Genomic DNA, 57671 nt, shown 5'->3' with positions numbered 1-57671 from the left:
GCTGCGCAACCAACGCAGGATTCTCCGCAGCCCGGCCCGATGATCTGTATCTGCCGATCGATGCCGACAGCGAGCGCCCGAACGTGGCTTCGCAGACCGGACGCAGCGACTCGCTGCTGGAAACCGTACGCGCACTGAACACGCTACGCCTGGCACATCCCGCACTGCAGGCCGACGGAGGCATCGAGTTCCTCTACGCGGAAGATCACGCGTATCCGCTGGTGTACGCGAGAAGCTCCAAGGTCGGCGAAGCCGAATGCGACGCAACTGACGGAGAACGCAGCGGAACAGCACACGAAACCAGCTGTGAAACACCTTGTGAAACATGCAGCAAGATTAATCGCGAAGCAGGTGGCGAGCGCATCATCGTCGCCATCAATCCGTCAAACACCGACGCAAGCTGCACACTGCCGAGCGACTATGTGAAACTGCTGTCTGGCGGCTCGGCGCAGGAAATATCGCAAGAACCAACAGCGAAACCAACGCAAGAACCAGCGGAGAAAACAGTACTGCTGAGCATCGGCAACCCCGCACGCTTCGACGGCACCCAACTGCACGTCCCAGCCCGCAGCGCCACCATCCTCCCCTGCTAATCCTGCCCCCAGCGTGTCCGATTCTGGAGAATCGGATAATCAAGGCGACGAAAACGCGTAAAGGCCGTTCCGCGGAACTTGCAATCTGCGGAACGGCCTTTACGAGCAAACAATTTCAGGACTGCGCTACCTTGCGCCCCTTGGCGTCGATCTCACCGTCGATACGGCGGAAAATCCAGTTGTAGATCCACGCGCAACAGTATTGCGGCAACGTGACGCCCATCAAAATCAGCAGCGGAATCATATATATGAAAAACTGCGCATACAGCACGGCGAACGCGGCCAAAATCACCAGCATGCACAAGGTGCGCGGGAAAAAGCCGAGCGCAAGTTTCGTCGCATTCTTCAACGTTTCGGAAGTCGGATTCTCATAGCGAGAAAGCAGCGGGAAGAAGTACTGCGCAATCGCAATAATCACCAATCCCATGAACGCGACGCACGCCATCAGCGGCCCGCGCATCGACCCCATGGACCAGGCGAGCATGCCGTCGACCACCAGCACAATCGCCGCCAGCAGGAACGCAAGCCACGGCAGCAGCGACTGCTTGAGATTGCGCTTGAACGAGTCGAAAAACTGGCGCGCCACATACGTTTCCTCATGTCGGACCATGCGCCAGAGCACACTGTGCATCGCAGTGAACGATGCGCCGGCCGTGACGATCGGCAGGCAGCACAACAGCGTGAGCACGTTGAGAATAATCAGATCGAACAGCACGCCCATAATGGCGAAAAACATGTTGTCTTGATCGAAAAGCTTTGACATCTTTGACATAAGCTCACCTTACCCGTTTTTGCTGGGATTTCAGCTGATTCCCGGGAAAATTGTTTTCCCGATAAGACGATTTCTCGGAAAAACGAAAATGCGAATCGTCCTTCCTGAAGGAGAGGTGACAGGAAGGACGATTACAGATTTATGGATTTATGCGCGGTCAGGCAGCGACCGGATCAGGCGAGGCTGAATCAGGCCGCGACCGGCGGATTGGCGATCAGATCGTCCGTGCGGTGCTCACCGGCGGCATCACGCCATTCGAGCGTGGCGACGGACGCGGTGTTCTCCACACCAAGACCACGGCCCGGCTCAAACGTGAGCGTGGCCTGAGTGGTCGTGCCCTCCCACGTGAAGCTGATGGACGTGTCACCGTCGGCGCTGTACGAAAAGGTGCCGTCGAATGCATCAAGCTCATTGCGGAACTTGGCAAGCGCGTTCAGTGCCTTCACTACCGGACGCTGCAGATTCTCGTCGATCTCAGCCGTGGAATAGTAATGGCGATTGATATCGCGGCCATTGTTGGTCTTGCGCAGCAGTTCCATGTCGTTCTTGCCGGCAAGCGCGCCAACATAGTAGACCTGCGGAACGCCCGGCAGGAAGAACTGCACTGCGCGAGCCGCAATATAGTGCTGGTCGTTGCATCCCAGCGCCGAATAGTAGGTGCTGTTGACCTGGTACAGGTCAAGATTGGATGCGGCGGCACCTGTAGCGGCCTGCGATTCGCCGTGAGTGTTCGCATGAATGGTGTTGACGAGATTGTCGACGTCCTCATCAGGCACGAGGCCCTTGAGCGAACGGTCCAGCTGGTCAGAGCCGATGTCGATCACACCTATGCCATCATGCGTGTCAAGCACGGTGACGGCATTGTTCGGACGGATGTCGGTCCAATGCGCGACCGGCTCAACGTGACCGGTATTCAGCGAGTGCAGCAGCAGCGGCGGAAGCGCGAAATCGTAGACGCGATCGACCTTCGACGCAATCTCAACCTGCTTCTTGTAGTAGGAATGCACTTCGATGAGGATTTCCAGGCCGCGCTTGACACCCTCCTCACGCAGACGGGAGATGAGCTTGAACGTCTTCGGAGTCATGAAGCAGCTTGTGCCGGCTTCCTTAGCGCCGTAGCCGACGGCGTCGAGACGAATGTAGCTGACGTGGGATGCGGCCATCTGATCGAAAATCGACATCAGATATTCCCAACCCTTGTCGGAATCCGTGTCAATGTCGACCTGCTGCGGGGTGAAACTGACCCAAACCAGGCGGGTCTTGCCTGCGAACTTGTAGTGGGTGAACGGCAGGCCCGGACGCGGACGGTAGATGCCGGCCAAATCCTCTTCGGTGGCGCCGTTCGGGAAGACGGAGCTCATGGTCAGGAACATCGGGTAATACTCGGATTCCTCGCCCTTTTCAAGCACGTCTTGGAACTGCTTGGACTCCCAGCTCATGTGGTTGACGATGGCGTCGACCATGATGCCGTGGGTCTTGGAAAGTTCGGCGACATCGTCCCAGCCGCCGAGGCGCGGGTCGACCTTGGTGTGGTCGATGGGGTCGAAGCCTGCATCCGCGCCGTCGAATGGAGTGAAGAACGGCAGGATATGCACGCCGTCATACACGCCGTCGAAACGGGTGCGCAGGATGTCGGTCATCGAGCTGAGGGTGCCGTCGCCGAGGCGATCGGCGTAGGTGATGAGCTGCACTTTGTTTTTCATGGGACCTCCCTTGGTTCATGGGTGCGGGTGCAATGTGTGCGCGTCTGCCTGTTTGCTGTTTACGTATTTGCATACTCACGTATGTATCGAACCGGTTCGATATTACCGCAAAAGAGGCGTCAATGTCCAGTCACACAGCGGAATGCGCGTGTCGAACCGGTTTGATGCGGTGTTCTATGCAGCCCAGCCTGTCCGATCCCCACTCAGCGTTCCAACGCGCAGCATCAACGCGTGGTATCGCCTGGCACTAACGCCATGGGAACAAGCACGTTCGGCTCGAATGGCTTGGGCTTGTTCTTGCGCGAGGCGTTGACTGCGGCCGCTTCCTCATTAGCGATCGCCTGCACGACATGGGCGGCGGCTGACTGCGCAATCGCCGAGAAATCCTGTGCGACCGCAGTCAGCTTCATGCCGGCCAAATCAGTCAAATATGTGCCATCGTAGGCGACGACCTGCAACTCACCTGGAATCGAAATTCCGCGACCCAACGCCTCGCGCACGCAGAAAGCCGCGCCAATATCGGAACTGACCACGGCATCGACGCCGTCGGTCGCCACCCCGTCGAGCGCCTTGTCGACCGCGCGATGATAACCGGCGAAATCCATCACCTCGCCAGCCTCGATATACTCATATTTCACGCCCGCGGCGGTCAATTCCTGCTCCAACGTGAGGTAGTAGCGCACCGTCGGGAACGTGGTCTTCCCTAAATCGAACGACCCCTCCCCAACTTCACCACGCGCCGCCAAATCGAAGAACTGGTCTCGTGGGCCGCCAATCATCACCACATGACGCGCGCCGCTGCGAATCAGCATCTGCGAAATCAGCCGACCACCCTGCTCGTGGTCGGATCCGATCGACGAAATACCGTCTCCAAGCACGCGGTCGAACGCGACGATCGGACGGTGAATCGACGTCCAATAATCGCCGGGATGCGAGGTGTGCGCACACATGACGATGCCGTCCATCATGTGCCTGCGCAGCATGTCGACATATTGAATTTCGCCGTCCGCCTCATCCGCGGTGGAGCACAGCATAGTGCACAGTCCTTGCGCGGCGAGCGCGTGCTGCAGATGTGCGGTAAACGTTGCAAAGAACGGGTGGCGGATGGTGGGCACGATGACGCCGACCAGATTCGTGCGATCGTGGTACAGGTTGCGCGCAAGCTCGTTCGGCACATAATTGAGGGCTTGCATGGCCTTATGCACACGGTCGCGCATATCGCTGGATACATATCCGGTGCCGTTCACCACCAGCGAGACAGTGCTCAGGGACACCCCGGCCTTCTTCGCCACATCGCGCATGCCGACCATGATCGTACCCTCCTCATCGTGCGCTGCCTTTCGCACTTTATTTAGCTTTCGTCGCATTTATCGCACTTCCGCACGTCGCAGATACGATTTTTTTTGAGATATTGCAACCATTTTACATACTCTCGAACCTGTTCGACACCTTGGTGCGCATGCCGTTTGACGAGGTTATCCTTTTACTTGATTTTCAATATCGATTTTCCACATGCTTTTCTTTTTTAATATCACTTTATTGGTTTTTTGTTATCGAATTTTTGTCGGGTTGCATTTGACGATTACCGGCATATACATCGATACAGATTTTCGCATGCCGCACACAACACGGAAAACGGCAGCACAGTACAACGAAAGAAGCGGCGCAAAGCCCGCGATTCCCACGCTTGCTTTGCGACGTTTTCACGGTTTACGCACTCTGGCGCTTTATATGCGCGCTACGCCGTCACGCCTGCGTGGCAGTCAGATCAGGCAGTCGGCACGAAGCCGACGCCTTACCTGATTGCGATATCGCAATCGCAATATCACAATGCACGAAAAACACGGCAATTACGCGGGATTGGACAGCATCGCGATACCGAAACCGATCGCAACGCATATCAACGGCACTGCCACGGTAGCGATCCCGTAGCCGATCGCCAGCGCGAATTTGCGTGTGCGGATCAGCGAAAGCACCTCGTTGATCGCAGTGGAAAACGTTGAAAATCCGCCAAGGAATCCCACGATGAACATCATGGTCGTGTCCATGTCAACCGATTGCGAATAGTACGACATCATGGCGATGCCTGCGCACAGGGATGCGATGCCGTTGATGACGAGCGTGGATATGGGGAAATTAGGATTCTGACCGCGCCAGTTGTTCCAACTACGCTGGATCGACACGTCAAGCACGTAACGGGCCATGGCACCCAAGCCGCCGCACACGCAAATCAGCCAAATCATCAATGAACCTCCCCCGTGGTCGGATCGGGTACCATCGGGATCTCCGCAGTCACCGGTTTCGGCTCGAAGCTCGGCAAATCCGCGGACGCAGATGATGGAACGATTGGCTGAGTGCTCGGCTGGACACTGTATTGCGTCGTGGAATACGTTGTGGATTGCGTTGTGAGTTGCACGGTGGAATGCACAGTGGACGCCGGCATACGTGTATCCGCTTCCGGTGTCTGCGATTCCAACGCTGTCAGAATCGGTGAGGCCTGCGACGCCAACGATGGCGACTGCGCAGCCTGGGACGCCTGCTGTGCCGCACGTTGCGCAATCTGTGCAGCTTCAAGCGCCGCCTGGGCCGCGGAATGCGCCACATCCGCCACCTTCACGTGTTTCACACCGCCGGCGCCCATTTCCGCACCCAGAATGTCCGATTCTCCAGAATCGGACATCCAAACCGTACTTTCAGCACCATACTTGTCCGATTCTGGAGAATCGGACATCTGAGCGCGCATCTTCGTCCTCTGGTTGTCCGTTTCTGGAGAATCGGACACAAAATGTGCGTCTCGCACACGTTTTCGCGTTCCCTTAGCCAAAAGCCACCGCATAACCAGCACACCAGCCAAAGCTGCAACAATACCACCGACAAAACTTCCTGCAAGATAGCCGAACGCACTGGCCACGTGACGCTCGCGCAGCCCCTCCATCATCTCAAGCATGACTCCCGACATCGTCGACAATCCGCCAAGAAAACCCAAACCAACACCGCGACTGACCGCCTGTCGAACCCGACGACGCAACCACGATGCAGTCGTCATATATTCGGTCAACATCGCAAAAAGAAAACACGCAAGCATATTCGAAACGAATGTGCCGACAACAAAAGGCGTGCCGTTCACCGACGGCAGCAACATATCCAATCCGTGGCGGCAACCAACGCCAACAAAGCCGCCGATAAACACAACCAGATACATCAGTCCATCCGCCAAAGGATTGAACCGTGCCTGAACACGCTTCATCGGAGCGAGTGGAATCTGCGGCGGATTCGGCGCTGCAGCCGCTCCAGACGGTCGAATGCCGACACGGGTAACTTCCGTCCGGTCGATCGACTCCGTAGCAGGATTCGGATCGTCACCCGCATTTGGCGAGAATCCAGGCTCACTTTTTTGCGATTCCATTGCGCTCCCTTGTATTGGCCTCTGCTCTTGCGGACGACATCGTTCCGCAATACGGGCCGTGCAACAACGAGCTGGCCGCAGTTGCCACCTTCCTAACGTATACGAGTCTACACGCATACGCTACACGCGTACGCAAAGTGTCCGATTCGGGAGAAACGGACATTCAGCCCCCACTTTGCATGCCATATACGTCCGATTCACCAGAATCGTACAAGCAGAATACGGAAAACACACTTTGCTTGACCGATTCGGGAGAAACGGACAAACAGTGCAGGATTACGACACATTCAATGTCTGATTCTCCAGAATCGGACATCCAAACCACAGTTTTCACGCTACGGTTGTCCGATTCTGCAGAATCGGACACTTACGGTGCACACATGGCTAGGTGAGCGGAGCGTCGCAAAGCCTCCGCATCGCAGGGCGAGCCTCACGCTCCTCCTCGCCGCTGAACAGCACCACCAAATAGTCGCCGGCACGCAGCAACGTGTCGCCACGAGGCACAATCTCACGTTCTCCGCGCCGTAAGCCAATAATCAAACAACCCGACGGCCACGCGACATCGCGCACACGTTGTCCGTCCGCAATCGCCCCCATCTCCAGCGGCAATTCCATAACGCCACTACCAACCTGGCTCGGAATCCTCGTATCCTCACCCTGCGCACGCATGTAGCGTTCCAGCAACTCGCCATAAATCGGCTTCGTACGCAGCAAATCAGAAACCAGCAACGCAATAAAAGCAACGGCAGCAACTGGCAGCATATGCGTCAACGTGCCAGACATTTCAACAGACAGCAGAATCGACGTAATCGGAGTCTTCACCGACGCAGCCAACGTACCGGTCATCATGCAGACGGCAAAAATCGCAACCACTTCAGAAGACAGGCCAGCCCACTGATGCAACATCTCACCGCAAATACCACCAGCAAGCGCACCCACCGCAAGAATCGGCATGAAAATACCGCCCGGAGAACCCGATCCGAAACTCGTGCTTGTGAACAGCACCTTCACCACAAACAGTAGGCACAACATCCCCAAGCCAACACTCGCATGCTCAGCCATGCTGATCAGATTCGAACCACCGCCGAGCACATCAGGCATCCAAATCCCAACCGGCAAAGCAAGCGCGATCGCAATAACAGGACGGAATCGCAGCGGCACACGACCATATAACGTCTGGAAACCAAGCAGCGACCGGTTCATCATCGAACCAACCAAACCAGCAATCAAACCCAACGGAATCAGCCATACGTATTCGTCAAGCGAAAGCTGACCGATATCACCGAAATCCAACACCGGACGCAAACCGAAACAGTACTTCGACACACAATCGGCAGTCAATGAAGCCGCCGTCGCACCCATCAGAATCGCAGGAGAAAAACTACGATGTACTCCCTCCAATGCGAACATCATGCCGGAAAGCGGAGCGCTGAATGCGGCAGATAAGCCAGCCGCGGCACCAGCCGTCACCAAATAATGCTCCTGCACGTCCTCACGACGCCTGCCACGCAACCGATGCGACAGGAACTGCGCGCCCGAAGCGCCAATCTGAATCGACGGGCCCTCACGACCCAACGACAATCCAAACAGAGCACCAAAAAGTCCACCGACGAAACGGACCGGCAAAATCGTCTGCCAACGCATCCGCAAGCCGCAAATCACCACACCATTCGTCTGCGGAATGCCGCTGCCAGATGCCATCGGCTCTTTTGCGATCATCCACGCAATAAGGGCGGACGCCGCTACGGCTGCGACGAACCACGGCGCCAGCAGCCACGGAGTTTCACGGATTTGCGCGTATATCCATCGGGCCGCGGCAGTGGCCTGTTCGATGCCGAGACGATAGAGAACCACCAGCAGGCCAGAAACAAGGCCAACAAGAACGCCAGCACCCGCCATTTTCCACTTCAGCTGGTTGAAGCGTGGGATCAGCGGGTTGATAGAGGGAGACTGAGGCATTTGGTTCTCCTATCTGCATACCTCGCGTGTCCGATTCTGGAGAATCGGACAGCTATTGCACTTCTCCTACGTTCCGGACGTCCGATTCTGGAGAATCGGACAAATTTGGACAGCACACGTACGACAACAAAAATGCCGGCAGGCGCAAAGCCCACCGGCACACATCTGATGGGCAGCAACATCATCTGGCATCACCCATCAGATCATCAATCAGTCGAGCAGCGAGTTGATCTGGATAATGTGGTCACGCTGCGGACCCGTACCAATCACAGAAATACGGCAACCAGACAGCTCTTCAAGACGCTTCACATAATCTTGGCAGGTCTTCGGCAAATCATTGAAATCATGAATCTGAGAAATATCCTCTGACCAGCCTGGCATACTCTCGTAAATCGGCTTCGCTACAGCAAATTCAGCCTGATCAGTCGGCATATCGTCACGACGCTCACCGTTCACATCGTAAGCGACGCACAGCGGAATCTCCTTCAAACCGGTGAGCACGTCAAGCTTAGTGAGCACAATATCCGTCAAACCGTTGACCTGAGCCGCATAACGGTTCACCACCGCATCGAACCAGCCGCAACGACGCGGACGACCCGTAGTCACGCCATACTCATGACCCTGCGCACGCAGCCAATCGCCATCCTCGCCAAACAGCTCTGTCGGGAACGGCCCCTCGCCAACGCGAGTCACATACGCCTTAGAAACACCAATCACACGGCTGATCTTGGTCGGACCAACGCCAGTGCCAGTGCACGCGCCGCCAGCAGTCGGATTCGACGAAGTCACAAACGGATACGTACCATGATCCACATCAAGCATGGTCGCCTGACCACCCTCGAACAGCACGGTCTTGCCCTCGTCAAGCGCCTTGTTCAGCACCAGCGAAGTGTTGGCGACATACGGCTTCAGACGCTCACCAAGACGAAGCAGCTCATCCGTGGTTTCGTTCACATCAATCGGACGACGATTGTACAGCTTCACCAGCATCTGGTTCTTCTGATGCAGGCTTGCCTCAACCTTGTCGTGCAAATGCTTCGCATTGAACAGGTCGTGCACGCGGATGCCCACGCGATTAATCTTGTCGGCATACGCAGGTCCAATGCCGCGACCGGTGGTACCGATCTTGTGCTTACCCAGGAAACGTTCCGTCACCTTATCAAGCACACGATGATACGGCGCAATAATGTGCGCACCCTCACTCACCAGCAGTCGGGAGCAGTCCACACCGCGGCTTTCCAAGCCGTCGATCTCTTCGAAAAGCACTTCAGGATCAACAACAACACCGTTGCCGATAACCGGAGTCGCGGTCGGGCTGATGATGCCGGAGGGCAGCAGGTGCAGCGCATACGATTCGTCGCCGACCACCACGGTATGGCCCGCATTGTTGCCGCCGTTGAAGCGGGCAACATAGTCGACCTTCGTGCCGATCAGGTCGGTCGCCTTACCCTTGCCTTCGTCTCCCCACTGGGCACCGATCAAAACAATTCCAGGCATGTTGTTGCACCTCCGCGCGTATGCGATTTCGCCTCAAAGCCTTACCAAGGCCTTACAAAGACTATCCTGCGCCCTCTACCGGATATCTGCCGGATATGCACCGATCGGCCGTTGAAACTAGTCAGTTCCATCGTTTTCGTCTCATACAACGCGACACACCCACCGTGCCGCCACACGCCGCATGCATTACGCGGCGCGTGCGGCATCACACTACTTCAACGCCTTGCCCGCGCTGCCAAGCTGCCTGCAAGCCTCCACCACGCGTGCGGCCATGGCGCTTTCCGCTTCGCGCCCCCATGAACGCGGGTCGTACATCTTCTTGTTGCCCACCTCGCCATCGATTTTGAGCACCGAATCATAGTTGGAGAACATGTGACCGGCCACCGCACGGCTGAATGCGTACTGCGTATCGGTGTCGATGTTCATCTTCACCACGCCGTAGCTCACGGCCTGCGCGATCTCCTCCGGCGCGGAGCCGGAACCACCGTGGAACACCAGGGCGAACGGCTTACCGGGAGCGACATCCAGCGAGTGCGCGGGGTCGGGCATTTCGCCGGCCTTAATCGCGAGCGCGACCGTGGTCTGGATTTCGTCGAGCAGTTCGGGGCGCAGTTTCACCACGCCCGGTTTGTATGCGCCGTGCACGTTGCCGAAGGTGAAGGCGGCCATGTAGCGTCCGCGCTCGCCAAGGCCGAGTCGTTGCGCGACGGCGATGCCTTGCGCGGGCGTGGAATACAGTTTGTCGTTGATTTCGGCGCTGTGCCCGTCTTCTTCGCCGCCGACCGCGCCGATTTCGATTTCCAGCACGGTGTGCGCGGCTTGGGATTTGTCGAGCAGTTCTTCTGCGATGTCGAGGTTTTCACCCAGCGGCACTGTGGAACCGTCCCACATGTGTGACTGGAAGGTCGGTTCCTGACCGTGCTTCACCTGTTCGGCTTCATGGTCGAGCAGGGGGCGCACCCATTCGTCCAGATACTGTTTGGCGCAGTGGTCGGTGTGCAGGGCGATGGTGATGTTGGGGTATTTCGCCGCGACTTCGTGCGCGAAGGCTGCGAAGGCAAGCGAGCCGGTGACGCGGTCGTTGACGCGTTGCCCGGAGAAGTAGGCGGCGCCGCCTACGGAGACCTGGATGATGCCATCGGATTCCGCCTCGGCGAAACCCTGGAGTGCGGCGTTCAGGGTCTGTGTGCTGGTCACATTGATCGCGGGATAGGCGTAACCGCCGCGGCGTGCGGCGTCCAGCATTTGCGCATAACGTTCCGGCGTTGCAATAGTCATGCCTCCATTATCGCCCGACCCTATCCCACTTATCATGTGACAACATTCGCCATCTTTCCTTTCCGTTTTCCCGACCGTCCGCTCCATATCCAGGTCGCCCGCCCCACTAGGGCCATATGCCGAGCGTTTTCGTCTCATATCCCGACATTTGCGGGACCGACCATTAAACAGGGCGAAACCATTGCGATCGTTCCATCGGAAGTCATAGAATATCCACCGGATCGCGCGACGAAGAGCCCAACCGGGTATTCCCGCACGGGCATGCCGCCGCACGTAGATGTTGCGACCAATACCCGCGAGGAGGCTTGATGCACCAGGTTTTCGCCATCTTCCTTCGAGACGTGAAACGCATTCTGAAGAACCCAGTGGCGCTCGTCGTCACGCTGGGTGTGGCCATCATCCCATCACTGTACGCATGGTGCAACATCCTCGCCAACTGGGACCCGTACGCGAACACGGGCAACATCCAGGTCGCTGTGGCGAACGAGGACAAGGGCACAACCTCCACGCTGGTCGGTCATCTCGACGCTGGCCAGCAAACCGTCAACCAGCTTAAGAAGAACCATCAGCTCGGCTGGCGTTTCGTTCCCGAGCAGCAAGCCATCGAAGGCGTGGAATCCGGCAAATACTATGCGGCGATCGTACTGCCGGAAGACTTCAGCTCCAGACTCATCGGCACCGTCACTGGTAAAGGCGACCGACCGTCGATCACGTACTACATCAACGAAAAGCTGAACGCGATCGCGCCGAAAATCACCGATACGGGTGCGACCACGATCGACGAGCAGATCAACACCACTTTCGTTTCCAGCGTGGCCGACGCCGTGGCGAAGGAAGTGAAGGAGGCAGCGGGAGAAACCACCGGCAGCATGAAAAGCGCGCAAAGCGACGTCATCAACGATCTGACCGACACCATCAACCAGCTCGAAACCGTCCAACAGCAGCTGCGCGGCACGCGTTCCACGCTCGACAAGGCCCTCACCACCATCGATTCGGCCAAACAGTCCAACATCGCGCTCGCCTCGGGAATCACCAACTCGCTTGACACCGTCGGCAAGGCGTCCGACTTGCTGAGCGAGACGCGCACACAAACCGAACGATTCTCGAACACGCTGGTCGGAGCGCTCGACAACGGCAGCACGCAACTGTCCGGTCTGCAGGTCAACGTGAGCAATGCCACCGGCACCGTGCTCAGCGGACTGAACACCACGCAGGACGCGCTCGACCAAGTGTCCAGCACCATGCATCACGTCAACACCACCACCGGCAATGTGCTCGACGGCGTGGAGAAGGCGTTGCAGGCCAGCCAGCTGGATCCGAACAACCAAACGTATAAGGATCTTTCCGCGCAACTCGCCGAAGCCCGCAAACAGCTGACGTTCCAGCAGCAGCGCATCGACGCCTTCGATCAGGACACCACGGCTGCGATCAACGCGGGGAAGAACACCGCGAACGGGTTCAACGACGATGTCACCACGCTGGCGAAAAACGGCACGGCGTCGATGGCGAGCGCACGCACGACCATCACCGGCACGGTCATGCCGAATCTCAACACCGGGCTCGATACACTCAGCCTGGCCAATGGGTCGCTGTCCGGCACGCTTACCACGCTGCAAAGCACACTGGAACAGGGCAACGGGCTGCTCGACCAGTTGTCGCGCACCGTGACCCAAACGAACACCACCATTGCTGGCACGCAGACGCAGCTCGCCAATCTCGCCAAACAGCTCAACACCACGCGCACCGATGTGGCCGCGTTGAGCAGTTCGGCGATGTTCCAGCAGCTTTCCCAAGCGCTCGGACTTGACGCGAGCGAGGTCGGCTCGTTCGTGGGCGAGCCGGTGCATTTGGACGAACAGGTCCTCTACCCGGTCAAAAACTATGGTTCCGCGGTCACGCCGTTCTACACGAATCTTGCGCTATGGGTCGGCGGATTCGTGCTCGTCGCGATCTACAAGCTTGAAGTGGACCGCGATGAGAAGATCCGCATGTACACGCCACGCCAAGGCTATATGGGCCGTTGGCTGCTGTTCGTCACGGTCGGATTCCTGCAGGCGATCATCGCCACGATCGGCGATCTCGCGCTGGGCATCCAATGCGAGCATCCGTTCCTGTTCATCCTCGCCGGCATTTTCGCCTCGTTCGTCTACGTGAACATCATTTACGCGCTCGCCGTGGCGTTCCGGCATATCGGCAAGGCCGTCGCCGTGATTCTGGTGATTATCCAGATTCCGGGCGCGGCAGGCCTCTACCCCATCGAGATGATGCCGGAATTCTTCCGCCGTCTGAAACCGTTCCTACCGTTCACCTACGGCATCAACGCGATGCGCGGGCCGATCGGCGGCATGTATGCCAACCATTATTGGATCGACATGCTCTCGCTGTTCTGGTATCTGCCTGTGGCGCTGTTCATCGGCTTGGTCGTCCGCAAGCTGGCGTTGAACCTCAACCGCCTGTTCGACAACCGTCTGGCGGACACTGATCTGATGATCACCGAACATAACGAAGGCACGGTGGAACCGTTGCGGCTCACCGAGACCGCGCAGCAGATCGCCGAGGAGTTCCCCGAACTCGCCCGCAGACGGGCGATTCATTTCTTCCGCCTGTACCCGCGCCTGGTGCGCTGGGGATTCCTCGCGCTGGCGGTACTGCCGTTCGTGTTCCTGCTGTTGCTATTCATCACGCGCATGAAGCTCGCCATGCTGCTCGGTTGGATCATTTCGATCATCGCCATCGACACGTATCTCATCGTGGTGGAGTATCTGCGCGAACGGTATGCGAATTATCTGGGCGAGGAAGCGATGAGTGCGGAAGAGTTCCGCAGCGCGATCCTGCACGAGAACCTGCTATTCCGGCCGGGCATGCATTACAAGCCGATGCATGCCGTACGCACGAGGCTGTATGAAGCTGCGCATGGTGGTTCGGCCGGACATGCGCCTGAACATGCGGCTGAGTATGCGGCTGGAAACACGGACGGAAATGCTGGCAGGAGTCTGCGTGAGGAGGGGAACGAACAGTGAAAATGATCTGGGGCATCTTCAAGCGGGACATGTGCCACGCCACCCGCAACGTGATCGCCGTGATCGTCTCGATGGGCCTGGTGGTGGTACCGGCGCTGTACGCCTGGTTCAACATCGCGGCCAGCTGGGATCCCTACGGCAACACCAAGGCATTGAAGGTCGCCGTGGCCAATAACGACAAGGGTTACAAGTCGGATCTCATACCGGTGCGCGTCAACGTGGGCGAAACCATCATCAGCACACTGCACGCCAACGACCAGCTGGACTGGCAATTCGTGAAAAGCGACAAGGCAATCGACGGGGTGAAATCCGGCGAATACTATGCGGCGATCGTAATTCCGAAAGGTTTCAGCGCCGACATGATGACGCTGTTCTCCCCCGACATCAAACACGCGCAGCTCAAGTACTATCTGAACGAGAAAATCAACCCGATCGCCCCGCATATCACCGATCAGGGCGCGACAACCGTGGTCAACACAATCGACAAAACCTTCGCCAAAACGATCGCGCAAGTCGGACTCGACCTGGCCTCAAGCATCCTACACTATTCGCAAAGCCCGCAAATGGCCGAATACATGCGCAACCTCAACGGCAATCTCACCACCATGGCGGATACGCTGAGCGGCGCATCGCAGCAGGTAACGTCGTATTCGCAGCTGCTCGGCTCGGCGAACGACATCGTGGATTCCACGGGCAAACTGCTCGCCTCGGCGACCAAGGCGGGCAAACAGGCCCGGAACGCGTTGAAGCAAGGCAAATCAGGTGCCACGTCGTTCACTTCGGCAGGTGCAAACGTCACCTCCTCAGTGAACACCGCGCTCGACCAGGTGTCAGGCGCGTTCGACCAAGTAGCTGCCAAGGTGAACAAGGCGTTCGACGCGATCGGCAAGGACTCAGACACCGCAGCCAGCCAGCTGACAACGTTGAGCGAACAAGTCTCCAGCAGCGAATCGCTGTACGACACGTACATCACAAGCCTCAACCACATGCACGAATCGGTGGAACAACTACCGGACAGTGATTCCGCGAAACAGGCACTGCTGGAAGCCATCGACCGGGAGATCACGCTGCTGGAAGCCGCCAAAGGCGATTCGCAGAAGCTCGCGCAGCAGCTGAAAGACGCTTCCACGCAGGTCACGCAGGATACCGCAGCCGCGGAACGCTCCCGCAAGGAGATCCTGAACCGCATCACCTCCGCGAAGCAGTCGATCAGCAATGTGCGCGACGATTACGCCACGAACGTCAAGCCGAAAATCGACGCGCTCGCCTCCACAGTCAGCACGCTGATCTCCCAAACCGACAGCATGATCACCCAGCTGAGCGGCACCGCCGACGATCTGGACGATGTGACGGGCGACGTGGGGACGAATGTGACATCCATCCGTTCCACGCTCGGCGCGATCGCGAAGAAACTCGACTCGTCGGCAGCGACGGTGAAGGAGCTGATCACGAAGCTGGAGACGGGCGGGAACGCCGGTGACGGCAACAGCGATGGTGGCGACGGTGACAACGACGCCAGTTCGTCCGATTCGGGTGAATCGGACGAACTACGTGCACTGGCCACCGCCAACGCGTCCACACTGTCCACGCTGATTTCCGCGCCCGTCGCACTGCATCGCGTCTCAGTGTACCCGATCGCGAACTACGGTTCGGCCATGGCGCCGTTCTATACGATCCTGTCAATCTGGGTGGGTGCGATCATCCTGTGCGCCATGCTGAAAGTGACAATTTCGAACCGCGAGAAGGCGCATGTGCTGGGCTTGGGCGACACGCTGCCGCGCGTCGCCGGCCCGTCCGGCCCGGGGAACGCCTCACGTTGGGGACTGCGCCTCGACCACGAGTATTTCGGACGGTACGCGATCTTCGCACTGCTCGCGTTGCTGCAGGGCACACTGGTTTGCCTGGGTGACATGTATTTCCTTGGCGTGCAGGCGAATCATGCGCTGCAGTTCCTTGCCGTGGGGTGGCTTGCCGCGCTCGTGTTCTCGAATATCGTGTATACGCTGACCGTGTCGTTCGGCGATATCGGCAAGGCCGTGGCCGTGGTGCTGCTGGTGATGCAGGTCGCCGGCTCGGGCGGTACGTTCCCTATCGAGACACTGCCGAAGTTCTTCCAAATGCTCTACCCGTTCCTACCGTTCCCGCACGCCATCGATGCCATGCACGCCGCGATGGCCGGATCGTACGGCAATGAGTACCTGCTTGACATGGTGTATCTCGCCTTGTTCCTGATTCCTTCGCTGCTGCTGGGATTGGTGTTGCGCAAGCCGGTGATCCGGTTGAACAACTGGGTGAGCCGCAATCTGGAATCCACCAAGGTGATGTGACGAGGTGGATTTGAACGGGCTGGTTTAAGCCGGTTTAGATCGGTTTCGGCTGGCACACATGGACGCGTCATTGGCGACGCATCACCATCACCGCCAACGGCAACACACACCAAATACCAGCCGGCAAAAACCTAAGCTAGCGTGGATGCGTAAGGGCATTGTCTTGCCCGGTCACTTCCCTTACGTACCGCTGCGCCATCCCGGCGCTCCTCTGCGCCGCCACTACCCCACATGTCGCCTCCTCACACACCAACAAGCGTCCGATTCTGCAGAATCGGACAATCAGCGGCGTCGCGCAAACCACACGTTGATCAGCGAGCCGACCACCACCAGCGCGACACCGATCCAGAATGGCATGCCCAACGTCACGCCCAATAGGAGCGTGCTGGAAGCAGTGGAGAACAGCGGCGTCGCATACGAACCGATCGCAAGCGTTTCCATACTGCCATGTAGCATGCCATACCCCCAGCACGCGTAGCCGCCAGCAATCGACGCGGCACATGCGAGCAGCGAAATATAGCCGCCGATGCCAGGCGCTACAGCTGGCAAACCGTCGCCCGAAACGAAATGGATAATCCACAGCACAACAGCAACGCAACAGAAGAAAATCGTCGTACCATCGTAACCATCGGACATCGATGGCGTCACGGTCGCGTAAATCGCCCAAATAAAGGCGCCTGCGAACGCGAGCGCGTACGGCAATGGATTGCTGGCGATATTGGCAACCGCTTCCTGCACGTCAAGGTTTTCACCGCCGACCGCCATTGCCACGCCGACGGTGGCTACGATTGCACCCGGCAGCGCTTCGGAGACCGAGCCGCGTTTGTGCGACACGGCGGCGGTCATCAGTACCAGCAGCGTCGGCCACAAATAATTGACGAGGCTGACTTCCACAGATTGCGCGTTCGTTGTGGCCAGACCGATCGACAGCGAGATCGACGTCTCGTATGCAATGAACATGAGTCCGCCTGCGACGAGGTACTTGCGTGGCGCTTGGCTAATCGGTTTCGGCCGTCGCACGATGAGCAGGAGCATGCCGCCGACAGTGTAGATGAGCGCCGAGCCGAGCGTGGCGCCGAACGATTCGGAAACGAGTCGCACGAGGCCGGCCATGAAGCCCCACAGGACGATTGCGAACAGGCCGATGAGTGTCGCCGCGTGTGATATGGCATGGCCGAGTAGCGGATTGCAGGAGTTGCCGGTGGGGTGGTTTGCGCCGGAATCGGAGGGGGACTTCTGGTTCGTGTTCACGGGCTCCAGCCTACCCATCGCCCTCCACGAGTGTCCGATTCTGCAGAATCGGACACTCCTGCAACCTGCGATGCCGCGAACCCGATTACCCCCGGAACCGCACCAACAGCAGAGTCAACCACCCCATCCGACGCTGCCACACCAGCCGTATCGGCAGCCAAGTCCATGCGTCCCGCATCCACACAGCCCCACGCGTCCCGCACCTCCACGGCCCGCCGACGCGCACACGTCGCCCATGACCAAATCATCCAACGTCACACCGAACATGTCGCAAAGCATCAGCAGCTTGTCACAAACGTCGCGTTCCACGCCACCATCTTGCGGTTGCATTGCGATTCGCAACCAAATTTTGCGACGCAACCGACAGTTGCGCGACGCGAAGTTGGCTTCACGGGTCTTTTACGACAATAGAAAAAACCTTGGAATTCCAACGATTCCAAGGGTTTCGAATGGAGCGGATGACGGGAGTCGAACCCGCCTTTAAAGCTTGGGAAGCTTTCGTTCTACCGATGAACTACATCCGCAAAAAATGTGCCTTTTGGACACAATCATTTAGTCTAGCATGCATTCGCAGGATTCACGGCCATCGACCGATATTCGATACCGTCACCCACTTGCCAAATCGCATATCAATCAACGCGCAACAACCACAACAGCATTAATGTCACTCATCAGATGACATCAGAATATTCTGCAATGCATCACCGCAGGAAACAACAACAGGAAACGCACACAACTCGCAACAGAATCAGCGCGGAATCCTATGCAATCACATGGGCTTGCGCAACCTGCGGACATTGCAATTGCCGTCGATCAGCGACCATACCCGCCTTGTACGGGATTCTGCGAATAATCTCGCGAATAGCCCCCACCGGAGTATCCCCCTGCACCCGCACCGAAGCCGGCACCAGAGACATCCCCATCCTGCCGACGGTTATCCGCCGAAGCATACCCGCTCGTCGCATAACCGCCAGCCAAATAGCCGGACTGCACGCCCCGCGCCTTCATCTCCTGACTCATCTGCATCAACCGGGCAATACGATCCTCAGTCGCCGGATGCGTGGAAAACAAGCGAGAAAAACCTTCCGCAGAGAACGGATTCGCAATCATCATCGCAGCAACCGACTGCGTACCGGCAGTCTTCTGCATCGGCATCGTCTCACCGCCGTTCGAGATCTTATTCAATGCGGACGCGAGCGCTTCCGGATCTTCCGTAAGTATGGAACCATCTTCGTCGGCATCATATTCTCGCGTACGCGAAATCGCCATCTGAATAAGCGAAGCGGCAATCGGCGCAAGAATCGCGCTCAACAGCACACCCAGCAATCCAAGACCGTTAGAAGATGAACCATTGCGATCGTCACGCGAATTGCCGCCGCCGAAATACATGAGCGAATAGCCGAGATACGAAATGACCGTCGCCATTGCGGAAGCGATCGCGGACGTCAGGATATCGTGATTGTACACGTGCATGAGCTCGTGCCCAAGTACGCCGCGAATCTCGCGTTCGTTCAGCATCTGCAGAATGCCCTGCGTGCAGCAGACCGCCGCATGACGTTCATTGCGTCCCGTTGCGAACGCATTGGGGCTCATGGTTGGGGCGATATAAATACGCGGCATCGGCTTGCCCGCCTTCGCCGATAGTTCGCGCACGATTTTGTACAGTACCGGCGCTTCCTGCTCGCTGACTTCCTGCGCATGCATGGATGCGATCGCAAGTTTGTCGGAAAACCAGTAGGATGCGAACGTTGAGCCAAGTCCGATGAGAATGTAGATGCCAAGCGTACGCTGGCCGCCACCGGTCGCCCACCAAATGAGCATGATGACGCCCCACATCAACGCGAATAACAGCGTTGTCTTCAAGCCATTGCAATGGCCATGCACCCGCAATTTGCCGTTCATGGTCACTAGCGTAGAAACGGAGCCTGAGTTTTTGCTGGATATGTGCTGGAGACTGGACTGCGGAAAGGACTAGGGGGCAGTTGCGGAAGTTCGCATGCTCAGCTTCTCCCCGGATATCCGATTCTGCAGAAACGGACATCCGATGCATGCCAAGAGGCCTTTGGGCGACCGAATCGGGAGAATCGGACAAGTAGCAAGTCCTTCGTCCACATCACATGTCCAATTCACCAGAAACAGACATACAGAACATGTTTCGAACACTCCAGATGTCCGATTCACCAGAAACAGACAAGCACAGGATAAAAAATGCGTCTTGGGTGACCGATTCTCCAGAATCGGACATCCAAGACGCATGAAAGAAACCTGGGACCTATCAGATCAGATCCCAAACACCCACCTTAAGCGTGAGCCAGGGCGCGCATCTGCTCCGGATCGATGACCTTCTTGTGCTCACGGCCTTCCTTCGCACCCTCGGCACGTTCGAACGCATCGATCTTCTTCCAGCCAGCGAAGTCGATCGGCTTGACACCGCGCGATTCCAGCAGCCGGTCGATGGACTCCGGATCACGATCGGCAGCCACACGACCGCCTTCAGCAGCCTTCGACAAATCCTCCAGCATATTGGTCACGATCAGCAGTGCGTCGGACTTGGTGGAGCCGATCAGGCCAACCGGACCACGCTTCGCCCAACCGGTCGCATACAGACGCTCGCGCACTTCATCCGTGGCTTCAGCGGCCGTAGTGATACGACCGTCACCGTTCGCGTTCGCCAAGTGCGCATGACGCTCGTCGTACGCAATGCCCGGCGCGGTGGCCGGTTTGTAGCCGATCGCATGGTACACAGCCTGCACCGGATACTCTTCGAATTCGCCGGTACGGCTCATCTTGCCGTCCGCCGATGTCTCGGTCTTTTCCACACGGATGCCAACGACCTTGCCGTCCTCACCCAACACTTCGACCGGAGCGGAATTGAAGTGCACGTAATATTTGCGGTCAGCCGGATTACCCTCATAATCCACGTCACCGTCATCTTCCATGTCTTCCGCCATCTCACGAATCGTGAACAGCTCTTCGACCATCTGACGAGTCAGCTTGTCTTTGCCGGCCTCTTCAATCGTGTCTTCATCCAAATCGAAATCGTCTTCGTTGATGATCAGCTGCACTCCCGGCAGCTTCTCCATCTCACGCAATTCCTGCACGGAGAACTTGGCCTGCGCCACACCGCGACGGATGAACAAGTGCAGCACGCGAGCCTTGTTGGACTTGATGCCCTCATATACGTTGTCCGGAATGTCGGTGCGCTCCTTCAGATCATCGGCATTGCGCATGAGCTCGCGAGCCACGTCCATGGCCACGTTGCCGCCGCCGATCACGGCGACTTCCTCAGCTTCAAGCGGCCATTCGCGAGCGCCGGTCGGATAACCGTCGTACCATTCCACGAACTTGGCTGCGCCGTACACGCCGTCCAGATCGGCGCCCGGCAGTCCAAGCGGCTTGTCTTCGACGGCACCGGTGGCGAACAGCACGGCATCGTAACGTTCGAGCAGTTCGTCGAGCGTCACGTCCTTGCCGAATTCCACGTCGCAGTACAGGTGGATGTCCGGATTGTCGAGCGTCTTTTCGAGTGCCGACGCGATGAATTTGATGGACGGATGATCGGGGGCCACGCCGTAGCGCACCAGACCGAACGGCACCGGCAGCTTTTCGAACAGGTCGATTCGGGCGGCAGTGCCGAGGCCGAGCTCCTCGCCGAGCTTCTTCAACTGGCGCAGGAAAATGTCAGAGGAGTAGACGCCTGCAGGGCCGGCGCCGATTACAGCAATACGAAGTTCATGAGTTTCAATCACGCGCTCTAGCCTAATGCATTCCCTGCATTTGCGACAGGGGTGCTTATGCACTTTCTTACGACTTCTTCGCCTTGTGCGCACTGGCGTTGGTGTTTGCGCTGAATCCAGATGAATCCAACGTGTGGCTGCATTAATCGTACGCGATGAGCGCGGCAGATGCACGTACAATCGCAAGTAGTCGCAGAATCGCGGGATGTAGGAATCCGAAATATCGGAATTCGTCCATCCCGCAATCGCAAGCAAGTACTTATTAAGTACCAGGCAATCGTAAGAAGGTGGCAATGCGCATTCACATCACATATACCGGCGGCACTATCGGCATGATTGACTCGCCGAACGGCCTGATTCCGGGCGCCGACACTCGCGGATGGCTGTTCCGTCTGCTGGAGGACGCGCACATGGACGCGAGCCTGTTCACGTTCACCGAGCTTGATCCTCTTATCGACTCGTCGAATGCGACTCCCGACAATTGGCAGACGATGGTCGACGATTTGCGTGCGCACCGCGATGATGCCGACGCGTTCGTGGTGTTGCATGGCACCGATACGATGAGCTATTCGAGCGCCGCGCTTGCGTATGCGTTGGCTGATTTTGGCAAGCCGGTGATTTTCACGGGTTCACAGCATCCGCTTGGCAAGATCGAGTCGGACGCCACTGCGAATGTCACGGGCGCGCTGAATGCCGCGATGAGCGGACGATTCCACGGTGTGGGACTGTTTTTTGGACATCACCTGTTTGCGGGCAATCGTGTGAGCAAGTCGTCGAGCTGGGCATTTGAAGGTTTTTCGGCGCCTTCCGTCGGCCCGCTGGCACGCACTGGCACGCCATGGCATTGGTATGCGGGCGATTCCGCTGCGGTTGGCTGCGGTTGGACGTCGCCTCAGCCTTACTCTCGCCATGATGTTGCGGTGATCGATATGGCACCCGGCATTTCCGCGGCACGGTTGGAAGCGATGCTTACGCCGCGGCCGGAAGCGGTTTTGTTGCGTGCGTACGGCGTCGGCAATGTGCCAAGCGACGAGCCTGGACTGACTGACGTGATTGCCGACGTGCTGCATGATGGCGTTCCCGTTGTGATTGCATCGCAGTGCCAGCAGGCGGAAGTACTGCTCGGCCATTACGAGACGGGTGATGCGATCGCACGCGCCGGCGCAATTGGATCTGGCGATATGACGCTGGAAGCCACGTATGCGAAAATCATGTTCCTGCTGTCTCAAGGCGTGACCGGAGCCGACTTCGGCAAGTGGATGCACACATCGATCGCTGGAGAAATCTCCCCGAGCTCGCTGTAAACAATCCCAAAACTTCCGAATCTGCCTTATACATGCCTTATGTATGGCAGATTCCGAAGTTCGTCCGGAGCTATCTGCGTTATGTATGGCAGATTCCGAAGTTCGTCCGGAGCTATCTGCGTTATGTATGGCAGAGCTGTTTTGAGAAACCGGACTTAGAGGGTGTATTCTCGCCCCCTAAGTCCGGTTTTCTCATATGGACCTGCCAGATATAAGCGAAATACTTGCTGACAGACCTCCAAATCTGCCATATATAGGCGAGATACGGGGTTTCGAGGCGCAATCAGGCTGATTCGCCACGGTCGAAAAGCACGGTGAGCGCCCACAGAATGCTGACAACATCAATCGCTTCCTGCATGAACGCGCCGACAACCACGGGAATCAGATTGAACGCGGCCGCGATCATGCCGATAATCGCAAGGCCGAGGCCGATTAGCACCGCCTGCAACATCACCTTTTTCGTGCGGCGCGCGATGGCGATGGCCCGCGGAACGGACGCGATGTCGTCATTCATGATGACCACTTGCGCAGATTCGGAAGCCGCGGTGGACGTGCCGTCGGTCATGGCCATGCCGATATCAGCAACCGCAAGTACGGGGGCGTCGTTGACGCCGTCACCGACCATCATGGTGATTTGACGATTCTTGGATTCGCCGGTTACGAGTTGCTTGATGCGATTCCACAACAACAGCTTCTGGTGCTTGGATTCAGTGGCGCTCTTGACGGCGGCAACCTTGTCTTCAGGGAACAGTTCGGACTGCACGTCGTCGATACCGACTTCGTTTGCGATGATGCGGGCGGACGCAGCCTTGTCGCCGGTAAGCATGGACAGTTCCTTGACACCCAACTCGTGCAGGCGAGCCAAAGAACGCTTCGCATTCTCGCGAGGCACGTCACGAAGTACGATGCGGGCGGCAAGACGGCCGTCAATCGCCACGTATGCAGCCATTTCGTCAGGAGCGAGCGGGGCAAACAGCGAGTTTGCGGTTTCAGGCTTGCGAGCGGCGGATTGGGTTGCGACGGACGCGGAAGTAGAGGGCGCGGCTGCAGGCTGCGCATCGTCAGGCACCCCGTTCCTCACTCCCATAGTGTCCGATTCTGGAGAATCAGACAAGTAAACACACGTTTTAGCCCTCTGGATGTCCGTTTCTGGTGAATCGGACATCCGCAGCGCATTCTGAGTCTCCCGTTTGTCCGATTCGGCAGAATCGGACACGTAATACGTCGCATCCGGCATATGCAGCACCGGCATGAATCCGGATTCGTCAGCCGTCACGTATGCGAACCGCCCCACGCGCACCTGATGCCCGTTCACTTCGCCGGATATACCCTTGCCGGACTCCTCTACAATGTTCTTCACCACCGGATAGTCGCGCCCGTGCCCCGGCAAATCGCGCTCGACGCACAGCCTCTGCCCCGCCGCATACCGCGCATACAAATCATCCATAGCCTTGCGTCCGGCCGCCGCGATGCCTTTCGACAGAATGTGCACCGAATAGCCTTCCACCACGCTAGCCATCATGAGAATATGGTCCTCATTGAACGGCGAACTCGTCTCAAACGGCTTCTCTACACGTACGACCTGCGGCTGCTTGACGGTGAGCGTGCCGGTTTTGTCGAAGAAAATATGCGATACGCGACCTAGATTTTCCAGCACATCCTGCGCTTTGATCAGGATTCCCGCTTTGGCAAGTCGCCCGGTTCCAGCCACATATGCGACCGGCGCGGCAATCAACAGCGGACACGGCGTAGCAAGCACCAATACTTGCGCAAATCGCAGCGGCAATCCGGAAATCGCCCATGCAATCCCAGCAATCGCAAGCGAAAGCACGGTAAACGGCACTGCAAGCATATCCGCGGTCTTCACGACAGCGGGGCGCGACTCTTGCGCCGACGAGACCAGCTCCAGGATCTTCTGGTATTGCGAATCGTGCGCAAGTTGCGTGGCGCGCATGGTCAATGTTGTGGAGCCATTGACCGCACCGGACATCACGCGAGCGCCCGCATATACTTCGCGGGGAACGGGCTCGCCGTTGATGTTGCTTAGGTCCAACGTGGCCACGCCCGACAGCAGCTCACCGTCGACCGGCACCGTTTCGCCGGGCAACACCAGGATCACGTCGCCGAGCTGTACCCGATCAACGGGGACCGTTTCGAAACGCTCTCCAGCCGCATCATACGTCTGCGCGGCACCTTTTGTGTCCGTTTCTGGAGATTCAGACGCAAAAGCACGCTTTTCACCGTCTTGGTTGTCCGTTTCTCCAGAATCGGACACTCTGACAGTACGAAATCCGTCGGCGGTCACGTCGGCCGTATGCTCGCTGCCCGACGCGTGCACATGCCCCCGCATGCCGGGCAGCACGACCACGTGCGCGGTTCGCGGTGCCGCGTCGATCAGCGCGGTCAGGTTGCTTTCGGCCTTTGACTGCGCGAATTCCTCGATCGCCTCGCCGGACGAGATCATCAGCACCACGGCCCATGCGGCCCAATATTCCTGCACTGCGACCGTCGACGCAATCGCGACGACCGCCAGCAGATCGACGCCAACATGCCCGTGCCGCAGATCGTCGATCATGCCGCGTACCGTCACCACAATCGTGTACGCAACCAACGCGATCACAATCCACTGCCCAACGCCCGGATTGAACGCACTCAACCCGTCAACGCCGACTTGCGAAATCCACGAATCCCACGCAGCCTCGCCCCACGGCTTCCACTCCCCCAGCAATGCCAACGGAATCGCGGACAGAATGGTAATCGGCAGTAACGGAACCTGTTTGCACAGTCGCCAGCAAATATCGATGATTCTACGCATGAGAATCTCCTTACGCTCGTATCGGACGCCTTGTTAACCCATCGGCGCCTCGCCCGCGCGAGCCATCGATACACGGCGTAAAAAGATATTTTCAGCATAGCAAATATTTGCGATTTTTGTGCCGCAATACAGCAATAAGGGCTGTGCGATTGCTCACACAGCCCTTATTGCATGCTTCTTTTGGCTTGCTTTTTGTTGATTTTCGCGGTTTTCGTTGTACTTGCGATTTCGTGGTGCCAGCCGCGTCTTCGCCGTCAGCCTATCGGGTGGCTTCCGTCCGTTCGCATGTCGCGAAACGTTTTAGCCAGCCCAACAGTCTTGACTTGCGCACCGCAACAACTTGCGTCCGTCAATTCACGCACCGCATCAACATCTCGCTTTACCACAGGCCGAACGGGTCGAACAGGCCGCCACCGTCACCGTAGCCGTTGCCGTCGCTCTGTCCATTTCCGTTGCCGTTGCCGTCATTACCGTAACCGTTGCCATTGCCGTTCTGGCTCTGGCCATCATTGCCGTTGTTCCGCTGGTTCTGGCTGTTGGCGGAGTTCGTTTGGGATTCCTCCTGGTCGAGTGTCACGTCAAGCTCCATGGTGTTGCCGTCGCGCACGACCGTCAATGTCACCTTGTCGTTCATGGCGGAGGCGCGCACGTAGCCGAGCAGCGAATAGTTGTTGTTCACCGCCTTGCCGTTGAACGCCACGATGGAGTCGCCGGCCTTCACTCCGGCCTTGGCCGCCGGGCTGTTGTCGACCACGGACTGCACCTGCGTGCAACCGCGGGTCACGCCGTCCGCCTCAACCGTGGAGCTCTTGATGGTGACGCCGAGCGCCACGTGCTGCACGGTGCCGTTGTCGATGATCTCGTTAGCCACACGCTTTACCAGGTTCGACGGAATGGCGAAGCCGATGCCGATGGATCCGGCGGTGCCGGAAGACGTTGTGGTGGATGCGATGGATGAGTTGATGCCGATCACCTGGCCGGCCGCATTGAAGGTCGGACCGCCGGAATTGCCTGGGTTGACGGCCGCGTCAATCTGCACGGCGTTGGTGACGATGTCGTTGTTGTTGTCATCGGACACGGTCACCGGGCGGTTGAGCGCGGAAACGATGCCGACGGTTGCGGTGTCATCGTAGCCGAGCGGATTGCCGATGGCCATCACGGATTCACCCACGGCAAGATTGTCGGAATCGGCAAATTCTGCGGCTTTCAGATTGCTCGGCGGATTGTCGAGTTTGATTACGGCCAGATCGGTGGTGGTGTCGGTGCCGACGATTTGCGCTGAGTAGATGGTGCCGTTGGCGAGCGTCACTTGAATCTGCTTCGCGCCGGAAATCACATGGTTGTTGGTGACGATGTAGCCTTTGTCGCTGATGATTGCGCCGGAGCCTTTGGCGCTGCCGTCGCTGGTTGCCACGTCAATGGACACCACAGAATCGGACACTTCTTTCGCCACCGCGCTCCAGTCCGCGGCCTCGCCGGATTTGGCTTTCGCCGAACCGGATCCGGACGTGTTGGACTTCACGCTGGTCAGTGAGCTGGAGGTGGGTACGGTCACCCATCCATTGGTGATTGCCGCGTAGCCGACGCCGAGGCACAATGCCGCGGAGACGAGGGCCGCCACCACGCCGGTCATCACATGCCCGGTCACGCCGGAAGCGGACTTCGGCTTGGTTGCTGCGCCATTCTGCTGCGGGGCACCGAACGGATTACCGTTATTCGGATTCCCAAACGGGTTGCCGTTATTGGGAGTATTCGGCGCTGCTGGCGGCACGTTGGCACCGCCTTGCGCAGCGGGCTTCATGAATGGATTGCCGTTATTCGATTGCGCGTTCTGCTGATCGTTCTGCTGATTTCCACCCACATACGGATTCCCGAAGAAAGGATTGCGAGGCCGCTGCGGCTGCTGTCCGGAAGCCTGCCCGTACGCGCCATATTGCGGCTGCGGAGGCATGTTCGGCGCACCATTCGCAGTATCGTTCGCGGCTGCGGTGCCATCAGCCGGCTGCGTCGGCACGGGACCGTACGCACCATATTCCGGTGCCGGACGGTACTGCTGGGCCGGCGCATCCTGCGTGGAACCGCCAACCACGGTACGTTCGCCCGCCGCGGAAGCATAATCCGGCGTATCGCCCGCCGCAGCCGCGGATTCCGCCGAAGCGCCATCGTTCGCAACTGGCATGGCGGCCGTCGGCTGATCCTCAATACCGCCCTGCACGTCAATCGGTTCGGTAGCCGACTCTGCAGCATACGGCTCACCTGCGTAAGTTTGCGTCTGTTGCGCATCAACCGACGGCATCGGCACGGTCTGTTGTTCGTCATTCTGCGGCTGCACGGCGTTCTGGTCGTTCTCTTCAGCCATTTTCGCTCCTTATTCGTCTCGCGGCATTTCACAAATCAGCAATCGTGCCGCTCGAACTGCTATCTATGAGTAAAGATACTCGCTCTGGAAGTTTCCTGAATGTTTGTTGAAAGTAGCAGCCAAATACGTTCAACATCACCATTGAATCTGAAAATCGCACCAAAATGCGATCGGCACCTTCATCGCACTTTCCACATCTTCCTTGTTTTCATTTCACCGATCGCATTCTTTGCAGCACTTTCAAGAATCGCCGCTATCGCATAAAATATTCCGCATGACAAGCCTTACCGAATCATCTACCGACACAGCGCAAGACACGCAAAACGCGGCAACCGCAGTGTCCGAAAATCTCATCGAACATCCGCGTGGAGCGGAACCAGGCAAGCCGGGCCGCCGCGACGCCTTCTATTTCGAACAGAAAAACCGCCTTCCCGACGCGGCGGACGGTAAGGGGCGAGGCGGCGCACGATATGGTCGCACCGGCATCATTCACACCCCCCACGGCGATATTCACACTCCAGCGTTCGTGCCCGTGGCCACGCAGGCCGCGATGAAAGCCGTTCTGCCCGAAACCATGAAGGACCTCGGCGCGCAATGCCTGCTGTCCAACGCGTTTCACCTGTATGAACGCCCCGGCGAGCAAGTGCTCGACGAAGCCGGCGGCCTTGCCAAATTCATGAACTGGAACGGTCCGACCTTCACCGATTCCGGCGGTTTCCAAGTGCTTTCGCTCGGCGCAGGCTTCAAGAAAACCCTCGCCATGGATGTGACCGGCATGAAATCAGACGACGTGATCGCCGAAGGCAAGGAGCGTCTCGCGTTCGTGGACGAGGACGGTGTAACGTTCAAATCGCCGCTCAACGGCTCACTGCACCGTTTTTCCGCCGAAATTTCAATGGGAATCCAGCATAAGATCGGCGCCGACATCATGTTCGCGTTCGACGAGCTGACCACACTGATGAACACGCGCGGCTACCAGGAGCGTTCCGTGGAACGCACCTACCGTTGGGCGCAGCGTTGCGTTGCCGAGCATAAGAGACTTACCGAAGAGCGCGTCGGCAAGCCGTATCAGGCGCTGTATGGCGTGGTACAGGGCGCGAATTATGAGGATTTGCGCAGGCATGCGGCCGAACAGATCGCTTCGTTGGATTTCGACGGCGTCGGTATTGGAGGTGCGATCGAGAAGCGCATTATCGGCGACACTTGCGCCTGGATTTGCGATGCGATGCCGGAAAGCCGACCGCGCCACGTGCTCGGCATCGCCGCAGTCGACGATATTTTCGCATGCGTCGAGAATGGTGGAGACACGTTCGATTGCGTCGCACCGGCGCGTTGCGGCCGAAATGGCGCGATTTTCACGCGCGGCGGACGTTACAACATCAAGCGCGCGCAATTCAAGCATGATTTTGGCCCACTTGAAGAGGGCTGCGATTGCTACACATGCACGCATTATTCGCGCGCTTACGTGGATCATGCGTTGCGTGCCCGCGAATTCAACGGTTTCACATTGGCGACGATCCACAACGAGCATTTCTTCGTGAAGCTGCTGGACGATATTCGCGCGTCGATTGACGGCGGATATTTCGACGAATTCCGCGACGAAACCCTGGCCCGCTTCTACGCCAACGGTTCCCGCGGATGATGCATTTCACTTGGGCCTTCCACCCAAACGAATGCTGAGCCATACTTCCGCATTCCAAGGCGCCGACGAACAAACCCGTCGGCGCCTTTTCATGCATGGCGAGCCCGCACTCGCCGTCTCGTTCTCAGACTTGTCACCAGATGTGTCCGATTCTGGAGAATCGGACAACCACACCACATGTTTCATGCCCTACATGTCCGATTCGGGCGAAACGGACAACCACAATGCTTATCTCACGTTCTACTTGTCCGATTCTGGAGAAACGGACAAGTAAGCAACCTAAAAACACTCGCTGGATGTCCGAAACGCCAGAATCGGACACACAGAGCGTCGCGCCGCTTGAATTTTCCTACGGAAAATGGCGGGATCAAGGATGGCTCCGTCGTACGGAAGCCCACAGGGCTTCCTCCCTCCTCACGTCGCGCCGCTTGAATTTTCCTACGGAAAATGGCGGGATCAAGGATGGCTCCGTCGTACGGAAGCCCACAGGGCTTCCTCCCTCCTCGCGTCGCGCCGCTTGAATTTTCCTACGGAAAATGGCGGCGCGACACGCCGATTTGAGGTTGCGCAGGTTTTGGTGTAGATTAGTCGATTGTCTGCGAGCGTGGCGGAATGGTAGACGCGCTGTCTTCAGGTGGCAGTGAGTGTATGCTCGTGGGGGTTCAACTCCCCCCGCTCGCACCATGGTGAAAGGCCGGAGCCGAAAGGTTCCGGCCTTTTCGTTTCCCAAGCGGCAGTAGAGCTCAGCGGCTCCCGACAACTCCAGTGACTGGAACAATCAGAACTCGTGTTCGTTTCGGTAATGGTTCCCCCATGTCTTCATCGCATCGATGATCGGGCGCAGGCTTTCGCCGACTTCAGTCAGCGAGTATTCGACGTGGTCGTGAACGCGGTCGGCGCTTGGACCGAAGAGACTCTGCCGGCAATCCCGAACACTGCCAAGCATCTGGCCGACGTGCTCGCCGGCACCGACGTGCGCACCATAAGTGTCCGATTCTGGAGAAACGGACAACTGTGGGGCAGTTTTACCTGTTTAGTTGTCCGATTCTGGAGAAACGGACAACTAAGGTATGGGTTTTGCGTTCTGGATGTCCGATTCTCCAGAATCGGACAGTTTATGGCTATGGCGAGCGGTCAGCGCACGAGGAAGACCATGATGATGATCATGGCGAAGCCGGTCAGGTCGGTGAAGGTGAACGTTTCGCCGGCCCATGCCACTGCGGTGATGGTGGCCATGACCGGTTCGCTGGTGCCGAGCATGGTGGCACGCACCGCGCCGACGCGCATCACGCCTGCCATGTAGAGCCAGAACGCGAGGAACGTGCCGCATACGATGGTGTAGAGCAGCAGAAGCACGCCTCGCGCGTCCAGTGCGGGAATGTTCGCCCACGGTTGCGCGAACGGGCATAATATGAGTCCGGACATGAGGAATGTGATGCCGTTGATGGTCATGTTGCCCCATTTGAGCATGAGCACGACCGGCAGGATGGACATGGCCGCGGTGCTCACCGCGTCAACCAGTCCCCATGCGAGCCCCTGCCATGGCAACGACAGCGAGGCGAAGTTGCCGCCGGTGGCGATGAGGAACGTGCCTGCGAACGCCAGGAGCACGCCGACCAATTCACGCTTGAGGGGCAGTCGTTTGCCGCGCAGGCATACCCAGGCGAGCACGAAGATCAGGTTGAGCGTCTGCAATACGGTGGCGGTTCCGGAGTTCGTCCAGTCGATGGTCATCAGGTAGGAGACCTGCACCAGAAGCACGCAGATCAGTGTCGTGACCAGATATTTCGGATACGATTTGACGTCTTTGACCGCTCCGGCGAGTTTCTGCGGTGTGGTGATGGCCGATCCGACCAGGAAGATCAGGCTGGCGAATAGCGCGCGTACGCAGGAAAGCCAGATCGGATCCAGCTGGTAGTCGCGCATCAGCAGTTTGGCCACGGTGCTGTTCATACCCCACATGGCACCGCCCAGCAATGTCATGCCAGTGCCGATGAGCAGGCTTTTCGGCGTCTGTTCCAGCACATGTTCCGTTTTTTTCGTAGTTTTTTTCGCGGTTTTTTGCGATTCGGAAGTTTTCTGCGATTGCGACGCCTGTCCCGACGTTTGCTTTGCCACGGCCTGTCCTCGCTCTCTCCACGGCTTTCACGGCAAATTCACGGCGATTGTAACGCACACGGTACGCATATTAAACGTCAGTTATGCAAAACAGATTTATTCCGCCAAGCTTGCGTTCGGCGCTGACAAAAAATCGAGGATTTTGCCGAGATATGATCCGAGCACGGCATTCGGCATGGAGAAAATTTCGTGCAATGACTGGCTGTATCGCACTTTTTCGATGGAACCGCCGCCTTCTCGCACACGTTCGACGAAGTCATCTTGTGGTCCGTTGAGCACCCACACGTCGCGTCCGGCTTGGAATAGCAATACCGGAGCTTCGATAGCTCCACACATGTCAGGTTTGAGCACGGCTCGGGAAAGCGCCATCGCCTGGTTTGCCCAATCGAACGTGGCCGCGTTGGTCTGGCACGTCACGTCCGCCAAACGTTGCTTGTGGAACCAGCGGATGCGTGCCTCCGAGGCCCCGCGGTAGTCGTCGAGATTGAGGTTGCCGTCGAAATCGGTATGCCCGAACACACGCGATTTGCCGAAGCCAAGCCCGCAGATTACGCCGACCACAATGCGTGCGACCCACGTCGGCATGCCGACCACCGGCGCGATCATCGGCGCGGACAGCACCGCCTTGTCGAACAGCGACGGGTAACGTTCCAGCGCGGCCGCGCCGATGCCGCCGCCCATGGAATGGCAGTACAGGTACATTGGGCCACCATCCGCCGCCTCACGCCCCACAGTCTGTGCAAACGTGGCGAAATCGGCCACATATCGCCGCCAATCGTCAATCCATACCAAACTTGGATTGCTCATATCGTGCGCGGAATGGCCATGCCCGCGATGCTCGAACACGCACACCGAATAGCCGGCCAACAGAAAGTACCACACCATTTCGCTGTATTTGCGTCCGAATTCGGTGAATCCGTGCGAAATGACGATCGTGCCACGAAATACGCCCGAAGCGCCTTCCTCGCGCAACGCGTCGAATGTGCGCGCGTCGTAGCGGTAGTAATGCAACCGGCCGGGGCGCTCCAACTTGGGCAACGCCTTGCCTTCCCAATCGACGGTGGCCGGTTCCATCCAACCTTCCGTCATGCAAGCCTGCAGCGCAGGCAGCACCGTAGCGTCCATTTCGGCGTCATAGCGCGCCTCGTCGATGAGCGTGATAGTCATGGTTCCATCTTAGGCGAACGGCGCCAAGACGAAACTAAGCACAGGCATACGCGCTGTATAACGATGCGTCAGTGCATCAACGGCGTACCGGAACAACCGAATCGTCACCCCCGCGCGCCATCCTCGCATACTATGGAGGTATGAAGTTCGTTTCACTGCTGATGGTGGTAACGCTGTCTCTCACCGGCACACCAACGTATGCGTACGCGGCGGCAACTCCCGTTGACAACAACGGTGATATCTCCGCTGCCCAAGATTCCAACTGCCCAACATGGCTGCAATGGCTGTGCGGAAAAGGAAAGTGATCGCATGATGTCCACGCGGGAAAAGCATCCCAAGATTCACCGCATCGCGCTGGTCGACAATGATCCGCGAGCGCTGGATTCGCTCAGTGCCGTCATTGCCAGCAAAGTGCCGACCGCGTATGTGGTGTGGACGGCGACTTCAGGCTGTGAGGCGATAGAACGTTGCCAGGATGCGAACGGCCATGTCAGTTTGTTGATTCTCGATATGTCGATGGAGGGATTGCAAGGCCCCGCCACGTGTCGTCGGTTGCGTTTGATGGGCCAGCGCATGCCGATTCTCGGTGCAACCAGTTTTTCCATCAATAGTTATCGGGACAAGCTGGTTGAGGCTGGTGCGCAAGGGTTGGTTGGTAAGGAGAATGCCGACCAGTTGGCGCAGATTATTATGCGTATGTGCAATGGCGAGGTGATGGAGGGATTTGAGCCGCCTGCGTTGGCCAATCTGCGTATCAGCAGGGAGGCTGAGACCACTCCCGCGCTTACCGTTCGTGAGGAGCAGATTATTTCCTTGTGCGCGGAGGGCATGCTTGACCGGGACATCGCCGAGCGTTTGGGGATTTCCGAAGCCACCATCCGCAAACATATGCAAAGTATTTTAAGAAAACTCAACTGCAAGACCTCGCGTCAGACAGTGGCACTGTGGGTGAGGTCCAATGCGCTCTAAACCCGCAACTCAGTACATTGCGTGGCGCAACCGTATGCGCACGCAGCATCCGAACCTGTGGCATCCAATCCGTTTCGCCATTATGCTGATCGTGCTTGCATGGACCATATACGGCGTTTGCTACGAGCCTCCTACCGACATATTTGGCGTGATATGGGTTGCGATGCTGGTTACGGCGCTCGTACTGTCTCCGCTGTTTCTGAAAAGTACATCGGTGGCGATTCTCGTGATTGCCTCCATAGGCGATCTGTTTACTCCCTACGCGCATTTGGGAAATTCTCTTCCCGCGCAGCTTTACGCCTATGGCATGCTCGCATACAGCACTAATGCCATTATCGTGGCAACGTTACTCATATATTACGTTGTTAACATTCTGCTGATTGACCCCCCTGACCCAAATACCAACCCCGTCGCCATGGTCAGCATGTATGCCATGGTGCTACTGCTTGGTCGGACGTTGAGTTGGAGCGAAAAAACAACGCAGAAAAGCTTCGAAGCGGCGCAGAACAAGAATCGTCTGCAGGAATTGGAAAGCCGCGCACGCATTGCCGATGCCATTCACGATGCGGTGACGGGCGATTTGTCAGCAGCGTCGTTTGTGGCGCAACGGCATATCGGTGGCAACTCTAGCGGCCCTGGCGTCGCTGCTGACCCTGCCAACGCAACCACAACTACGGCAACCACAACAGCCGATGCCGAAGACTGGCGTCAAATCAACGAATATATTCTTTCCGCATTGACGAACGTGCATCGCGTCATCGACGAATTGAATATGGACGCCACCACTCTCCCCGGCGACGCCGACGGCGAAGCGTTGGCCAATCTGCTGCGAGCAACACTGGATGACGGCGATCGTCGCTTGCGCAAGCTTGGCTTCAATATCACGTCCATCCGGCACTGCGCGGGCGGCAAGCCGAGCGCATCGCAAGCAATCGCCGAACTTGCCAATAATCTGCTGCGCGAGATCTATGCGAATATCGCACGCCATGCCGCTCCGGGAAGCAAGGTCGATCTTTCGGTGATGCTCCGGCCAAATGCCATCGAAATCACGCAAATCAATCCCATGAAAGAGGACATGGCTGGAGCTGACGAGCGCGATGACGAACTACCGGGCGGCCACGGGCTCGCCTCGTTCAAGAAGCAGCTCGAATCGTATCAGGGCACGCTCACCACGTCTGCGCAGGACGGCAGTTGGACGTTGTTTGCGTACATTCCGGTGACCGTCATCGACGATTCGCCCGGTTTGCTTGAACAAGTGCAGGTTTGACCATAGCTGCGGATCAGGGTTAGGACGAGCCCGATCCACCGATTTCCATCTTTTTCAAGCCCAGATTTTTTTAGGGGGGGGGTACACAAATGTGGTACCCCCTCGCTTGCGAAGTCGTTTTCGCCTGTTTTATGTTGGCATTCGAGAAGGGAGCGCGTTCGCCCACGACGTTCGGATGCTTGGCAGTCCGGAAGTCGCAGGGGAACGCGTTTTGTCTTCCTACGGCGCTTTGCAGCACTTTCGTTTGCGATGTTGCCGTTACCGTTACTGCACTGTCGTCACGGTGCCGTCACCCCAACGCTTCCGCAAGGAAATCGCGCTGCAGGATCAGCAGATTTTCGGCAACCGTCTCGTCGTTGGTCATGTGCGTGATGCCGGTCAGCGGCAGGAACGTGTGCTTACGTCCGGTTGCCATCAGCGCCTGGCTCAGGCGCAGGCTGTGCGCGATCGTCACATTGTCGTCGGCGAACCCGTGGATGAGCATGAGCGGGCGATCAAGCTGCGGCGCGTCGGCGATGATGCTGTTGCGTTCGTACACGGCCGAGTCAAGGCCGAGATAGCGTTCGGTGTAATGCGTGTCGTACAGCGTCCAGTCGGTCGGAGGCGCGCCCGCGCAGGCCGCGGCGAACGTTTCCGGCGCCTCCAACACGGCGAGCGCGGAGAGGAATCCGCCGTACGACCAGCCGATCATGGCGACGCGGCTGAGATCGGGTTGCGGAACGTTGGCTGCCGCATTCTCGCCAGCCAGCGCTTCCAACGCTTCCGGCAACGCGCGCACGGCGTCGATCTGGTCTTCGAGCGTTACGGATTTCATGGTTTCGTAGATGGCGCGGTCCCATTGCGGGCCGCGTCCGGTGGTGCCGCGTCCGTCGGTGGTGACCACGATGTAGCCTTGGTCGGCCCACCATTGCGCGTCCCAATAGAAGGATTGACTTTCGATGACCTGTTGGAAGCCGGGGCCTCCGTAGGGTTTCATGAGTACCGGCAGGATGGCTTCGTGCGCGTATTCACTATCGGATGAGGGCAGCACGATCGCCGTGTACAGCTCACGTTCGCCGAGTCGGGTGAAGTGCACGTTCGGCGTGAATCCGGGGGTTTCGGCATGGTTTTCGATTGGTGCGACCACCATTGACGCCACGTCCGTACCATTTTCGTCGGTTGTGGCGATGTTCATGCAATGCTGCATTTGCACGGTTGCGTCGTCCATGCCCCGTCCGGTCACCACGCAGCCGTTGCCGGCGCGAGACATGCTCCACTGGCCGGGCGCGTAGGTGAGGGGTTCCCATGTGCCGTCATAGCGGATCGACACCACGTCGAAGCTGCGGGCGTCATGGTCGGAGGCATTCGACTGCCAGAGGAACGGCAGGTCGCTTTCAGGCAGGATTTCAGGGGTGCGCTGCACCACGCATAGCACGTCGTCGTCGGTCACGTCGAGCACTTCGCGCACCTGCAGTCCGGCCGGAGTGAAGGGCGTACCATCAATGGTGAGTCGGTTCGTATCGACGTCCATGTCGTTCATCGCGCAGATCAAGCGTCCATCCGGAGTGAATGCAGGGGTGCCGTGGATGAGGTCGAGCCAGTAGTCGTTGCCGTGTTCCTCAAGCACGCGCGTGGTGCCGGGGCGTTCGCCTTCCGCGTATTCGGGAATGGCGATGGAGAAGGTTTCGACCTCGTCGCCATTGTCGTCGGTGAAGCCGTTTTCCGCGTCACGCATGGTGGCGATCGGCTCGCCTACATGGATGGCGAGCACCTGATCGTGCTGCTGGAGGCGGTCTTGCACAAGGATGATCGGATCGTGGCCTTCACGCCAGCTTACGGCGGCCAGATATTCGTAGGATTCATGGTCCCACTGCACTTCGTTGGCGATTGCCCCGTAGCAGCAGTTGTCGCTGTCGTAGCCGAGTTCCAGCAGGGTCAGCCGCACGTCGGCATTGGCGGTCAACGCTTGCGGATAGCGGTTGGCTTGCGCCGGATTGGTTGGATTCGCGGGGTCCGACAGATGCCAGATCGGTTCGGGGGATTCGTCGTAGGTTTCGAAGAGCACGTATTTGGAGTCGGGTGACCACCAGAAGCCGTCGTAGCGGTCCATTTCTTCGCCTGCGGCGAATTCCGCCAATCCGATTTTCCATTCGCCGTTCTGCGGTGCCGAGGCGACCACCGAAATCGCGTCGCCGGTTTCTTCATCGTTAGCGAGATCCACGTCCACCAGATACGTGCCGGTGGTGTACATGATGTGCCGTCCGTCGGGACTGATGCGCGGGTTCAGCACCGGTTTGAGTTCATCTTCCTCTATCGTGATGGCTCGCGTCGCGCCCGCCGTAAGGTCGGTGAGGAAAAGCTGCCCGTTGATGGTGAAGGTCACGCGGTTGCCGGCACCGTCGACGCAATACGAGACGATGCCGGATCCGCCTTCGCGCGCACGTTCGCGTCGCGCCTTCTCTTCCGCCGGAACGTCTTCCGCGTCGGCGTCGGCAAGCAATACGCGCGGATCGGCGAGCGGAATCTCACCGATGTTGCCGTCTTCGTCGATCACGCTCATCCACAGCGAGGTGACGGTGTCTTCCGGACCGTCGGAACGCAGGAACAGCGCGCGGGAGCCGTCTGCAATCACGCGCGCCGAACGCGGAGCGCCGCAGGAAAATCGCAAGGTACGTGCTTTTTTACGGGGGAACTGTCGAATCGCATCTGTCATGCTCCCAACCTAGCACCATCCCAATTCCACCTTCCGTGAATTCGTGCATCGTGGAAATCGGGGGCGAAGGTAGTCATATTCGCGGATAAATACCCCCTAAATGATGCTGGGGATGGATTTATGCATGAAATTTTTGCAATTAAAGGACTTACGAATTGGCGCTCGGCGCTCTACCGCGTAGGATGGGTGAGGATAGAAAGGGACAAGCATGAGTGTTCTCGACCGATTTGAGAAAAGCGTGGAAGGCGCCGTCAACGGGGTTTTCGCCAAGTTCGGGTCCAAGGACCTGCAGCCCGTCGACCTTTCCAGCGCTCTGGAACGTGAGATTGACAAAGAGGCCATGCCCGTCACGCGAGACCGTACCGTGGCGCCGAATGAGTACCGTTTCAAGCTGAGCACGCCGGATTTCAACAACATCGTCGAATGGGGCGCGGAAGCGTTGGCCAATGAGCTGGCCGACAACCTCACCCAGTACGCGAAGGACCAGCATTACGCGTTCGTCGGTCCGGTCGTGGTGATCTTCGAAGAGGACCTTGACCTCACCAAGAGCAATTTCAAGCTGACGAGCGAATCCGTGCAAGGCAATACCGTGCCCGTCACCACCGACGCGCAGACCGAAGACTGCCCGATGCTGGAAATCGGCGAACACCAGTATCTGCTCACGGAAAGCAAGACCATCATCGGCCGCGGATCCGACTGCGATATCGTGATCGACGATCCGGGCATCTCCCGCCGCCACATGCAGATCGACATCACCGACAACGGCAACACCGTCATCGCACGCGATCTGGGCTCCACCAACGGCATGTATGTCGAAGGCCATCATGTCGAGGCGGCCACGTTGCTCGACGGCAACACGATCACCATCGGCCGCACCCGAATCCTGTATTGGGCCTCTTCGCAGGATCAGGAGTAACCAACCCCAACCTCGGGAGTTGCCTCTATGCTCACTGAACTTACTTTCGCGATCCTCAAGTACGGCTTCCTCGTACTGCTCTGGATCTTCGTGGCCTGTACGGTGCGTTCGCTGTACAGGGATGTGGAAACGCTCAGCCCGCGCAAGTCGCGGGCTCATCGCCGTAAGGAGCGTCGCGCGCGCAAGGCCGTCGAAGCGCCCGCGCCCGTGGCCGTCCCGGCACCAGTCGTCAGCGCCACATCAAGCGCCAAACCCACCTTGCTGGTCATCATCGATGGCCCCCTTGCCGGCAGTTCCGTCCCTTTGTCCGGCAACACCATCACGCTTGGCCGTTCCGCTTCGAACACCGTGGTTCTGGACGACGAATTCGTCTCGTCCCACCATGCGCGCGTCTATACGGATCCCGCCACCGGCAAGTGGGCCATCGAAGACCTGGGTTCCACCAACGGCACTGTGGTCAACCAGCAGCGTCTGAACGCTCCGATGATTCTCGGATCGCGCGTTCCCGTACGCATTGGCGCAACCACCTTTGAATTGAGGTGACCCGTTTGCCGACTTCTCCCGCTTCACAACCGCTGTTCATGTATTCCACCGTCGTTTCCGATGTGGGTACCGTACGTTCCAACAACCAGGATTCCGCGTTCGCCGGCGAGCATCTGATCGCCATCTGCGATGGCATGGGGGGCCATGCGGGAGGCGACACCGCCTCCACCATCGCCATCCGTTCATTGGCGCATATCGAGCAAGACAACGTGCAGGGCGATGTCCAGATTATCGCCCACATGATGGAAACCTCGGTTATGGCCGCGCATGACGCGATCGTTGGCAAAGCGAAGCGCGAACGTCGTCTCGCGGGCATGGGCACCACCGTCACGTCGGTCGCATTGGTGGCCGGATATTGGGTTTTGGCGCATATCGGCGATTCCCGCGCATATCTGCTGCATGACGGCCGTCTGATCCGCATGACGTCCGACCACAGCTACGTGCAGCATCTGATCGACACCGGCCGCATCAGCGAGGCCGAGGCGCGCAACCATCCGCAGCGCAACGTCGTGATGCGCGTTCTGGGTGATTTCGATATCGATTCGAGTCCGGACATCGCCATACGCAAGGCACATCCGGCCGACCGCTGGCTGCTCTGCTCCGACGGTTTGTGCGGCGTGCTTGAGGATTCCACATTGCAGGAGGTGCTGTCCGCCTGCTCCGATCAGGAGGAGTGCGCACAACAGCTGGTTTCGATGGCGCTTCGTGCCGGCAGCACCGACAACGTCACCGCGGTCATCGCCGACGCGACGCTCGCCCTTGACGCGGACGCGTTCGATCTGCCGCATCAGACGCCATTGGTTGGCGGCGCGGCCAGCGCAAGCCTTGAACCGATCGCCGACATCATCAACGAGCCGGTCGCATCCGCTCCCGCACTGCGCGAGGGCAAGAAGTCGCCTGCCGCCCGTGCCGCCGCACTGCGCAACGGCAAGAATCCCAACGAGGACGACAATCCTCCGGAACAGCGCGTGGCGCAACCGTCCACGGTACGCGAGGAGAACGGCGACCGCACCAATCCCGACACCGGTGAAATCCCCGTCGTACAGAAGGACGACGGCCGCATTTCCGCCGATCCGAACGATCCGGAAGTCGCCAAAGCCATCCGCAACGAGCATATCGAACAGCGCAAAACGAAGCGCACGCGCACCCGACGCAACCGTGTGATCGCCATCATCGTCACCATCGTGGTACTGCTGGGACTGGCGGGCGGCGCGTTCGCAACCTACCGTTGGAGCCAAACCAAGTACTACATCGGCGACGACAACGGCGAAGTGGCGATTTTCCAAGGCGTGCCGACAAGCCTGTTCGGCTTCCAGCTGTCGCACGCCGTCACCGACACTCATATGAAGACGAGCGAACTGCCGCCAAGCTGGCAGGAACAGCTTGCGCAGGGCATTTCCTTCGACACGTACGGCGAGGCGAAAACGCATACGCGACTGATCAAAAAGCAGCTGAAGCAACAGCAGGACGAAGCCGCGCAGAAGGAACAAGACAAGGCAAACGGCGAATCCGACAACAAATCCTCTGGTACGACTTCCGACAAGTCGTCGGGCAAATCAGACAAATCGGACGACGCTTCGGCAAACAAGTCAGGCGGTGACCAGTCATGATGGCAACCCGTCTGAAGCAATTCGGCCTGCTGCTGTTCAGCATGCTGATTTGCGGCGTCGCGTTCTTCCAGATGTTCGAACGCACCACCGGCGGTTTTCCGCAGAATTATTTGTGGATGCTCGCTTTTGTCGGCGCATTGTTCCTGACTTCCTGGGGATTGCCGCTGCGTTTCCAGCCGTATGCCAACCAGGCGATCATGTGTTGTGTGATGGTGCTGACTGGCACCGGCATCATGATGATCGCCCGCATCGACCAGGATTCGAACACGTCCGTCGCGTTCAAACAGTTGCTTTGGCTGTCGATAGCGCTGGTTTTGGCGAATCTGCTGGTGATCTTCATGAAGGATTACCGTGTGCTGAGGCGGTTCTCGTACGTCAGCATGGTGATCGGTTTGGTGTTGCTGCTGTCACCGATGCTTCCGGTGATCGGTTCCGAACAGTATGGCGCGCGCATTTGGGTGAAGATTCCCGGTTTGGGATCGTTCCAGCCAAGCGAGTTCGCGAAGCTGTTCCTCGCGTTTTTCTTCGCCTCCTACCTGTATGACCACCGCGACCAGCTGGCGGTCGGTGGCAAGAAGGTGCTGGGCCTGCAGCTGCCGCGCATCAAGGATCTTGGGCCTATCATCGTGGTGTGGATCGTGTCGATGGGCGTGCTGGTCGTGCAGCATGATTTGGGCACGTCGTTGATGTTCTTCGCCATGTTCGTGTCCATGTTGTACGTGGCCACGGGGCGCACCAGTTGGATTGTGATTGGTTTCATCGCGTTCGCCGTGGGCGCGTTCGCCGCGGCCAATATTTTCAGCCATGTCGGCGCGCGCGTCGACGCCTGGCTGCACCCGTTCGACTCGGCGCAGTACAACAAGGAGTACGGCGGATCCTACCAGCTCGTCACGGGTATTTTCGGCCTGGCATCAGGCGGCTTGATGGGCACCGGCCTTGGGCAAGGTCACCCGTCGCTCACTCCGATCGCCAACTCCGACTACATCTACGCGGCACTTGGCGAAGAGCTGGGCCTCACCGGTCTGATGGCCATTCTGATGCTCTATCTGCTCATCATCGCCGCCGGGATGATCACTGCGATGAAAATCAAGGATGGGTTCGGCAAGCTTCTCGCATCGGGCCTCGTGTTCACCATGGCCTTCCAGGTGTTCACCGTGGTGGGAGGCATCACGTTAGTCATCCCACTTACGGGTTTGACTCTTCCGTACATGGCCGCCGGCGGATCCTCACTCATAGCGAATTACATGTTGGCAGCACTCCTAGTGGTGATTTCCAACTCGGCGAACAAACCCGAATCCGATATCGATAGCGACACGTTCCAATATGAGGCGATGCAGGCGCTGCGCGCCCGCAAGCAGAGCCGCGCCCGCAGAAGCGTGGCCTCCGCGCAGGCCTCCGCGCAGGCCACTGAAATCATCTCCACGGAGACGCCGGTTTCAGGCACGCCAGTCGTACCACCCGCTCCCCCATCGGGCACTCCGAACGTATCGGACAGCATGTCAGAGGGGAGCCAAGCATGAATAAGTCACTCCGCCAACTCTTCACCATCGTGGTGGCGCTGTTCGTCATCCTGGGCATGTCCACCACCATCATCACGGCGATTCGCGCGAACCAGCTCAACAACGACCCGCGCAACACCCGCGCCCTCTACCACGAGTATGGCGCTCCGCGCGGTGCGATCCTTGCTTCGGACGGCTCCGTCATCGCCAAATCCGACCCTTCGAACGACGCGTTCTCCTACCAGCGTTCCTATACCGCCGGCGAACTGTACGCGCCGGTCACCGGCTTCTTCTCGATCAGCCAACGCGGCTGGAACGGTATCGAAGCGTCGCGTAGCTCGCTGCTGTCGGGCCAATCCGACCAGCTGGTATGGCAGCGGTTCAAATCGCTGTTCACCGGCCAGGAAAACAAGGGCGCGACCATCGAAACGTCCATTGATCCGAAAATCCAGCAGGCCGCCTACAACGGTCTTGCCAACAATGACGGCGCGGCCGTGGCCATCGAAGTGAAAACCGGTCGTATTCTCGCCATGGCAAGCACGCCAAGCTACGACCCGAACCAGCTGGCGAGCCACGACACGTCCGAAGCGAACGGCAATTATTCCACGCTTTCGCAAGACGAGTCGAATCCGATGCTCAACCGTGCCACCTCGCAGCTGTATCCTCCGGGATCCACGTTCAAAACGGTGGTGGCGGCGGCCGCGCTGGAAACCGGCGAATACCAGACCGACACCGAGATTCCGGCCGGATCGAGCTACACGCTTCCGGGCACGGTCACGCAGTTGACGAACGCGGTGTCGCAGGCCGACGGTTCGGACGGCAAGATCACGTTGGAAGACGCGATGGCGTATTCGTCGAACACCGCGTTCGCCCAGCTGGGCGTGGCTTTGGGCGATGACAAGGTGTCGTCCATGGCCAAGAAGCTTGGTTTCGACAGTCCGATCACGGTTGACGGATCCGATTCCACGGGCACGCCGTGGATGAGCGTGGCGTCGAAGTTCCCGACCGACACGACCGACGACAAGCTCGCTTTGGCGTCCATCGGCCAAGGAGACACCGTGGTGACTCCGCTGCAGAACGCGCTGGTGGCGGCCGCCGTGGCGAACGGGGGCAAGGTCATGCAGCCGACGCTGGTGGATCGCGTGCGTTCCTCCGACCTGTCTGTTATTTCGCAGACCAAGCCGCAGGTGATGAGCCGCGCGTTCAGTTCGGGCACCGCCAACAAGCTCACGCAGATGATGGAGGCGGTGGTCACCAAGGAGAACCCGAATCTGGCCATCGACGGCGTGCAGGTGGCTGCGAAAACCGGCACCGCGCAGATCGGTGACGGCAATACGTCCATCGACGGCTGGGTGGTCGGCTTCGCCCCGGCGGACGATCCGAAGATCGCTGTTGCCGTGGTGGTGCACAATGTGGATTTGTATGGCTCGTTCGCGGCGGGTCCGATTATGAAGGCGATGATGCAGGAGGCGCTGGCAGAGTGAAACTGATTGAAGGACAGCTCATCCACCGACGCTACAGGTTGGATGCCCGTCTGGCCCAGGGTGGCATGGGCGAAGTATGGAAAGGCTATGATATCCAGTTGGGTCGTCCCGTGGCCATTAAGGCGTTGCGCGGCGACTTGGGCGTCACGCAGGAGGCCAAGCTGCTTCGCCTGCGTGCGGAAGCGCATAATTCCGCCAATCTTGCACACCCGAATATCGCTGCGTTGTTCGAATATTACGAACATGACGGCATCGGCTTCCTCGTTATGGAGTACGTGCCCAGCAAGTCGCTGGCCGACCTGTTCCACGAGCAGAACGGCCCGATGGAGCCGACCCGTCTGCTGCCGATTCTCATCCAGACCGCGCGTGGCCTGTTCGTCGCGCATTCGCATGGCGTGATCCACCGCGACGTGAAGCCTGCGAACATCATGGTGTCCGATTCCGGCGAGGTGAAAATCACCGATTTCGGCGTCTCCTACTCCACCAATCAGGAGCAGATCACGCAGGACGGCATGGTGGTAGGCACCGCACAGTACATTTCCCCGGAGCAGGCGCAGGGCCAGCATGCCACGCCTCAATCCGATATCTATTCGCTTGGCATCGTCGCCTACGAGGGCCTGTGCGGGCATCGTCCGTTCACGGGTGCCACGCCGGTCGACATCGCCGCAGCACATGTCAACAATCCGGTTCCGCCGCTGCCGGACTCCGTCGACGTGCAGCTGCGTGAATTCGTCATGTCGATGCTGTCCAAAGACCCGCTTGACCGTCCGAAGGACGCGTTGACGGTGTCGCGCACGTTGTCCCGCATCGAACGCCGTCTGCTCGACCAGCAGACACAATTGGCTGACACGATGGTGGTGCCTACAGGCGGAAGACTTCCGCGACGCGTGGTCAGCAGACCTCATATCTCCTTGAGCACTGATGGGAAGGAACAGGGATGAACATCAACATGCCTACCTCTTTGGCTGGTGGACGTTACCAGCTCGGCCAACTGGTCGGCCGTGGCGGCATGGCCGAAGTGCACGTGGCGCTCGATACGCGCCTTGGGCGTACCGTCGCGGTCAAGATCATGCGCGCCGACTTCGCCAACGACAAGATCTTCCTTGAGCGTTTCCGTCGCGAAGCCCATTCCGTGGCGCAGATGAACAATCCGAATATCGTGAACATCTACGATTCGGGCGAAGAGGTCGTCGCCACGGAAACCGGCCAGACCGAACATCTGCCGTATCTGGTGATGGAATATGTCAAGGGCCAGACCTTGCGCGACATTCTCAAAGTGAATGGCGCTCTGAGCCAGCGCGACGCCGAACAGGTGATGATGGGCGTGCTCAACGCGCTTGAGTATTCGCATCGCATGGGCATCATCCACCGCGACATCAAGCCCGGCAACATCATGATTTCCGAGCAGGGCGTGGTCAAGGTCATGGACTTCGGCATCGCCCGCGCGCTCGACGATTCCGCCGCCACGATGACGCAGTCGCAGGGTGTGGTCGGAACCGCGCAATACCTGTCTCCCGAGCAGGCACGCGGCGAAAGCGTCGACATGCGTTCCGACCTGTATTCCGCAGGTTGCGTGCTGTATGAAATGCTTACCGGAAGGCCGCCGTTTACCGGCGATTCCGCGGTTGCGATCGCCTACCAGCATGTTTCGGAGGTCGCCACTCCCCCAAGTTCGGTCGTTCCCGGCTTGCCGAAGATGTGGGATTCGATTTGCGCGAAGGCGATGGCGAAGGATCGTCAGAACCGTTACGCCACGGCTTCCGAATTCAAGAACGATTTGCTGACGTTCATGAACGGCGGCGTGCCGATGGCGGCCGCGTTCAATCCGTTGACCGATCTGACCAATATGAAGGCACGCAAGCAGGCTGAAATGGACGCGAACACCGTGGCCATGACTCCTGCCGGTGAAACCGCCGCGACGCAGGCGTTCAATCCCGTTACGGGCCAGTTCGAGGCCGTACCGAACCCACAGAACGGCGTATCCACAAAAACCCGCGCGGAACAGCGTGCCGAGGCCGCTAAGGCGCGTAAGAAGAAGCAGATCATCATCGGCTCCGTGGTGGGCGGTCTGGTGGCGCTGCTGGTCATTCTGGGTGTGTTCTTCATGCTGAACAAGAGCGACTCCACCGCCGACATGGTGGAAGTTCCTAATTTCACCGCCACGGCGAATATTTCCGAGGCGCGCGTCGAAGAGCAGCTCGCGGCCAAGGGTCTGAAGCTCGATGCCCGAGAGGATTCCGATTCAAGCGAGCCGAAGGGCACCATCACCAAGCAGAATCCGGCGGGCGGCAAGAAGGTCGCCAAGGGCTCCACGGTTTCCGTGTGGTTCTCCACCGGCCCTCAGTCGGTCGCCGTTCCGGATGTGTCGAACAAGAGCCAGGATGACGCGAAATCCATTCTTGAGGCCGCCGGCTTCAAGGTGGGTAACGTGCGCACGGTCGACAATGCCTCCATCGAAAAAGACAAGGTGGTAAGCACGGATCCTGCCGCCCATTCAAAGCAGACCAAGGGCACGATCATCACGCTGTACATTTCGTCCGGCATGACCAAGATTCCCGACAATCTGATCGGACAGCCGAAAGACACGGTTATCGAGCAGCTGAAGCAGGCCGGTCTGACGCAGATCACCATCGAAAGCGAATATTCCGATTCCATCGCTTCCGGCGCCGTCACCCGCGTCGAGCCGGGTGTTGGAAGCACGGTCGAGGCCGGTACCGCGGTCACGATTTGGGTGTCTACCGGCAAGCAGCAGATCAGCGTGCCCAGCGTGGTCGGCATGGGCTATGCGAACGCCAAGAGCCTGTTGGAAAGCTACGGTTTCCAGGTCACGGTTTCCGGCCCGGAGGATGGCACGGTCACAGACATGTCACCGACCGCCGGCACCCAGTCCGACAGCGGAGCCACGATCACGTTGACCACGAAGTCGTCCAGCACCAATAATGGCGGCAACAACGGCAACAACGGCGGCAACGGCGGCAACAACGGCAACAACGGCGGCAACGGCGGCAACGGCGGCAACACCGACGGAGGCAACAACACTCCCGAAGGCAACTGATCGGTCGAGATAACCGCCATCATTCACAAGGAAGGCCCAGCTGAAATGCCAGCTGGGCCTTCCTCATTACGGTCTTATGTTCTTTTGCGATTCGTGTTTTCTTACGATTTTGTATTTTCTTGCGATTGAGATTGCGCGACTTACGTTTCCACGCTTGTACCATCGCTTGTACCATGCGTTTTCGCACTTCCCACGTCTTCTTGCTGCGACCTTAGGCCGCGACCTTGGGCTGCAATCCCTTGGAACGTTCCACGGCGTTCTCCTGGCCGCACACCTTCAGCCAGTTCGCAAGCAGACGGTAGCCGTCCTGCGTCATCACGGATTCGGGGTGGAACTGCACCGCATACATCGGCTTGCTGCAGTGCTTGATGCCCTGCACGATGTGGTCGCCCTGCGTCCACGCGGTCACCACCAGTTCTTCCGGCACGGAATCGGGCTCCACGGCCAGCGAATGGTAGCGGGTGGCGGTCATCGGATTGGCGACGCCTTCGAAGATCTCGTCGTCGATATGCTCCACCAAGCTGGTTTTGCCGTGCATGATGGTCGGCGCGTGGCTTACGGTCGCGCCGAACACTTCGGCCAGCGCCTGCATGCCGAGGCACACGCCGAACATGGGCTTGGACTGCTCCGCGCACAGGCGAATCATGCCTTCGCTGGCACCGGAATCGGCCGGAGCGCCCGGGCCGGGAGAAATAAGCACGCCGTCGTATTCGTCGATCACACCGGCTTCGCCCGGATCGATCGCATCGTTGCGCACCACCGTCACCGCGGCACCCAACGTCTTCAAATAGCCGACAATCGTGTAAACGAACGAATCGTAGTTGTCCACGACCAAAATGCGTGCGGAATCGGTCATCATGCTCCTATCAACGTCGGAATGTCGGCGTTCGAATGCTTCGAATACTTACGTTGCGCGAATATTTGCGTTTGCATAGCAGTGTACGTGCGCAACATGTCGTGACGCGGCGCGCGTCTCACGCAGCAATCGCAGCAATCGTGATAATCGCAGATCGCAGCAATCGCTTTCACATCTGCCAGCAAAACTGCCAGCAGACCGCCGGAAGGCACCTGAATACAGCTTTATATGGCCGTGTAATTCGACATTTCCTGCAATGCCGGAATATTCGTCGCAGCCCACGGGAACAGCCATTCAAAGCACGATGCGGCCGCCGCGAAAATCAGCAACGCCATGAGCACAAGTCGAATCGGAAGCACACCCGGCTGCAATCGCATCAATCCGCCGTACAAGCTGAATTCCGGCTTTTCGCGGCGTCCTGCGCGCACGTCGGCGAGATACGGCCAGCGCCATGCCACCAGCGCGGAAAGGAAGATGATCGCATATGCGGCGAGCGCGCCGAGAATCCACGGTTTGAGTGAGCTGACGGATGCGACGATCGACGATTTTTCGTTGTTGACGAATTTGACTTTGCCGTTGGAGTCGGTGGAGGCGAGCTCCTGGGGGATGCCGTCGGACACCTTCGCCCAGTATGAGAATTCCGCGTAGCTGATCCAGCGGTGTGTCGGCGTGGAGTATTTCGGTTCGCATGTGGTCATGGTCAGCATGCGTTTGGTTGGCGTCGCGCCGGGGTTTTCGGGGTTGGCGGCGACCACTTCGATGTCGGTCGGCAGCACGATTTTGTAGCTGGTGTAGTGGTAGACGTACCAGTAATCCTGCGTGCGCACGATGATCGGGTCGCCTTCCTGCAGTTTGTCGACGTCGCCGAGTGGCTGTCCGTAGCCGTTGCGGTGCCCTGCGAAGGCGAAATTGCCGACTTGGCCAGGCATTTGCGAATCCTTGTAGTGGCCGAGTCCGTGCTTGTTGAGTTCGGTGAGAGAGGTGCCTTCAACGAGGTTGCGCTGCCATTGGCTGCCGAATCGCGGAATGTAGACCTGGGCGATGAGCTCGCCTTCCTGTGCGCTTTGCGGTTGCGCTGGCGGGTCGCCTTCCTGCGCTTGCGCAATGGTGACGCTGTCGGATTGGCCGGGGTCGGACCATGATACGGATTGGCGTGTTTCGATTTGGTTGTGTTCGGCCTGCACGCCCGTCCACCACATTTGCCATGCGATGTAGAGCGCGCAGACGGCCGCCGCGGTCAGCATGAGTTCGGCGAGGATGCCAAGTATCGTCCAGACCACGCTTTTGCGACGCTGTTTTGGTGCCACGTGCTTCATCGGTTACTTCCCCTCTTGCGATTCCTGCGTTTCGTCCGTTTGCTGCGATCCGTCTGTTTCGTTGTTCATCGCCTGCGCGTATTGCAGCGGCTGTTGCAATGCGTCGGTCGCGTCGAAATGGAGTTTTTCTTTTTCGTCGACCTGCCATCCCAAGCCGAACGCGCTGACGTACTGCCGGTATATGGTCACTTCCTGCGAATTGTCGAGCGCCTTTTTCATTGTCTCGACCGGGCCGATCGCGGAAATGGTGAATGGCGGCGAATACTTTTTGCCCTGCAAAAGCAGCACGTTGCCGGAACAGCGCACTGCGGAATTGAACAGCACACGCTGGTCCATGATCATCATGGATTCCGCGCCGCCCGCCCAAAGCGCGTTCACCACGGCTTCGACGTCTTGCTGGTGCACCACGTAATCGTTGATGTTGGAGGTGGAGCCGCTGGAATCGACCATGTTTTCCCAGAGTGGCGAATCGTCGAGCGTCACCACGAGTCCGGGGCCTTCCACCGCGGGCAGCATGGTGCCGTTGCCGGCGCTTTCGCTGTCTTGCTGGTCGGCGTCGTCCTGGCTGTTCAGGGTTTTGCTCAGATCGTTCACGCGGGAGCTGAGCGCGTCGACTTCCGTCTGCAGGGAGTTGACTTTTTTCACGCGTTGTTCCACGAGTTCGGCGGTGTCGTTGGTCACCACGACGGAACGGTTCACGCGCAGATTCGTGGCGAGCAGGAATCCGGAGAACATGAGCACAAGGAATGCCGCCACTCCGGCCGCTTTCGACCGTTTCGCGGTGTGCTTGCCGGTGTGCTTCGCCATGCGGACCTTCCTGATTCCCATTAAGCATTTGCTCTGATTATGAACAGTTTTGCGCTGTGAGTTCGCCGCTTTCGAGTCTACCCACTATTATGACTTTTAGCCTATTAAAGGAGACTATGCTGATGGCTGACGAAGAGCTGCACGAAACCACCGCGGACGATCAGAACGATCTGCAGTCCACGGACGACACCGCTGCCGTTGAAGAGAGCAACGAAACCGTTCAGGATGCCGCTGAGGAAACCACCGTCGATTCCACTTCTGACGAATCCGCTGATTCCGACGACGATGACGATCACGACATTCCGATGGATCGCGTCGAAGCGGTGCTGAACGCTACCGCCGATAAGGACTCCCTGAGCCCTCAGATGCAGCGCATGATGAACCGTCAGGCGGAGAACACCCGCCGCGTGGAGGAAACCATCAAGGGCACCAAGTCCAATCCACGCTGGTTCGTGCCGCTGTTCTGCGCGCTGATGATCATCGGTCTGATCTGGGCGGTCGTCTACTACCTGACTTCCGACTACCCGATTCCGAACATCGGCGCGTGGAATCTGGCCATCGCATTCGCGATCATCATGATCGGATTCATCATGACCATGTGGTGGCGCTAAAGCGTAGTTTCGCCTTTCCTGCGATTTGAGGGCGTCTGTACAACGTGCGGTCAGACGCCCTTTTCGCATGCCCTTTTACGATTATCTCGCAATCTTTTCGTAGGTTTTCTTCGTAGGTTTCACGCTCTTTCGCAAACGTACGCGGTCTTTCGCGACTGCCTTGCCAATCCCGGTTCGCCTGTTTCTTTTTTCGATTCCGGTTTGTTTTTCAGATTTTCGACGTGCGCAGCAGCACATGATCGCAGCCTTGCATGGTAGTGCCGAACAGATAGACCGGACCACCGTCGGCAAGCTTCAATTTCTTGCGTAGCTGCGGTGCGGTAAGCGGGAAGTTACGTACCGCGATATTGGCCTGTTTCGTGCCATTCAGCAGTCGTTTTATATCCTTTTTATTCATGCCGCCGATCGCTTCAATCGCGAATCCTCTGCCGGGAAAATCGGCAACCGGCGTTGCCGACACGAAAAGGTGACTGCTTGGACCGACCTGCGTCACACCGAATCGTTCCTCCACCAGATCGAAGCAACCGGCCTTCATAATCGACGCATTCGGCTCATACAAGTAGTTTTTCACCTCCGGCAGCGGTTTGCCGCCAATGCGCAGGCCCTGCGTATATGCGGCGGAATCATAGTCGATCCGCTGATTGTCGTTCACGCAGAACACGCGCGGCGCGGATGGTTCCTCATGCACCTGCTGACCCAATACCAGCAACAGTTCCTTGCATTCGTTGCCGGTGGCCACGATATGCACTTCGCGTACGGTCCCGTCGAAATCGGCGACCGCCTTGCGCCAATCCAACATCGGCGAAAGCTTGACCAGCGTGTACTGCGATTTGGCGAGCAACAGGTCACGCAATTCGAACACGTTCGGCGTGCAATCCTCGATCGCGTAAGTGCGCGATCCATGCTCGTCGCGGCGGGCCGGATCAAGGTAGATGAAGTCCACCGGACCCATCTGCCTGAGGTATTCCACGCCGTCGCCGCACACGATACGCGCCTGGTCGAGTCCCAGTGCGGCCATATTGTGTTCGGCCAGATCGCACAGATGCCGCTGCCGTTCCACATAAGTGGCTTGGCTGAATCCGCGCGCCAGATACGAAAAGTCCACGCCGAACCCGCCCGTCAGATCCACCATCGCCCTTTTCGCCACCAATGTGTCCGATTCTGGCGAATCGGACATCCACGCGCCCATTTTCATCTCTTGCGTGTCCGATTCTGGAGAATCGGACAACTGGAACGCACTTTTTGCCGTTTGCATGACCGATTCGGCGGAATCGGACAACTGTGGCTCACTTTTCGTGGTTTGGTTGTCCGATTCTCCAGAATCGGACACTCTGGCGCGCACGGTTGCGGCCGGCGCAAGCAGTGTTTGTGCGATTTCTGACTTGTATTGGGCTGTGAACTGCGATGAGCACTGTTCCATGGAAATGTGCGGAGGGTATACGATTCCCTCGCAGGAGGCCCATTGTGGCAGTTTTTTGCGTGCGATCTGCCATCCGGCAATCTGGTCGAGCGCCAACGGCAGGTCGAGCCCTTCCACACGTTTGGCCTTCAACGCCAGTTCGCGCACGTCCTCGTTGCGATGCATCGCCACGAATTCGCGCGTCTCGTCATTCATGATTGTCATTGGTGACGTACCTGATTTCGTTGTGTTGATTCGTCGTCATTCTGGGGATTTTCTGGTTTCACACGATGTGGATAAGTCGTGGATTATTGTGGACGAATGTGGATAGCATCTATATCTTGTAGGCAGTTTTATGGCCGTCCACAATATATAGGATGGTGTTTTTCCCCATTTTTCCACTATGCACAGTCGGGTTATCCACATTTTCCACCGTTGAAAAGCCGGGGAATCCACCGTTTTGTGAATATCCTTGTGGATAATGCACCGAGTTATCCCCGACTTACCCACAGCTCAACCCTCACTTATCCACACACTTATCCACATTTGTGGATAAGTGTGTGTCTGCGATTCCCCAAATCTGTTTTTTCTCCTGCCTGCCAACTAGAAGAACATGCCAAGAAGGGGGTTTGCGCGAAGTGGATTGCTCATATTGCATGCGACGACAATCGCAATAATCACGGCCAACATGATTACGCCGTACATCAGCGTGCGCTGCTGCAGGCTTTTGCCGCGCAACGCATGCAGACCGGAAACCAGCAGCCAGGCGAACACTCCTCCGATGATGAATCCGCCGACATGCGCCTGCCATGCGATGTTCGGCGTGATGATTGGCATCAGGAAGTTGATGAGCATCCAGATCAGCATGGATCGAATGTCGATGCCAATGCGCTGGTATACCACCAGAATTGCCGCGAACAGGCCGAATAGCGCGCCGGAAGCGCCGTATGCGGATGTCAGCCAACCGTCTTGCGAGAACAGTGACCAGACCATCATGCCGGCGCTTCCGCCGAGTCCTGACAGCACGTATAACGCGAGATATGGCAGATGCCCCATCATGCGTTCCAATACAGGCCCGACGCACCACAAGGTCAGCATGTTGAAAAGAATGTGCCATAGGGAGGCCGGCTGGTGCAGGAACATTGACGTAATGAAGGTCCATGGGCGGTGAGTCGCCAGCGCGGGCATGAATGCGCCTGAGCCGACGAATGCGTTGCAGCCGGTCGGCCAGACGATTTTCAATAGTGTTTCGACAATCCAGACCGCGACGCATATCGCCATGATCGTAACGGTGATCACAGGATCGCCGTTACGCCAACGGTATCGCATGGAACGTGCAGAGAAGAAGTCTTTGAACGACGGGGAATCGGGAAACAGACTGAAACGTTGATAAGCCATGTTTCAACCCTACTGGAACGTGCGAATCCGCGAATCTGCGAAATCATTGCAAATGATTGCATTCTTGTGAATCCCCGGCGCGTAAATCCACCCAATCAACACATTCAAGGAATTAATATAGTGAACAGAGTTGGCTTGAACGAGCAGGTCAGCCAATGTTCGCCGATATTTGGGAAAGGATCCGTCATGGAGAACAAGTCTTCTAACGGTTGGAAGTTCTTCGCACTGCTCTTCGGAGCTTTGCTTGCCGGTGTCGTCGGTCTGTATGTGTACAAGCAGCAGAATCCGGATTACGATCCGTGGGAGGAGCCATGGGAGAACAGCTCGTCTCCTGTCGATCTTGGCCTGACCAAGGATGCCGAGGATGGCGAAGCCGACACTGAGGCCGCCGCCGCTCCCGAAGCCGCCTAATTCCTACTTCTTTTCAAAGCCCTGCCGCCCTTTTGCGCAGGGCTTTTTGTTATCTAGACATAAAAAGGGACGATTCCAAAGAATCGTCCCTTCGTCATCACTCTTTACCTAGCGCTATCAGGCGAGCGGAGCGAGTGGACTGACGCGTGCGGTATCAAGGCGTGGAAGGCGAAGGCGTACGAAGGTACGTCGAGCCTTCCACAACGCAGATAACGCTCCGTCATTACTTGAGCGGACCGGTCATCCAGATACGCTCGAGGTAATCCTCCATCGAGCGGTCGGAGCTGAAGTAGCCCGAGTTCGCCACGTTGATGAGGGCCTTGCGGTTCCATTCGAGCGGCTGGGCGTAGAGGGCCTCGATTTCCGACTGGATGGCGGTGTAGGCGCCGAAGTCGGCGAGGGTCATGAACCAGTCCTTGGTGAGCCAATCGTGGACAAGGTCTTCGTACACGGTCTTGTCGCCGTTGGAGAAGGTGCCGTCCGCGACCATGTCGATGGCGGCTTTGAGACGAGGATCGGCCTCGTAGTACTTCCTCGGATCGTAGCCTTCGGCATAGAGGGCATCCACCTCGTCGACGGTCATGCCGAAGAGGAAGAAGTTCTCAGCGCCGACGCGCTCACGGATTTCGACGTTGGCACCGTCGAGGGTGCCGACGGTCATGGCGCCGTTGAGAGCGAACTTCATGTTGCCGGTACCGGAGGCTTCCTTGCCGGCCTGGGAGATCTGCTCGTCGAGGTCGGTTGCCGGGATGAGGTGCTGTGCGAGACGCACGTTGTAGTTCCACGGGAAGTAGACGTTCAGCTTGCCCTTGACATCCGGGTCGTTGTTGATGACGCGGGCGACGTTGTTGATCAGCTGGATGGTCTGCTTGGCGAGGTAGTAGCCCGGAGCGGCCTTGGCGCCGAACACGATGGTGCGCGGCATGACATCGTCGGCGGCGATCCTGCCGGACTTGATGTCGGCGTAGCGTGCGATCACGGCGAGGATCTTCAGTGCCTGACGCTTGTATTCGTGCAGACGCTTGACCATGGTGTTGATCATGGTGTTCGGGTCGATGTCGAAGCCGTATTCGCGCTTGGCGTAGTTGGAGAAGTCAACCTTGTTGGCCTGCTTGACGGCGGCGAACTTCTTGACGAATTCGTCATCGGCTGCGAGCGGTTCGAGGCCCTTGAGCAGTTCGAGGTCGCTCACCCACTTGTCGGTGCCGAGGCCTTCGGTGATGAGGTCGGACAGACGCGGGTTGGCGAGCTTGACGAAGCGGCGAGGGGTCACGCCGTTGGTCACGTTGGTGAACTTGTCCGGATACACGTCGGAGAAGTTCTTCAGGGTGACGTCCTTGAGCAGCTGGGAGTGCAGCTCGGCAACGCCGTTGACGTGGGAGCCGCCGTAGGTGGCCAGGTAGGCCATGCGCACGGAGTCGCCGGTGTAGATGGCCATGTCCTTGATGGTGGCTTCGTCGACGCCCTTGGCCTTGAGCTCGGCTGCGAACTGGTCCTGGATCTTCTCGATGATTTCGAGGTGACGCGGCAGGAGTTCGCCGATGAGCTTGGACGGCCACACTTCCAGGGCTTCCGGAAGCAGGGTGTGGCAGGTGTAGTTGAAGGTCTTGTTGGTGACGGTCCAGGCGGTGTCCCAATCGTAGCCGTACTCGTCCATGAGGACGCGCATGAGCTCCGGAATGCCGATGACCGGGTGGGTGTCGTTGAGCTGGAAGGTGATCTTGTCCGCGAAGGTGGTCAGATCCGGCTTGTCCTGACCCGGGTAGAAGACGCGGATGGCGTCGTGGATGGAGGCGGACACGAAGAAGTACTGCTGCTCGAGACGCAGTGCCTTGCCCTGCGGGGTGGAATCTTCCGGATACAGGATCTTGGAGATGTTCTCAGCTTCAACCTGCGGCTTGACGGCGTCAAGGTACTCGGACTTGTTGAAGGTGAGCAGGTCGAACTCGTCGTAGCTCTTGGCGGTCCACAGACGCAGAGTGTTCACACGACCGGAAGCATAGCCCGGAACCATGTAGTCAACCGGGACTGCACGCACGGACCAAGCCGGCTTCCAAACCTTCTTGCCGTTCTCTTCGACGACTTCGCCACCGAAAGAGACCTTCTGGTCACGGTTGTAATCGATGTGGCCCCACGGCTCTTCGTTGGTCAGCCAGTAGTCCGGGGTTTCGATCTGCTTGCCGTTTTCGTCGAACTTCTGCTCGAAGATGCCGTACTTGTACTGGATGCCATAACCGAATGCCGGCACGCCCAGCGAGGCGAGCGAATCAATGAAGCAGGCGGCCAGACGACCGAGGCCACCATTGCCGAGTCCCGGCTCGTGCTCGGCGTCGACGACGTCCTGCACGGAGAAGCCGAGTTCCTCGACCGCGGCATTGAACTGCTCGGTCAGACCGGCGTTGAGCAGCGCGTTGCGCAGCTGCTTGCCCATCAGGAATTCTGCGGACAGGTAGCCGACTGCCTTGGTGTTGCCATTGACCATGTCAGCCTGGGTCTTGAACCAGGAATCCATGAGGTGGCGGCGCACCGCGGTAGACGCGGCGACGTACACGTCGGCCGGCTTGGCCTGCTCGACGGTGACACCCTGGGTGTACTTCAGCTGCTCGCGGATTTCGTCTGCGAACTGCTCCGCGGTGACCGCGGACTTCGGTGCGGTAATTTCAGTCATTAATCGACTCCCTTTGACGGATTACTCTCCAGAAACATTATGCCCTGCCCCAGCGTCCTTGCATTAGCGGCCGCATGAACACTAAGTAACATCATGCATACGTTCTCATATACAGCATACTATGTAATCAGAAAAAGACGAAATTTCAAACGATTACAGGCTAGCATTCGTTTGCAAAAAATGTAAACCGACTGCAAAAACGTTGCGAACGACACGCAAACGACATGCAACAAAATTGCGAACGCCGTCAGAAATCGCAAATATTTTTCCTCTCTTCACATCCCTGTTCAGTTGTGACTACGTTGTCTGCAACGCCTCATCACAGTCGCTTGCAAGCGGCAAAATAACACGTATGGCTGTTATTCGAGAACAAGATCTGCATAAGGGACATGACGCTTTTGCACAATGGCTGCAAACGTCTCATCGCATGATCGCCGACAATATTCCCGCAAATACCGACGCGGCACGCGATTTCCGTCTGGAATTCTCTCCACGATTGCCACGCCAACTGTGGGCGATGGCGGTGCGTTACTCGCTGCATCTGCTGGAGAAAGAAGCGCCCGGAGAGGGCGTGGAAGTGCGTGTCGCACCGTGGGGCGCCATCAAGATTCTCGACGGGCCGGCATCCGATCCGCATAATCTCACGCCGCCGGACGTGATCGAACTGGAACCGGACGTGTGGATGAGACTCGCCACGGGCATTACCAGCTGGGCTGAGGAGAAGGAAGCGGGACGCATCACGGCCGTTGGCGAACGCGACGATTTAAGCGGCTTGCTGCCGTTGGTGTGAAGGCTGCGAGAAGACCGTCACAGGCGCAAAAACGCATAGCAAAACCGCGATGCGGATATACCCAACAGGCATATCCGCATCGCGGTTTCACAAAGTACCTGATATGCCGATTAGTCCTGCTTCTTCGGCTTCAGCGCGCTGGGCATCGGCATCGGGATGGGCTTGTGCGACTTCGGCGCAGCGGACTTGGCTGCCGGGAACTCTCCGCTCGTGGCCTTCGCCGCCGCCTCCGCGGCCCACTTCGCATACTCGTCGAGGTCATCCTCGGCGTCGGTCTGCGCGGACTCCTGAACATCTTCAGAAATCTCATCTTCAGCGTCCGCATCGTGAGAATATTTTGCTTCGATATCGGCGAAAGGATCGAAAGAACCCGAACCAGGCTCCTGGGCACCGAGCTCCTTGGCGAGCTCATCGTAGTCGGTGTCGGTGGTC

Annotated in this window: 42 protein-coding genes, 2 tRNA genes and 1 pseudogene (2 of these 45 cut by a window edge); 19 read left to right on the top strand and 26 right to left on the bottom strand. The window is 58.2% G+C overall.

Annotated elements, in window-relative coordinates; genetic code table 11:
* A protein-coding gene (locus WMO36_RS03320; RefSeq protein WP_237919522.1) for an alpha-amylase family glycosyl hydrolase crosses the window boundary here: on the top strand, nt 1–593 show its final stretch. Its footprint begins 1309 nt before the window's first position; the window shows 593 of its 1902 coding nt (coding positions 1310–1902); its start codon lies off the left edge, out of view; its stop codon occupies nt 591–593.
* Between the two features lie 115 nt (nt 594–708).
* On the opposite strand, the gene WMO36_RS03315 is transcribed toward WMO36_RS03320, so the two are convergent.
* From WMO36_RS03315 to fbaA, 8 genes are all read right to left on the bottom strand, one after another.
* On the bottom strand, nt 709–1365 hold the full coding sequence (locus WMO36_RS03315) for a YesL family protein (RefSeq protein ID WP_163237315.1): 657 nt from the start codon (nt 1363–1365) through the stop codon (nt 709–711).
* Between the two features lie 188 nt (nt 1366–1553).
* Nucleotides 1554–3068: a sucrose phosphorylase gene (gtfA, locus tag WMO36_RS03310; protein WP_270838833.1), complete on the bottom strand. Its 1515-nt coding sequence runs from the start codon at nt 3066–3068 to the stop codon at nt 1554–1556.
* Nucleotides 3069–3292: 224 nt separating this feature from the next.
* Nucleotides 3293–4378 carry a LacI family DNA-binding transcriptional regulator gene (locus WMO36_RS03305; RefSeq protein WP_349076769.1) on the bottom strand — a complete coding sequence of 362 codons (1086 nt, stop codon included), beginning with the start codon at nt 4376–4378 and terminating at the stop codon, nt 3293–3295.
* 540 nt (nt 4379–4918) lie between these two features.
* Entirely contained in the window at nt 4919–5311 is a 393-nt protein-coding gene (locus WMO36_RS03300) for a fluoride efflux transporter FluC (RefSeq protein WP_302165658.1), read from the bottom strand.
* The gene (locus WMO36_RS03295; protein WP_302694765.1) at nt 5311–6474 is read right to left on the bottom strand and encodes a fluoride efflux transporter FluC; all 1164 of its coding nucleotides are present in this window, start codon (nt 6472–6474) and stop codon (nt 5311–5313) included. The genes WMO36_RS03300 and WMO36_RS03295 overlap by 1 nt, the downstream gene beginning before the upstream one ends.
* Before the next feature lie 384 nt (nt 6475–6858).
* The gene (locus tag WMO36_RS03290; protein ID WP_294450609.1) at nt 6859–8433 is read right to left on the bottom strand and encodes a ClC family H(+)/Cl(-) exchange transporter; all 1575 of its coding nucleotides are present in this window, start codon (nt 8431–8433) and stop codon (nt 6859–6861) included.
* 210 nt (nt 8434–8643) lie between these two features.
* Entirely contained in the window at nt 8644–9930 is a 1287-nt protein-coding gene (locus WMO36_RS03285; RefSeq protein WP_349076766.1) for an adenylosuccinate synthase, read from the bottom strand.
* A gap of 210 nt (nt 9931–10140) precedes the next feature.
* Nucleotides 10141–11208, bottom strand: coding sequence for a class II fructose-bisphosphate aldolase (fbaA, locus tag WMO36_RS03280; RefSeq protein WP_033499608.1), 1068 nt, complete (start codon nt 11206–11208; stop codon nt 10141–10143).
* 308 nt (nt 11209–11516) lie between these two features.
* On the opposite strand from fbaA, the gene WMO36_RS03275 reads away from it, so the two are divergent.
* Nucleotides 11517–14228 (top strand): YhgE/Pip domain-containing protein, encoded by a 2712-nt coding sequence (locus WMO36_RS03275; RefSeq protein WP_080789323.1) that lies wholly within the window; start codon nt 11517–11519, stop codon nt 14226–14228.
* Between the two features lie 2 nt (nt 14229–14230).
* A complete protein-coding gene (locus tag WMO36_RS03270; protein WP_349076873.1) occupies nt 14231–16555 on the top strand; it encodes a YhgE/Pip family protein in 2325 nt (774 codons plus the stop codon).
* Between the two features lie 282 nt (nt 16556–16837).
* Here WMO36_RS03270 and yddG read toward each other — a convergent pair whose 3' ends face one another.
* The 5 genes and pseudogenes from yddG to WMO36_RS03245 form a co-directional block, all read right to left on the bottom strand.
* Nucleotides 16838–17806 (bottom strand): aromatic amino acid DMT transporter YddG, encoded by a 969-nt coding sequence (yddG, locus tag WMO36_RS03265; RefSeq protein WP_349076763.1) that lies wholly within the window; start codon nt 17804–17806, stop codon nt 16838–16840.
* 189 nt (nt 17807–17995) lie between these two features.
* A pseudogene (locus WMO36_RS08350) lies at nt 17996–18097 on the bottom strand (helix-turn-helix transcriptional regulator); the annotation flags it as partial.
* A gap of 159 nt (nt 18098–18256) precedes the next feature.
* Nucleotides 18257–18330 (bottom strand) — tRNA-Gly (locus WMO36_RS03255).
* 289 nt (nt 18331–18619) lie between these two features.
* Entirely contained in the window at nt 18620–19708 is a 1089-nt protein-coding gene (gene htpX / locus WMO36_RS03250) for a zinc metalloprotease HtpX (protein WP_349076761.1), read from the bottom strand.
* Nucleotides 19709–20106: 398 nt separating this feature from the next.
* On the bottom strand, nt 20107–21555 hold the full coding sequence (locus WMO36_RS03245) for an FAD-dependent oxidoreductase (RefSeq protein WP_226586349.1): 1449 nt from the start codon (nt 21553–21555) through the stop codon (nt 20107–20109).
* 281 nt (nt 21556–21836) lie between these two features.
* Between WMO36_RS03245 and WMO36_RS03240 the strand changes: the two genes are divergently transcribed.
* The gene (locus WMO36_RS03240; RefSeq protein ID WP_022244660.1) at nt 21837–22847 is read left to right on the top strand and encodes an asparaginase; all 1011 of its coding nucleotides are present in this window, start codon (nt 21837–21839) and stop codon (nt 22845–22847) included.
* A 283-nt stretch (nt 22848–23130) separates the two neighbouring features.
* Here the strand turns inward: WMO36_RS03240 and WMO36_RS03235 are convergent, their stop codons facing one another.
* Both WMO36_RS03235 and WMO36_RS03230 read right to left on the bottom strand, forming a co-directional pair.
* On the bottom strand, nt 23131–25662 hold the full coding sequence (locus WMO36_RS03235; RefSeq protein ID WP_349076759.1) for an HAD-IC family P-type ATPase: 2532 nt from the start codon (nt 25660–25662) through the stop codon (nt 23131–23133).
* Nucleotides 25663–26041: 379 nt separating this feature from the next.
* The gene (locus tag WMO36_RS03230) at nt 26042–28021 is read right to left on the bottom strand and encodes a S1C family serine protease (RefSeq protein WP_349076757.1); all 1980 of its coding nucleotides are present in this window, start codon (nt 28019–28021) and stop codon (nt 26042–26044) included.
* A 274-nt stretch (nt 28022–28295) separates the two neighbouring features.
* Between WMO36_RS03230 and tgt the strand changes: the two genes are divergently transcribed.
* Entirely contained in the window at nt 28296–29663 is a 1368-nt protein-coding gene (gene tgt, locus WMO36_RS03225) for a tRNA guanosine(34) transglycosylase Tgt (RefSeq protein ID WP_171842572.1), read from the top strand.
* 598 nt (nt 29664–30261) lie between these two features.
* A tRNA-Leu gene (locus WMO36_RS03220) sits at nt 30262–30347 on the top strand.
* Nucleotides 30348–30441: 94 nt separating this feature from the next.
* Here WMO36_RS03220 and WMO36_RS03215 read toward each other — a convergent pair.
* From WMO36_RS03215 to WMO36_RS03205, 3 genes are all read right to left on the bottom strand, one after another.
* Complete coding sequence (locus WMO36_RS03215; RefSeq protein ID WP_080704307.1) at nt 30442–30675, bottom strand: winged helix-turn-helix transcriptional regulator; 234 nt, start codon at nt 30673–30675, stop codon at nt 30442–30444.
* Between the two features lie 122 nt (nt 30676–30797).
* Nucleotides 30798–31781 (bottom strand): DMT family transporter, encoded by a 984-nt coding sequence (locus tag WMO36_RS03210; protein ID WP_055062901.1) that lies wholly within the window; start codon nt 31779–31781, stop codon nt 30798–30800.
* Nucleotides 31782–31877: 96 nt separating this feature from the next.
* Entirely contained in the window at nt 31878–32948 is a 1071-nt protein-coding gene (locus tag WMO36_RS03205) for an alpha/beta fold hydrolase (RefSeq protein ID WP_065438211.1), read from the bottom strand.
* Nucleotides 32949–33088: 140 nt separating this feature from the next.
* Between WMO36_RS03205 and WMO36_RS03200 the strand changes: the two genes are divergently transcribed.
* From WMO36_RS03200 to WMO36_RS03190, 3 genes are read left to right on the top strand one after another with little or no spacing between them, the layout of a single operon-like run.
* Nucleotides 33089–33253, top strand: coding sequence for a hypothetical protein (locus WMO36_RS03200; RefSeq protein WP_155497134.1), 165 nt, complete (start codon nt 33089–33091; stop codon nt 33251–33253).
* A 4-nt stretch (nt 33254–33257) separates the two neighbouring features.
* Nucleotides 33258–33917, top strand: coding sequence for a response regulator (locus WMO36_RS03195; RefSeq protein WP_349076754.1), 660 nt, complete (start codon nt 33258–33260; stop codon nt 33915–33917).
* 34 nt (nt 33918–33951) lie between these two features.
* Nucleotides 33952–35184 (top strand): sensor histidine kinase, encoded by a 1233-nt coding sequence (locus WMO36_RS03190; protein ID WP_065446547.1) that lies wholly within the window; start codon nt 33952–33954, stop codon nt 35182–35184.
* 289 nt (nt 35185–35473) lie between these two features.
* On the opposite strand, the gene WMO36_RS03185 is transcribed toward WMO36_RS03190, so the two are convergent.
* Nucleotides 35474–37876 (bottom strand): prolyl oligopeptidase family serine peptidase, encoded by a 2403-nt coding sequence (locus tag WMO36_RS03185; RefSeq protein ID WP_349076751.1) that lies wholly within the window; start codon nt 37874–37876, stop codon nt 35474–35476.
* A gap of 208 nt (nt 37877–38084) precedes the next feature.
* On the opposite strand from WMO36_RS03185, the gene WMO36_RS03180 reads away from it, so the two are divergent.
* Genes WMO36_RS03180 through pknB form a run of 7 tightly spaced genes read left to right on the top strand, consistent with a single transcriptional unit; the run spans nt 38085 to nt 46983 of the window.
* A complete protein-coding gene (locus WMO36_RS03180) occupies nt 38085–38792 on the top strand; it encodes an FHA domain-containing protein (RefSeq protein WP_004222873.1) in 708 nt (235 codons plus the stop codon).
* A 27-nt stretch (nt 38793–38819) separates the two neighbouring features.
* Nucleotides 38820–39335 (top strand): FHA domain-containing protein FhaB/FipA, encoded by a 516-nt coding sequence (locus tag WMO36_RS03175; RefSeq protein ID WP_004222871.1) that lies wholly within the window; start codon nt 38820–38822, stop codon nt 39333–39335.
* A 5-nt stretch (nt 39336–39340) separates the two neighbouring features.
* On the top strand, nt 39341–40945 hold the full coding sequence (locus tag WMO36_RS03170) for a PP2C family serine/threonine-protein phosphatase (protein WP_033524170.1): 1605 nt from the start codon (nt 39341–39343) through the stop codon (nt 40943–40945).
* The gene (locus WMO36_RS03165; RefSeq protein WP_004222867.1) at nt 40942–42465 is read left to right on the top strand and encodes an FtsW/RodA/SpoVE family cell cycle protein; all 1524 of its coding nucleotides are present in this window, start codon (nt 40942–40944) and stop codon (nt 42463–42465) included. The genes WMO36_RS03170 and WMO36_RS03165 overlap by 4 nt, the downstream gene beginning before the upstream one ends.
* On the top strand, nt 42462–43928 hold the full coding sequence (locus WMO36_RS03160; RefSeq protein WP_055062896.1) for a peptidoglycan D,D-transpeptidase FtsI family protein: 1467 nt from the start codon (nt 42462–42464) through the stop codon (nt 43926–43928). The genes WMO36_RS03165 and WMO36_RS03160 overlap by 4 nt, the downstream gene beginning before the upstream one ends.
* Nucleotides 43925–44869: a serine/threonine-protein kinase gene (locus tag WMO36_RS03155; protein ID WP_004222862.1), complete on the top strand. Its 945-nt coding sequence runs from the start codon at nt 43925–43927 to the stop codon at nt 44867–44869. The genes WMO36_RS03160 and WMO36_RS03155 overlap by 4 nt, the downstream gene beginning before the upstream one ends.
* Nucleotides 44866–46983 (top strand): Stk1 family PASTA domain-containing Ser/Thr kinase, encoded by a 2118-nt coding sequence (pknB, locus tag WMO36_RS03150; protein WP_349076749.1) that lies wholly within the window; start codon nt 44866–44868, stop codon nt 46981–46983. The genes WMO36_RS03155 and pknB overlap by 4 nt, the downstream gene beginning before the upstream one ends.
* 211 nt (nt 46984–47194) lie before the next feature.
* Here pknB and WMO36_RS03145 read toward each other — a convergent pair whose 3' ends face one another.
* The 3 genes from WMO36_RS03145 to WMO36_RS03135 all read right to left on the bottom strand — a co-directional run bounded on the left by WMO36_RS03145 (nt 47195) and on the right by WMO36_RS03135 (nt 49962).
* The gene (locus tag WMO36_RS03145) at nt 47195–47839 is read right to left on the bottom strand and encodes an anthranilate synthase component II (RefSeq protein ID WP_195552507.1); all 645 of its coding nucleotides are present in this window, start codon (nt 47837–47839) and stop codon (nt 47195–47197) included.
* A gap of 224 nt (nt 47840–48063) precedes the next feature.
* Complete coding sequence (locus tag WMO36_RS03140; RefSeq protein ID WP_117783571.1) at nt 48064–49155, bottom strand: class E sortase; 1092 nt, start codon at nt 49153–49155, stop codon at nt 48064–48066.
* 3 nt (nt 49156–49158) lie between these two features.
* Nucleotides 49159–49962: a DUF881 domain-containing protein gene (locus tag WMO36_RS03135; RefSeq protein WP_022245029.1), complete on the bottom strand. Its 804-nt coding sequence runs from the start codon at nt 49960–49962 to the stop codon at nt 49159–49161.
* A 116-nt stretch (nt 49963–50078) separates the two neighbouring features.
* Here WMO36_RS03135 and crgA point away from each other — a divergent pair, with 116 nt between their 5' ends.
* Nucleotides 50079–50573 (top strand): cell division protein CrgA, encoded by a 495-nt coding sequence (gene crgA / locus WMO36_RS03130; RefSeq protein WP_072043183.1) that lies wholly within the window; start codon nt 50079–50081, stop codon nt 50571–50573.
* A gap of 208 nt (nt 50574–50781) precedes the next feature.
* Here the strand turns inward: crgA and WMO36_RS03125 are convergent, their stop codons facing one another.
* Together WMO36_RS03125 and WMO36_RS03120 are read right to left on the bottom strand one after the other, a co-directional pair.
* Nucleotides 50782–52197, bottom strand: a complete 1416-nt coding sequence (locus WMO36_RS03125; protein WP_349076747.1) for a THUMP-like domain-containing protein — start codon at nt 52195–52197, stop codon at nt 50782–50784.
* 378 nt (nt 52198–52575) lie between these two features.
* Nucleotides 52576–53370 carry a rhomboid family intramembrane serine protease gene (locus WMO36_RS03120; protein ID WP_349076746.1) on the bottom strand — a complete coding sequence of 265 codons (795 nt, stop codon included), beginning with the start codon at nt 53368–53370 and terminating at the stop codon, nt 52576–52578.
* Nucleotides 53371–53556: 186 nt separating this feature from the next.
* Between WMO36_RS03120 and WMO36_RS03115 the strand changes: the two genes are divergently transcribed.
* Nucleotides 53557–53781 carry a hypothetical protein gene (locus tag WMO36_RS03115; protein WP_349076744.1) on the top strand — a complete coding sequence of 75 codons (225 nt, stop codon included), beginning with the start codon at nt 53557–53559 and terminating at the stop codon, nt 53779–53781.
* 223 nt (nt 53782–54004) lie between these two features.
* On the opposite strand, the gene WMO36_RS03110 is transcribed toward WMO36_RS03115, so the two are convergent.
* A complete protein-coding gene (locus WMO36_RS03110) occupies nt 54005–56449 on the bottom strand; it encodes a glycogen/starch/alpha-glucan phosphorylase (protein WP_349076742.1) in 2445 nt (814 codons plus the stop codon).
* A gap of 352 nt (nt 56450–56801) precedes the next feature.
* On the opposite strand from WMO36_RS03110, the gene WMO36_RS03105 reads away from it, so the two are divergent.
* The gene (locus WMO36_RS03105; protein ID WP_302694782.1) at nt 56802–57239 is read left to right on the top strand and encodes a sterol carrier family protein; all 438 of its coding nucleotides are present in this window, start codon (nt 56802–56804) and stop codon (nt 57237–57239) included.
* A 110-nt stretch (nt 57240–57349) separates the two neighbouring features.
* Here the strand turns inward: WMO36_RS03105 and WMO36_RS03100 are convergent, their stop codons facing one another.
* Nucleotides 57350–57671, bottom strand: the 3' portion of a protein-coding gene (locus tag WMO36_RS03100; protein ID WP_195938193.1) for a DUF3073 domain-containing protein. The gene runs 59 nt beyond the window's last position; 322 of the gene's 381 nt are visible here — the last part of the coding sequence; its start codon lies beyond the right edge, outside the window; it ends in the stop codon at nt 57350–57352.

The sequence above is a fragment of the Bifidobacterium hominis genome, from assembly GCF_040095915.1.
Lineage (GTDB): Bacteria > Actinomycetota > Actinomycetes > Actinomycetales > Bifidobacteriaceae > Bifidobacterium > Bifidobacterium hominis.
The sequence above is the reverse complement of the archived record's forward strand: the minus strand, read 5'-3'. Positions and strand labels throughout refer to the sequence as shown.

What these genes read in the sequence shown, in the direction of transcription:
- WMO36_RS03315 (WP_163237315.1), bottom strand. Translation starts at nt 1,365, where the DNA reads ATGTCAAAGATGTCAAAGCTTTTCGATCAAGACAACATGTTTTTCGCC.
- gtfA (WP_270838833.1), bottom strand. Translation starts at nt 3,068, where the DNA reads ATGAAAAACAAAGTGCAGCTCATCACCTACGCCGATCGCCTCGGCGAC.
- WMO36_RS03305 (WP_349076769.1), bottom strand. Translation starts at nt 4,378, where the DNA reads ATGGTCGGCATGCGCGATGTGGCGAAGAAGGCCGGGGTGTCCCTGAGC.
- WMO36_RS03300 (WP_302165658.1), bottom strand. Translation starts at nt 5,311, where the DNA reads ATGATTTGGCTGATTTGCGTGTGCGGCGGCTTGGGTGCCATGGCCCGT.
- WMO36_RS03295 (WP_302694765.1), bottom strand. Translation starts at nt 6,474, where the DNA reads ATGGAATCGCAAAAAAGTGAGCCTGGATTCTCGCCAAATGCGGGTGAC.
- WMO36_RS03290 (WP_294450609.1), bottom strand. Translation starts at nt 8,433, where the DNA reads ATGCCTCAGTCTCCCTCTATCAACCCGCTGATCCCACGCTTCAACCAG.
- WMO36_RS03285 (WP_349076766.1), bottom strand. Translation starts at nt 9,930, where the DNA reads ATGCCTGGAATTGTTTTGATCGGTGCCCAGTGGGGAGACGAAGGCAAG.
- fbaA (WP_033499608.1), bottom strand. Translation starts at nt 11,208, where the DNA reads ATGACTATTGCAACGCCGGAACGTTATGCGCAAATGCTGGACGCCGCA.
- WMO36_RS03275 (WP_080789323.1), top strand. Translation starts at nt 11,517, where the DNA reads ATGCACCAGGTTTTCGCCATCTTCCTTCGAGACGTGAAACGCATTCTG.
- WMO36_RS03270 (WP_349076873.1), top strand. Translation starts at nt 14,231, where the DNA reads ATGATCTGGGGCATCTTCAAGCGGGACATGTGCCACGCCACCCGCAAC.
- htpX (WP_349076761.1), bottom strand. Translation starts at nt 19,708, where the DNA reads ATGAACGGCAAATTGCGGGTGCATGGCCATTGCAATGGCTTGAAGACA.
- WMO36_RS03240 (WP_022244660.1), top strand. Translation starts at nt 21,837, where the DNA reads ATGCGCATTCACATCACATATACCGGCGGCACTATCGGCATGATTGAC.
- WMO36_RS03235 (WP_349076759.1), bottom strand. Translation starts at nt 25,662, where the DNA reads ATGCGTAGAATCATCGATATTTGCTGGCGACTGTGCAAACAGGTTCCG.
- WMO36_RS03230 (WP_349076757.1), bottom strand. Translation starts at nt 28,021, where the DNA reads ATGGCTGAAGAGAACGACCAGAACGCCGTGCAGCCGCAGAATGACGAA.
- tgt (WP_171842572.1), top strand. Translation starts at nt 28,296, where the DNA reads ATGACAAGCCTTACCGAATCATCTACCGACACAGCGCAAGACACGCAA.
- WMO36_RS03205 (WP_065438211.1), bottom strand. Translation starts at nt 32,948, where the DNA reads ATGACTATCACGCTCATCGACGAGGCGCGCTATGACGCCGAAATGGAC.
- WMO36_RS03200 (WP_155497134.1), top strand. Translation starts at nt 33,089, where the DNA reads ATGAAGTTCGTTTCACTGCTGATGGTGGTAACGCTGTCTCTCACCGGC.
- WMO36_RS03195 (WP_349076754.1), top strand. Translation starts at nt 33,258, where the DNA reads ATGATGTCCACGCGGGAAAAGCATCCCAAGATTCACCGCATCGCGCTG.
- WMO36_RS03190 (WP_065446547.1), top strand. Translation starts at nt 33,952, where the DNA reads ATGCGCACGCAGCATCCGAACCTGTGGCATCCAATCCGTTTCGCCATT.
- WMO36_RS03185 (WP_349076751.1), bottom strand. Translation starts at nt 37,876, where the DNA reads ATGACAGATGCGATTCGACAGTTCCCCCGTAAAAAAGCACGTACCTTG.
- WMO36_RS03180 (WP_004222873.1), top strand. Translation starts at nt 38,085, where the DNA reads ATGAGTGTTCTCGACCGATTTGAGAAAAGCGTGGAAGGCGCCGTCAAC.
- WMO36_RS03175 (WP_004222871.1), top strand. Translation starts at nt 38,820, where the DNA reads ATGCTCACTGAACTTACTTTCGCGATCCTCAAGTACGGCTTCCTCGTA.
- WMO36_RS03165 (WP_004222867.1), top strand. Translation starts at nt 40,942, where the DNA reads ATGATGGCAACCCGTCTGAAGCAATTCGGCCTGCTGCTGTTCAGCATG.
- WMO36_RS03160 (WP_055062896.1), top strand. Translation starts at nt 42,462, where the DNA reads ATGAATAAGTCACTCCGCCAACTCTTCACCATCGTGGTGGCGCTGTTC.
- pknB (WP_349076749.1), top strand. Translation starts at nt 44,866, where the DNA reads ATGAACATCAACATGCCTACCTCTTTGGCTGGTGGACGTTACCAGCTC.
- WMO36_RS03145 (WP_195552507.1), bottom strand. Translation starts at nt 47,839, where the DNA reads ATGACCGATTCCGCACGCATTTTGGTCGTGGACAACTACGATTCGTTC.
- WMO36_RS03140 (WP_117783571.1), bottom strand. Translation starts at nt 49,155, where the DNA reads ATGAAGCACGTGGCACCAAAACAGCGTCGCAAAAGCGTGGTCTGGACG.
- WMO36_RS03135 (WP_022245029.1), bottom strand. Translation starts at nt 49,962, where the DNA reads ATGGCGAAGCACACCGGCAAGCACACCGCGAAACGGTCGAAAGCGGCC.
- crgA (WP_072043183.1), top strand. Translation starts at nt 50,079, where the DNA reads ATGCTGATGGCTGACGAAGAGCTGCACGAAACCACCGCGGACGATCAG.
- WMO36_RS03125 (WP_349076747.1), bottom strand. Translation starts at nt 52,197, where the DNA reads ATGACAATCATGAATGACGAGACGCGCGAATTCGTGGCGATGCATCGC.
- WMO36_RS03120 (WP_349076746.1), bottom strand. Translation starts at nt 53,370, where the DNA reads ATGGCTTATCAACGTTTCAGTCTGTTTCCCGATTCCCCGTCGTTCAAA.
- WMO36_RS03115 (WP_349076744.1), top strand. Translation starts at nt 53,557, where the DNA reads ATGGAGAACAAGTCTTCTAACGGTTGGAAGTTCTTCGCACTGCTCTTC.
- WMO36_RS03110 (WP_349076742.1), bottom strand. Translation starts at nt 56,449, where the DNA reads ATGACTGAAATTACCGCACCGAAGTCCGCGGTCACCGCGGAGCAGTTC.
- WMO36_RS03105 (WP_302694782.1), top strand. Translation starts at nt 56,802, where the DNA reads ATGGCTGTTATTCGAGAACAAGATCTGCATAAGGGACATGACGCTTTT.